Annotated in this window: 56 protein-coding genes, 1 tRNA gene and 1 other RNA gene (1 of these 58 cut by a window edge); 18 read left to right on the top strand and 40 right to left on the bottom strand. The window is 68.1% G+C overall.

Annotated elements, in window-relative coordinates:
* The 31 genes from nuoN to ACTJKJ_RS06945 all read right to left on the bottom strand — a co-directional run.
* A protein-coding gene (gene nuoN, locus ACTJKJ_RS07095; protein WP_147240855.1) for an NADH-quinone oxidoreductase subunit NuoN crosses the window boundary here: on the bottom strand, positions 1–683 show its start. It extends 799 nt beyond the left edge of the window; only the first 683 of its 1,482 coding nucleotides appear in the window; its start codon is at positions 681–683; its stop codon lies off the left edge, out of view.
* Between the two features lie 12 nt (positions 684–695).
* Positions 696–2,165 (bottom strand): NADH-quinone oxidoreductase subunit M, encoded by a 1,470-nt coding sequence (locus ACTJKJ_RS07090; protein ID WP_440819989.1) that lies wholly within the window; start codon positions 2,163–2,165, stop codon positions 696–698.
* 18 nt (positions 2,166–2,183) lie between these two features.
* Positions 2,184–4,232, bottom strand: coding sequence for an NADH-quinone oxidoreductase subunit L (gene nuoL, locus ACTJKJ_RS07085; protein ID WP_091724287.1), 2,049 nt, complete (start codon positions 4,230–4,232; stop codon positions 2,184–2,186).
* Between the two features lie 20 nt (positions 4,233–4,252).
* The gene (gene nuoK, locus ACTJKJ_RS07080; protein ID WP_067273420.1) at positions 4,253–4,564 is read right to left on the bottom strand and encodes an NADH-quinone oxidoreductase subunit NuoK; all 312 of its coding nucleotides are present in this window, start codon (positions 4,562–4,564) and stop codon (positions 4,253–4,255) included.
* Positions 4,564–5,205 (bottom strand): NADH-quinone oxidoreductase subunit J, encoded by a 642-nt coding sequence (locus ACTJKJ_RS07075; RefSeq protein ID WP_183479065.1) that lies wholly within the window; start codon positions 5,203–5,205, stop codon positions 4,564–4,566. The genes nuoK and ACTJKJ_RS07075 overlap by 1 nt, the downstream gene beginning before the upstream one ends.
* 78 nt (positions 5,206–5,283) lie before the next feature.
* Positions 5,284–5,766: an NADH-quinone oxidoreductase subunit NuoI gene (gene nuoI / locus ACTJKJ_RS07070; RefSeq protein WP_088407447.1), complete on the bottom strand. Its 483-nt coding sequence runs from the start codon at positions 5,764–5,766 to the stop codon at positions 5,284–5,286.
* 15 nt (positions 5,767–5,781) lie between these two features.
* Positions 5,782–6,876: an NADH-quinone oxidoreductase subunit NuoH gene (nuoH, locus tag ACTJKJ_RS07065; RefSeq protein WP_440819988.1), complete on the bottom strand. Its 1,095-nt coding sequence runs from the start codon at positions 6,874–6,876 to the stop codon at positions 5,782–5,784.
* A gap of 13 nt (positions 6,877–6,889) precedes the next feature.
* A complete protein-coding gene (gene nuoG, locus ACTJKJ_RS07060) occupies positions 6,890–9,232 on the bottom strand; it encodes an NADH-quinone oxidoreductase subunit NuoG (protein WP_440819987.1) in 2,343 nt (780 codons plus the stop codon).
* 21 nt (positions 9,233–9,253) lie between these two features.
* Positions 9,254–10,651, bottom strand: coding sequence for an NADH-quinone oxidoreductase subunit NuoF (gene nuoF / locus ACTJKJ_RS07055; protein WP_440819986.1), 1,398 nt, complete (start codon positions 10,649–10,651; stop codon positions 9,254–9,256).
* Between the two features lie 12 nt (positions 10,652–10,663).
* Positions 10,664–11,179 (bottom strand): NADH-quinone oxidoreductase subunit NuoE family protein, encoded by a 516-nt coding sequence (locus ACTJKJ_RS07050; protein ID WP_147241146.1) that lies wholly within the window; start codon positions 11,177–11,179, stop codon positions 10,664–10,666.
* A gap of 11 nt (positions 11,180–11,190) precedes the next feature.
* Entirely contained in the window at positions 11,191–12,447 is a 1,257-nt protein-coding gene (locus tag ACTJKJ_RS07045) for an NADH-quinone oxidoreductase subunit D (protein WP_147241145.1), read from the bottom strand.
* A 2-nt stretch (positions 12,448–12,449) separates the two neighbouring features.
* Positions 12,450–13,046, bottom strand: a complete 597-nt coding sequence (locus tag ACTJKJ_RS07040; RefSeq protein ID WP_091724280.1) for an NADH-quinone oxidoreductase subunit C — start codon at positions 13,044–13,046, stop codon at positions 12,450–12,452.
* A gap of 20 nt (positions 13,047–13,066) precedes the next feature.
* Positions 13,067–13,543, bottom strand: coding sequence for a NuoB/complex I 20 kDa subunit family protein (locus ACTJKJ_RS07035; RefSeq protein ID WP_067067101.1), 477 nt, complete (start codon positions 13,541–13,543; stop codon positions 13,067–13,069).
* Positions 13,544–13,716: 173 nt separating this feature from the next.
* Positions 13,717–14,076 (bottom strand): NADH-quinone oxidoreductase subunit A, encoded by a 360-nt coding sequence (locus ACTJKJ_RS07030; RefSeq protein WP_091724279.1) that lies wholly within the window; start codon positions 14,074–14,076, stop codon positions 13,717–13,719.
* Between the two features lie 290 nt (positions 14,077–14,366).
* A tRNA-Leu gene (locus ACTJKJ_RS07025) sits at positions 14,367–14,451 on the bottom strand.
* 134 nt (positions 14,452–14,585) lie between these two features.
* Positions 14,586–14,978 carry a preprotein translocase subunit SecG gene (gene secG / locus ACTJKJ_RS07020; protein WP_297388045.1) on the bottom strand — a complete coding sequence of 131 codons (393 nt, stop codon included), beginning with the start codon at positions 14,976–14,978 and terminating at the stop codon, positions 14,586–14,588.
* A gap of 34 nt (positions 14,979–15,012) precedes the next feature.
* Positions 15,013–15,753, bottom strand: coding sequence for a triose-phosphate isomerase (gene tpiA / locus ACTJKJ_RS07015; protein ID WP_147241144.1), 741 nt, complete (start codon positions 15,751–15,753; stop codon positions 15,013–15,015).
* A gap of 48 nt (positions 15,754–15,801) precedes the next feature.
* A complete protein-coding gene (locus ACTJKJ_RS07010; protein ID WP_440819985.1) occupies positions 15,802–16,788 on the bottom strand; it encodes an NAD(P)H-quinone oxidoreductase in 987 nt (328 codons plus the stop codon).
* A gap of 43 nt (positions 16,789–16,831) precedes the next feature.
* Complete coding sequence (pnp, locus tag ACTJKJ_RS07005; RefSeq protein WP_440819984.1) at positions 16,832–18,970, bottom strand: polyribonucleotide nucleotidyltransferase; 2,139 nt, start codon at positions 18,968–18,970, stop codon at positions 16,832–16,834.
* A gap of 313 nt (positions 18,971–19,283) precedes the next feature.
* Positions 19,284–19,553, bottom strand: coding sequence for a 30S ribosomal protein S15 (gene rpsO, locus ACTJKJ_RS07000; protein ID WP_091724274.1), 270 nt, complete (start codon positions 19,551–19,553; stop codon positions 19,284–19,286).
* A 243-nt stretch (positions 19,554–19,796) separates the two neighbouring features.
* Positions 19,797–21,116: a branched-chain amino acid ABC transporter substrate-binding protein gene (locus tag ACTJKJ_RS06995; protein ID WP_440820166.1), complete on the bottom strand. Its 1,320-nt coding sequence runs from the start codon at positions 21,114–21,116 to the stop codon at positions 19,797–19,799.
* Positions 21,117–21,175: 59 nt separating this feature from the next.
* Positions 21,176–22,234 (bottom strand): tRNA (adenosine(37)-N6)-threonylcarbamoyltransferase complex transferase subunit TsaD, encoded by a 1,059-nt coding sequence (tsaD, locus tag ACTJKJ_RS06990; RefSeq protein WP_440819983.1) that lies wholly within the window; start codon positions 22,232–22,234, stop codon positions 21,176–21,178.
* Positions 22,235–22,249: 15 nt separating this feature from the next.
* A complete protein-coding gene (gene fdx, locus ACTJKJ_RS06985) occupies positions 22,250–22,588 on the bottom strand; it encodes an ISC system 2Fe-2S type ferredoxin (RefSeq protein ID WP_091724272.1) in 339 nt (112 codons plus the stop codon).
* A 35-nt stretch (positions 22,589–22,623) separates the two neighbouring features.
* Positions 22,624–24,492, bottom strand: coding sequence for a Fe-S protein assembly chaperone HscA (hscA, locus tag ACTJKJ_RS06980; RefSeq protein ID WP_440819982.1), 1,869 nt, complete (start codon positions 24,490–24,492; stop codon positions 22,624–22,626).
* Positions 24,493–24,550: 58 nt separating this feature from the next.
* Positions 24,551–25,072, bottom strand: a complete 522-nt coding sequence (hscB, locus tag ACTJKJ_RS06975) for a Fe-S protein assembly co-chaperone HscB (RefSeq protein WP_440819981.1) — start codon at positions 25,070–25,072, stop codon at positions 24,551–24,553.
* A gap of 147 nt (positions 25,073–25,219) precedes the next feature.
* Positions 25,220–25,543, bottom strand: coding sequence for an iron-sulfur cluster assembly protein IscA (gene iscA, locus ACTJKJ_RS06970; RefSeq protein ID WP_099859725.1), 324 nt, complete (start codon positions 25,541–25,543; stop codon positions 25,220–25,222).
* 10 nt (positions 25,544–25,553) lie between these two features.
* Entirely contained in the window at positions 25,554–25,961 is a 408-nt protein-coding gene (gene iscU / locus ACTJKJ_RS06965) for a Fe-S cluster assembly scaffold IscU (protein WP_440819980.1), read from the bottom strand.
* Positions 25,962–26,004: 43 nt separating this feature from the next.
* On the bottom strand, positions 26,005–27,225 hold the full coding sequence (locus tag ACTJKJ_RS06960) for an IscS subfamily cysteine desulfurase (protein WP_297388019.1): 1,221 nt from the start codon (positions 27,223–27,225) through the stop codon (positions 26,005–26,007).
* A 67-nt stretch (positions 27,226–27,292) separates the two neighbouring features.
* A complete protein-coding gene (locus ACTJKJ_RS06955) occupies positions 27,293–27,826 on the bottom strand; it encodes a Fe-S cluster assembly transcription factor (protein WP_091724267.1) in 534 nt (177 codons plus the stop codon).
* Positions 27,827–28,146: 320 nt separating this feature from the next.
* Positions 28,147–29,256 (bottom strand): NADH:flavin oxidoreductase, encoded by a 1,110-nt coding sequence (locus tag ACTJKJ_RS06950; protein ID WP_440819979.1) that lies wholly within the window; start codon positions 29,254–29,256, stop codon positions 28,147–28,149.
* 1 nt (position 29,257) lies between these two features.
* Positions 29,258–29,653: a RidA family protein gene (locus tag ACTJKJ_RS06945; protein WP_183479051.1), complete on the bottom strand. Its 396-nt coding sequence runs from the start codon at positions 29,651–29,653 to the stop codon at positions 29,258–29,260.
* Between the two features lie 134 nt (positions 29,654–29,787).
* Here ACTJKJ_RS06945 and ACTJKJ_RS06940 point away from each other — a divergent pair, with 134 nt between their 5' ends.
* The 3 genes from ACTJKJ_RS06940 (at position 29,788) to ACTJKJ_RS06930 (ending at position 32,790) form a co-directional block, all read left to right on the top strand.
* A complete protein-coding gene (locus ACTJKJ_RS06940) occupies positions 29,788–30,681 on the top strand; it encodes a LysR substrate-binding domain-containing protein (protein ID WP_297388008.1) in 894 nt (297 codons plus the stop codon).
* Between the two features lie 65 nt (positions 30,682–30,746).
* On the top strand, positions 30,747–30,911 hold the full coding sequence (locus ACTJKJ_RS06935) for a hypothetical protein (protein WP_175538223.1): 165 nt from the start codon (positions 30,747–30,749) through the stop codon (positions 30,909–30,911).
* A 127-nt stretch (positions 30,912–31,038) separates the two neighbouring features.
* Positions 31,039–32,790, top strand: coding sequence for a rhodanese-like domain-containing protein (locus tag ACTJKJ_RS06930; RefSeq protein WP_297388005.1), 1,752 nt, complete (start codon positions 31,039–31,041; stop codon positions 32,788–32,790).
* A gap of 353 nt (positions 32,791–33,143) precedes the next feature.
* Here ACTJKJ_RS06930 and uvrB read toward each other — a convergent pair whose 3' ends face one another.
* Positions 33,144–35,309 carry an excinuclease ABC subunit UvrB gene (gene uvrB, locus ACTJKJ_RS06925; RefSeq protein WP_297388002.1) on the bottom strand — a complete coding sequence of 722 codons (2,166 nt, stop codon included), beginning with the start codon at positions 35,307–35,309 and terminating at the stop codon, positions 33,144–33,146.
* 166 nt (positions 35,310–35,475) lie between these two features.
* Between uvrB and ACTJKJ_RS06920 the strand changes: the two genes are divergently transcribed.
* From ACTJKJ_RS06920 to ACTJKJ_RS06885, 8 genes are all read left to right on the top strand, one after another.
* Positions 35,476–36,678 carry an amino acid aminotransferase gene (locus tag ACTJKJ_RS06920; RefSeq protein ID WP_297387999.1) on the top strand — a complete coding sequence of 401 codons (1,203 nt, stop codon included), beginning with the start codon at positions 35,476–35,478 and terminating at the stop codon, positions 36,676–36,678.
* Between the two features lie 241 nt (positions 36,679–36,919).
* Positions 36,920–38,236 carry a polyhydroxyalkanoate depolymerase gene (locus ACTJKJ_RS06915; protein WP_183479039.1) on the top strand — a complete coding sequence of 439 codons (1,317 nt, stop codon included), beginning with the start codon at positions 36,920–36,922 and terminating at the stop codon, positions 38,234–38,236.
* Between the two features lie 59 nt (positions 38,237–38,295).
* Positions 38,296–38,961: an electron transport complex subunit RsxB gene (gene rsxB, locus ACTJKJ_RS06910; RefSeq protein ID WP_147241757.1), complete on the top strand. Its 666-nt coding sequence runs from the start codon at positions 38,296–38,298 to the stop codon at positions 38,959–38,961.
* A 40-nt stretch (positions 38,962–39,001) separates the two neighbouring features.
* The gene (nth, locus tag ACTJKJ_RS06905; RefSeq protein ID WP_440819978.1) at positions 39,002–39,640 is read left to right on the top strand and encodes an endonuclease III; all 639 of its coding nucleotides are present in this window, start codon (positions 39,002–39,004) and stop codon (positions 39,638–39,640) included.
* A 47-nt stretch (positions 39,641–39,687) separates the two neighbouring features.
* Complete coding sequence (gene zapB, locus ACTJKJ_RS06900; RefSeq protein WP_091724257.1) at positions 39,688–39,942, top strand: cell division protein ZapB; 255 nt, start codon at positions 39,688–39,690, stop codon at positions 39,940–39,942.
* Complete coding sequence (locus tag ACTJKJ_RS06895) at positions 39,939–40,280, top strand: cell division protein ZapA (RefSeq protein WP_297387984.1); 342 nt, start codon at positions 39,939–39,941, stop codon at positions 40,278–40,280. The genes zapB and ACTJKJ_RS06895 overlap by 4 nt, the downstream gene beginning before the upstream one ends.
* A 27-nt stretch (positions 40,281–40,307) precedes the next feature.
* A non-coding RNA gene (gene ssrS / locus ACTJKJ_RS06890) (6S RNA) lies at positions 40,308–40,492 on the top strand.
* Between the two features lie 144 nt (positions 40,493–40,636).
* Positions 40,637–41,074 (top strand): EVE domain-containing protein, encoded by a 438-nt coding sequence (locus ACTJKJ_RS06885; protein ID WP_091725196.1) that lies wholly within the window; start codon positions 40,637–40,639, stop codon positions 41,072–41,074.
* Positions 41,075–41,103: 29 nt separating this feature from the next.
* Here the strand turns inward: ACTJKJ_RS06885 and ACTJKJ_RS06880 are convergent, their stop codons facing one another.
* Positions 41,104–42,120: a GGDEF domain-containing protein gene (locus ACTJKJ_RS06880; protein WP_091724255.1), complete on the bottom strand. Its 1,017-nt coding sequence runs from the start codon at positions 42,118–42,120 to the stop codon at positions 41,104–41,106.
* Between the two features lie 455 nt (positions 42,121–42,575).
* Between ACTJKJ_RS06880 and rpsU the strand changes: the two genes are divergently transcribed.
* The 5 genes from rpsU (at position 42,576) to ACTJKJ_RS06855 (ending at position 46,221) form a co-directional block, all read left to right on the top strand.
* Entirely contained in the window at positions 42,576–42,788 is a 213-nt protein-coding gene (gene rpsU, locus ACTJKJ_RS06875; RefSeq protein ID WP_012346814.1) for a 30S ribosomal protein S21, read from the top strand.
* A 186-nt stretch (positions 42,789–42,974) separates the two neighbouring features.
* On the top strand, positions 42,975–43,421 hold the full coding sequence (locus tag ACTJKJ_RS06870) for a GatB/YqeY domain-containing protein (RefSeq protein ID WP_099859742.1): 447 nt from the start codon (positions 42,975–42,977) through the stop codon (positions 43,419–43,421).
* 47 nt (positions 43,422–43,468) lie between these two features.
* Positions 43,469–43,816, top strand: coding sequence for a TIGR01244 family sulfur transferase (locus tag ACTJKJ_RS06865; RefSeq protein ID WP_091724253.1), 348 nt, complete (start codon positions 43,469–43,471; stop codon positions 43,814–43,816).
* Positions 43,817–44,023: 207 nt separating this feature from the next.
* On the top strand, positions 44,024–44,632 hold the full coding sequence (locus tag ACTJKJ_RS06860) for a TRAP transporter small permease subunit (RefSeq protein ID WP_091724252.1): 609 nt from the start codon (positions 44,024–44,026) through the stop codon (positions 44,630–44,632).
* Positions 44,632–46,221, top strand: coding sequence for a TRAP transporter large permease (locus tag ACTJKJ_RS06855; RefSeq protein ID WP_091725193.1), 1,590 nt, complete (start codon positions 44,632–44,634; stop codon positions 46,219–46,221). The genes ACTJKJ_RS06860 and ACTJKJ_RS06855 overlap by 1 nt, the downstream gene beginning before the upstream one ends.
* 11 nt (positions 46,222–46,232) lie before the next feature.
* Here the strand turns inward: ACTJKJ_RS06855 and ACTJKJ_RS06850 are convergent, their stop codons facing one another.
* Positions 46,233–46,553, bottom strand: coding sequence for a hypothetical protein (locus ACTJKJ_RS06850; RefSeq protein ID WP_147241751.1), 321 nt, complete (start codon positions 46,551–46,553; stop codon positions 46,233–46,235).
* A 93-nt stretch (positions 46,554–46,646) separates the two neighbouring features.
* Positions 46,647–46,967 (bottom strand): quaternary ammonium compound efflux SMR transporter SugE, encoded by a 321-nt coding sequence (gene sugE, locus ACTJKJ_RS06845; protein ID WP_091724250.1) that lies wholly within the window; start codon positions 46,965–46,967, stop codon positions 46,647–46,649.
* A gap of 169 nt (positions 46,968–47,136) precedes the next feature.
* Between sugE and ACTJKJ_RS06840 the strand changes: the two genes are divergently transcribed.
* A complete protein-coding gene (locus ACTJKJ_RS06840; protein WP_440819977.1) occupies positions 47,137–48,174 on the top strand; it encodes a LysR family transcriptional regulator in 1,038 nt (345 codons plus the stop codon).
* Here ACTJKJ_RS06840 and ACTJKJ_RS06835 read toward each other — a convergent pair.
* The 5 genes from ACTJKJ_RS06835 to ACTJKJ_RS06815 form a co-directional block, all read right to left on the bottom strand.
* Positions 48,089–49,021: an amino acid ABC transporter substrate-binding protein gene (locus tag ACTJKJ_RS06835; protein WP_297387973.1), complete on the bottom strand. Its 933-nt coding sequence runs from the start codon at positions 49,019–49,021 to the stop codon at positions 48,089–48,091. The genes ACTJKJ_RS06840 and ACTJKJ_RS06835 overlap by 86 nt on opposite strands.
* Before the next feature lie 107 nt (positions 49,022–49,128).
* Positions 49,129–50,460 carry a replication-associated recombination protein A gene (locus ACTJKJ_RS06830; RefSeq protein ID WP_297388060.1) on the bottom strand — a complete coding sequence of 444 codons (1,332 nt, stop codon included), beginning with the start codon at positions 50,458–50,460 and terminating at the stop codon, positions 49,129–49,131.
* Between the two features lie 81 nt (positions 50,461–50,541).
* Positions 50,542–51,153 carry an outer membrane lipoprotein chaperone LolA gene (gene lolA, locus ACTJKJ_RS06825; RefSeq protein WP_297387970.1) on the bottom strand — a complete coding sequence of 204 codons (612 nt, stop codon included), beginning with the start codon at positions 51,151–51,153 and terminating at the stop codon, positions 50,542–50,544.
* A 158-nt stretch (positions 51,154–51,311) separates the two neighbouring features.
* On the bottom strand, positions 51,312–53,693 hold the full coding sequence (locus ACTJKJ_RS06820) for a DNA translocase FtsK (RefSeq protein ID WP_440819976.1): 2,382 nt from the start codon (positions 53,691–53,693) through the stop codon (positions 51,312–51,314).
* Between the two features lie 73 nt (positions 53,694–53,766).
* A complete protein-coding gene (locus ACTJKJ_RS06815) occupies positions 53,767–54,435 on the bottom strand; it encodes a Crp/Fnr family transcriptional regulator (RefSeq protein ID WP_067067043.1) in 669 nt (222 codons plus the stop codon).
* Positions 54,436–54,614: 179 nt separating this feature from the next.
* Here ACTJKJ_RS06815 and ACTJKJ_RS06810 point away from each other — a divergent pair.
* Positions 54,615–55,270 (top strand): NAD(P)/FAD-dependent oxidoreductase (locus ACTJKJ_RS06810; RefSeq protein ID WP_440819975.1); only part of this gene is annotated, 656 nt, incomplete at its 3' end.

Below are 55,270 nucleotides of genomic sequence, written 5' to 3'. Positions count from 1 at the left end.
ACCCACATGTGGAACGGCGCGGCGCCCAGCTTGAAGCCCAGGCCGGCGACGACGAACACGACGCCCAGCACCAGCACGCCCTTGTTGACCGTGCCGCTGGAGATCACCTCGAACACGCGCGGGATCGACAGCGAGCCGGTGGCGCCGTACATCATCGACAGGCCGTACAGCAGGAAGCCCGAGGCCAGCGCGCCCAGCACGAAGTACTTCATCGCGGCTTCGGTCGAGATGGTGTGGTCGCGGCGCAGCGCGGTCAGCGCGTACAGCGACAGGCTCATCAGCTCCAGGCCGAGGTAGATCGACAGGAAGTTGTTGGACGCCACCATCACGTTCACGCCCAGCAGCGCCAGCAGGCTCAGGGTGAACAGCTCGCCCTTGAGCATCTCGCGCGACTCGGCGTAGGGACGCGCATAGACCAGCGTGATGATCAGCGCCAGCGCGCTGACGCCGCTGAGCAGGTGGCTCAGCGGATCGACGACCAGCAGGCCCTGCATCGCCTCGGCCGGCGCGTTGCCCATCGCGGCGAAGTGCATCGCGCCCACCACCGCCAGGCTCAGCTGCGTCAGCCAGTAGGTCGGCGTGCGGCGCGGGTCGGTGACGAACAGGTCCACCAGCGCGACCACGCAGGCCAGCACCAGCAGCAGGATTTCGGGATAGACCGCGACCCAGTTCATGTCATTCATTGTGTTGGGCCCTTATTGGAGCTTGGACACCGCGACGTGCTTGAGCAGCGCGTCGACGGATGGGTGCATCACGTCGGTGAACGGCTTCGGATACACGCCCATGTAGAGCGTCGCGATCGCCAGCACGCCCAGCATCAGGAACTCGCGGCCGTTGATGTCGGTCAGGTTGCGGACGTTGTCGTTGGTCACCGCGCCGAAGTAGACGCGCTTGATCATCCACAGCGTGTAGGCCGCGCCGAAGATCAGCGCCGTGGCCGCCAGCAGGCCGATCCAGAAGTTGTGCTGCACCGAGCCCAGGATCACCATCCACTCGCCCACGAAGCCCGCGGTCGCCGGCAGGCCGCAGTTGGCCATGCCGAAGAACACCGCCAGCGCCGCGAACTTGGGCATCGTGTTGACGACGCCGCCGTAGTCGGCGATCTCACGCGAATGCACGCGGTCGTAGAGCACGCCGATGCACAGGAACATCGCGCCCGACACGAAGCCGTGCGAGATCATCTGCACCAGGCCGCCGGAGATGCCCAGCTCATTGAAGATGAAGAAGCCCAGGGTCACGAAGCCCATGTGGGCGACCGACGAATAGGCCACCAGCTTCTTCATGTCGCGCTGGACCATGGCCACCAGGCCGATGTAGATCACCGCGATCAGCGACAGGCCGATGATGAACCAGTCGTAGTGACGGGCCGCGTCAGGCGCGATCGGCAGCGAGAAGCGCAGGAAGCCGTAGGCGCCCAGCTTCAGCATGATGGCCGCCAGCACCACCGAGCCGCCGGTCGGCGCCTCCACGTGGGCGTCCGGCAACCACGTGTGCACCGGCCACATCGGCACCTTGACCGCGAAGGCCGCGAAGAAGGCGAAGAACAGCAGCGACTGCGCCGACATCGGCAGCGGCAGCTTGTGCCAGTCCAGGATCTCGAAGCTGCCCGACTGGCTGTACAGGTAGAGCAGCGCGATCAGCATCAGCAGCGAGCCCGCCAGCGTGTACAGGAAGAACTTGAAGGCCGCGTACACGCGCCGAGGTCCGCCCCAGACGCCGATGATGATGTACATCGGAATCAGCGTGGCCTCGAAGAACACGTAGAACAGCATGCCGTCCAGCGCGCAGAACACGCCGATCATCAGGCCCGACAGGATCAGGAAGGCGCCCATGTACTGGTGCACCCGCGTCTCGATCACTTCCCAGGCCGCGATCACCACGATGATCGAGATGAAGGCCGTCAGCGGCACGAACCACATCGAGATGCCATCCACGCCCAGGTGGTAGTGGATGTTGAAGCGCTCGATCCAGGACGCGTTCTCGACGAACTGCATCGCGGCGGTCGAGGTGTCGAAGCCCGAGATCAGCGGCAGCGTCACCAGGAACGACGCGATCGAGGCGACCAACGCCATCCAGCGCACCGCGCCGGCGTTGTTGTCGCGTCCGAGCGCGAGCAGCAGGCCACCGCAGACGATGGGCAGCCAGATGGAGAGACTCAGCAACATTCTTATTCTCCGCCCGCGTCACAGACCCAGCAGGGCCTTGAATTGGGGCCACATGGAAGGCCACAGCTGCCAGGTCATCAGACCCACGACACCCAGGATCATGACCAGCGCGTACCAGTACAGGTGGCCGGTCTGGATCAGGCGCACCAGGCCGGCAATGCCGCCCACCGTGCGCGCGGAGCCGTTGATCAGGACGCCGTCGATGACGCCCTGGTCGCCGGCCTTCCACAGGCCGGTGCCGAGGGCGCGGGCCGCGCGGGCCAGCACGTTCTCGTTGAACCAGTCCATGTAGTACTTGTTCTCGAGGATCGTCACGATCGGGCGGAAGGTGCGCGCGATCGCGGCCGGGATCGCCGGGCTGATCATGTAGAACCAGTAGGAGACGGCCACGCCGGCCACGGCCAGCCACAGCGGCAGCGTCTGCAGGCTGTGCAGCGCCATCGCGAAGGCGCCGTGGAACTCCTCGCCCAGCTCGTGCATCGCGTGGTGGAGCTCGTGGTTCACGACGATCGCGTCCTTGAAGAACTCGCCGTGCACCATCGGGCCGATCGTCAGGTAGCCGATCACCACCGACGGGATCGCCAGCAGGATCAGCGGCACCGTCACCACCCAGGGCGACTCGTGCGGCGTGTGGTCATGCCCGTGGCCGTGGTCGTCGTGATGGTCGTGCTCGCCCGGGAAGGGCTTGTGGTGGAAGTGTTCCTTGCCGTGGAAGACCAGGAAGTACATCCGGAAGCTGTAGAAGGCCGTCACGAAGACACCGGCCACCACCGCGAAGTAGGCGAAGCCCGCGCCCGGCAGGTGCGAGGCATGGACCGCCTCGATGATCGAGTCCTTCGAGTAGAAGCCCGAGAAGAACGGCGTGCCGATCAGCGCCAGCGAGCCCAGCAGCGAGGTGATCCAGGTGATGGGCATGTACTTGCGCAGGCCGCCCATGTTGCGGATGTCTTGGTCATGGTGCATGCCGATGATCACCGAGCCCGCGCCCAGGAACAGCAGCGCCTTGAAGAACGCGTGCGTCATCAGGTGGAACACGGCGACCGAGTAGGCCGAGGCGCCCAGCGCCACCGTCATGTAGCCCAGCTGCGACAGCGTCGAGTACGCGACCACGCGCTTGATGTCGTTCTGGATGATGCCCAGGAAGCCCATGAACAGCGCGGTGATCGCGCCGATGATCATGACGAAGTTCAGCGCGGTGTCCGACAGCTCGAACAGCGGGCTGAAGCGCGACACCATGAAGATGCCGGCCGTCACCATGGTCGCCGCGTGGATCAGCGCCGAGATCGGGGTCGGGCCTTCCATCGAGTCCGGCAGCCAGACGTGCAGCGGGAACTGCGCCGACTTGCCCATCGCGCCGATGAACAGGCAGATGCAGGCCACGCTCAGCATCATCCAGGGCTCGCCGCCGAAGGGGTTGGCGAAGCCGATCTTGGCCAGCTCGGCCGACTTGGCGAAGGTCTCGGTGTAGTTCAGCGAGCCGCCGTAGGCCACCAGCAGGCCGATGCCCAGGATGAAGCCGAAGTCGCCGACCCGGTTCACCAGGAAGGCCTTCATGTTGGCGAAGATCGCCGTCGGCTTCGTGTACCAGAAGCCGATCAGCAGGTAGGACACCAGGCCCACCGCTTCCCAGCCGAAGAACAGCTGCAGCATGTTGTTGGACATCACCAGCATCAGCATGCTGAAGGTGAACAACGAGATGTAGCTGAAGAAGCGCTGGTAGCCGGGGTCTTCCTCCATGTAGCCGATGGTGTAGATGTGCACCATCAGCGAGACGAAGGTCACCACGCACATCATCATCGCGGACAGGCCGTCGATCATGAAGCCGACTTCCATCTTCAGGCCGCCCAGCACCATCCATTCATAGACGGTCTGGTTGAAGCGCGCGCCGTCGAGCACCGCGCTCAGCGTCATCGCCGAGAGGATGAAGGCGATCAGCACGCCCAGGATGGTGACGACGTGGGCGCCGCGGCGGCCCACCTGCTTGCCGAACAGGCCCGCCACGATGGCGCCCGCCAGCGGGGCCAGCGGCACCGCCAGCAGCAGGTTCTGGGAGAGTGTTGCAGACATTGTTTTTCTCGCTTCCCTCGTCAGCCCTTGAGGGCGTCCAGCTCTTCCACGTCGATGCTGCTGCGGTTGCGGAACAGCACGACCAGGATCGCCAGGCCGATCGCCGACTCGGCGGCCGCCACGGTCAGGATGAAGAACACGAACACCTGGCCGGCCATGTCGCCCAGGTAGTGCGAGAACGCGACGAAGTTCATGTTGACCGCCAGCAGCATCAGCTCGATGGCCATCAGCAGCACGATCAGGTTCTTGCGGTTCAGGAAGATGCCGATCACCGACAGCGCGAACAGGAACGCGCCCAGGATCAGGAAGTGGTTCAGGCTCAGCGCACCCATCACGCGGCTCCTTCGTTCTTGTCAGCCGCCGCCACGGACGGGGCTTCGACGGTGGGGGCGACCTTCACGATGCGCAGGCGGTCGGCCTTCTTGACCTTGACCTGCTGCGAGGCGTCCTGGTGGCGCGAATCCTTGCGGCCGCGCAGCGTCAGCGCGATCGCCGCGATGATCGCCACCAGCAGCAGCACGGCGGCGATCTGCAGCGGGAACAGGTAATTCGTGTAGATCTCGATGCCCAGCAGCTTGGTGTTGCCGAACTGCGCCATGCCGGCGATCTCGGGCGCGTTCTCGACGCCACGGAAGCCGCCCATCAGCACGGCCGCGATCTCCAGCGCGATCAGCGCGCCGACGAGGCTGGCCACCGGCAGGTGCTTCCAGATGCTCTCGCGCACGGCGGTGGACTCGAAGTCCAGCATCATCACGACGAACAGGAAGAGCACCATGACGGCGCCGATGTAGACCAGCACCAGCGTGATAGCCAGGAACTCGGCCTTCAGCAGCATCCACAGGCAGGAGGCACTGAAGAACGACAGGATCAGGAACAGGGCCGAGTGAACGGTGCTCTTGGCCGTGATGACACGGAACGCGGAGCCCAGCAGCACGGCCGAGAAGACGAAGAACAGCGCGGTAGTGATATCCATGCGATTTCCTGCAAGCAGGCCGCCGGCCGCGGCGCCCTCCCCTCGCTCGCGCGAGGGTCCGGGCAGCCGCTCGACCGGTCAGCGGTACTTGGCGTCGGCCTCCTTGCTGGCTGCGATCTGCGGCTCGTACCGGTCCCCCACCGCCAGGAGCATCTCCTTGGTGAAGTAGAGGTCGCCGCGCTTCTCGCCGTGGTATTCGAAGATGTCGGTCTCGACGATCGAGTCGACCGGGCAGCTCTCCTCGCAGAAGCCGCAGAAGATGCACTTGGTCAGGTCGATGTCGTAGCGCGTGGTGCGGCGCGAGCCGTCGGCACGGACGTCCGATTCGATCGTGATCGCCATGGCGGGGCACACGGCCTCGCACAGCTTGCAGGCGATGCAGCGCTCCTCGCCGTTCTCATACCGGCGCAGCGCGTGCAGGCCGCGGAAGCGAGGAGACAGCGGCGTCTTCTCTTCCGGGAACTGCACCGTGATGTTCTTCGAGAGGAAATGCCGGCCCGTCAGGGCCATGCCCTTCAGCAGCTCGGTGAGCATGAAGCTCTTGACTAGGTCCTTGATCACAGCAGATACCTCGGATTACTTCCAGATGTTGAACGGCGACTGGATCCACAGACCCACCACGACGAGCCACACCAGGGTGACCGGAATGAAGATCTTCCAGCCCAGACGCATGATCTGGTCATAGCGATAGCGCGGGAAGGTCGCGCGCACCCACAGGAAGCAGGTCACGACGAAGAAGGTCTTGGCGAACAGCCAGAACCAGTTCCAGAAGGCCATGGTCTGCTGGATGAAGGCCGGCGTGTCCATGCCCAGCAGCGACCAGGAGATCGGCGCCGACCAGCCGCCCAGGAACATCAGCACCGCCAGGGCCGACACCAGGATCATGTTGGCGTACTCGGCCAGGAAGAACATCGCGAAGGACATGCCCGAGTACTCGATCATGTGGCCGGCCACGATTTCCGATTCGCCTTCGACGACGTCGAACGGATGGCGGTTGGTCTCGGCCAGGCCGGAGATGAAGTACACGAGGAAGATCGGCAGCAGCGGCAGCCAGTTCCAGGACAGGATGTTCACGCCGTGCGACGCGAACCAGCCCTGCTCCTGGCTGGTGACGATGGCGCTGACGTTCATCGAACCGGTGACCATCAGCACCACGACCAGGCAGAAGCCCATCGCGATCTCATAGGACACCATCTGGGCCGAGGCGCGCAGCGCGCCCAGGAAGGCGTACTTCGAGTTCGACGCCCAGCCCGCGATGATCACGCCGTAGACCTCGAGCGAGGTGATGGCCATCAGGAACAGCAGGCCGGCGTTGACGTCGGCAATCGCCGCGCCGGGGCCGAAGGGCACGACGGCCCAGGCCGCCAGCGCCGGCATGATCGTCATGATCGGGCCGAGGAAGAACAGGCCCTTGTTGGCGGCGCTCGGGACGATGATCTCCTTAAAGATCAGCTTCACCGCGTCGGCGATCGGCGTCAGCAGGCCCATCGGACCGACCCGGTTCGGGCCCGGACGGATCTGCGACCAGCCGATGGCCTTGCGTTCCCACAGCGTCAGGTAGGCGACGCAGCCCAGCAGCGGCAGCAGCACGGCGATGATCTTGAGCAGGCTCCAGACCACCGGCCAGACCATGCCCAGCATCGAGGCGCCGGCGTTGTAGAAGTTTTCCATGGTCGTCTCGTCCTCAGGCCTTGGTCACGGCGATCGCGCCGGTGAACGCGCCCAGCGCGGCGGTCTCGGGGATGCCGGCGGGAATGCGCACCACGTTCGCGGGCAGCGACGCGTCCAGCTGCGCGGACAGCACGGCCTCGCCGCCGTCCTGCGACACGCGCACCTGCGCGCCCTTCTCATTCAGGCCGAGGCTGGTCCACAGCGCCTGCGGCAGCGAGGCAACGGCCGCGTCACGGCCGTCACGAGTCAGCTGCAGCGAGGTGGCGCGGCGCACCAGCGCGTCCGTCGCGTAGATCGGCACCGTCGTCAGGCGCTCCAGGCCCTGCACCGGGGCGGCCGCGGCGGACTGCGCCGACACGCCGTTGGACAGGCGGTTCGTCAGGTCCAGCTCGGAGCCCAGCGCCGCGGCGCGGACCTGCTCGGAGCTGTCGAACTCGAAGCCCTGCAGGCCCAGCAGGTTGCCCAGCACGCGCAGGATCTTCCAGCCCGGACGGGTCTCGCCGCGGGCCTTGGCCACGCCGACGAAGCTCTGCAGACGGCCTTCCGCGTTGACGAAGCTGCCCGAGGTCTCGGTGAACGGGGCCGTGGGCAGCAGCACGTCGGCGAACTCGACCACCGGTCCGGTCTTGAACGGGCTCAGCACGACGACCATTTCGGCCGCGTTGACGGCCTTGGCGGCGGCGGCCGCGTTCGAACCATCCAGCACCGGGTCGGTGTTCAGCAGCAGCAGCGCCTTGGCCGGCTGGTCGTTCAGCAGCTGGGCCGCCGAACGGCCGCCCTGCCCCGGCTGGGCCTTCACCAGCTGGGCGCCGACGGTGTTCGCCGCGGCCGACAGCACGCCGACGCTGGCGCCGGTCTGCTCGCCGATCCAGTTCGCCAGCGACAGCAGCGTCGCGGCCTGCGGATGCTGGATCGCGGCATTGCCCAGCAGCACGGCCTTGCGCTCGCCCGACAGCAGCGCGTCGGCGATCGCCTTGGCGGCGTCGGTGGCCTGACCTTGGCCCGCCTGGGCCGGGGCGCTCACGCCCTTGGCCGCAGCGATGGCGGCGGCGACGTTGGCCAGCTCGTTCGCCCAGGCCGACGGCGCGGCGACGAGCGTCGAAGCGACCGTCATCTTCCAGTCCTCGACCGAGCCGCCCAGCGCGACGATCTGCGCGCCGCGGCGGGCCGCCTGGCGCAGGCGCTGCGCGAACAGCGGGTGGTCCTTGCGCAGCGACGAGCCGACGACGAAGGCGCAATCCAGCGCCGACAGCGACGCGATCGAGGTGCCCAGCCAGAAGGCCTTGCCTTCACCCGCGCGCAGCGCGGGATCGACCACGTGCAGGCGCGTGTCGATGTTCTCGCTGCCCAGGCCGCGCACCAGCTGCGCCAGCAGGTGCAGCTCTTCCACGGTGCTGTGCTCCGAGCCCAGCGCCGCGATGGACGCGCCGCCCTTCTCGGTCTTGATCTGCTTCAGGCCGTTGGCGACGTACTCGAGCGCCGTGGTCCAGTCCACCGGCTTCCATTCGCCGCCCTGCTTGAGCATCGGCGTGGTCAGACGTTCGTCGCTGTTCAGCGCCTCATACGAGAAGCGGTCGCGGTCGGCGATCCAGCACTCGTTGACGGCCTCGTTCTCCAGCGGGACGACGCGCAGCACTTCGTTGTTCTTGACCTGGACGATCAGGTTGGCGCCGGTCGAATCGTGCGGGCTGACGCTCTTGCGGCGCGACAGCTCCCAGGTGCGGGCGCTGTAGCGGAAGGGCTTGCTGGTCAGCGCGCCGACCGGGCAGATGTCGATCATGTTGCCCGACAGCTCCGAGTCCACGGTGCGGCCGACGAAGGTCTGGATCTCGCTGTGCTCGCCGCGGTGCGCCATGCCCAGCTCCATCACGCCGGAGATCTCCTGGCCGAAGCGGACGCAGCGCGTGCAGTGGATGCAGCGGCTCATCTCCTCCATCGAGATCAGCGGGCCGACGTTCTTGTGGAACACCACGCGCTTCTCTTCGGTGTAGCGCGAGGAGCTCGCGCCGTAGCCGACGGCCAGGTCCTGCAGCTGACATTCGCCGCCCTGGTCGCAGATCGGGCAGTCCAGCGGGTGATTGATCAGCAGGAACTCCATCACGCCCTGCTGGGCCTTGATGGCTTTCTCGCTCTTGGTGCGCACGATCATGCCCTGCGTGACCGGGGTCGCGCAGGCGGGCAGCGGCTTGGGCGCCTTCTCCACGTCGACCAGGCACATGCGGCAGTTGGCCGCGATGCTCAGCTTCTTGTGGTAGCAGAAGTGCGGGATGTAGGTCCCGGCCTTCTCGGCGGCATGCATCACCATGCTGCCTTCGGGCACTTCGACCTTCTGGCCGTCGAGTTCGATTTCAACCATAGTTCTTCTCAGCGGCTCCGATCAGGCGTGCGCCGGCGACTTCGCCGTGGCGGACGGGGACGACGCGGCGGGCGCCTTGTTCTGCTGGGCCTGTTCGATCATCGCGATGAACTCGCCCTTGAAGTGCTTGAGCATCGCGCGCACCGGCATCGCGGCGGCATCGCCCAGCGCGCAGATGGTGCGGCCCTGGATGTTGTCGGCCACGGAGTTCAGCAGGTCGATGTCCTCGACGCGGCCCTTGCCGTGGGCGATGCGCTCGATCACGCGGTGCATCCAGCCCGTGCCCTCGCGGCAGGGGGTGCACTGGCCGCAGGACTCGTGCGCGTAGAAGTAGGACAGGCGCAGCAGGCTGGTGACCATGCAGCGGGTCTCGTCCATCACGATGACCGCGCCCGAGCCCAGCATCGAGCCGGCCTTGGCGATGGAGTCATAGTCCATCGTGCACTGCATCATGATGTCGGCCGGCAGCACCGGGGCCGACGAGCCGCCCGGGATCACCGCCTTGAGCTTGCGGCCGCCGCGCATGCCGCCGGCGAGCTCGAGCAGCTTCTCGAACGAGGTGCCCAGCGGGATCTCGTAGTTGCCCGGGCGCTCGACGTCGCCCGAGATCGAGAAGATCTTGGTGCCGCCGTTGTTGGGCTTGCCCACTTCGAGGTAGGCCTGGCCGCCGTTGCGGATGATCCAGGGCACCGCGGCGAAGGTCTCGGTGTTGTTGATCGTCGTGGGCTTGCCGTACAGGCCGAACGAGGCCGGGAACGGCGGCTTGAAGCGCGGCTGGCCCTTCTTGCCTTCCAGCGATTCCAGCAGCGCGGTTTCCTCGCCGCAGATGTAGGCGCCGAAGCCGTGGTGCGCGTGCAGCTGGAAGCTGAAGTTGCTGCCCAGGATGTTGTCGCCCAGCAGGCCGGCCGCGCGGGCCTCTTCCAGGGCCGCCTCGAAGCGCTCGTAGACCTCGAAGATCTCGCCGTGGATGTAGTTGTAGCCGACCTTGATGCCCATGGCATACGCCGCGATCGCCATCCCTTCGATGACGATGTGCGGGTTGTACATGAGGATGTCGCGGTCCTTGCAGGTGCCCGGCTCGCCTTCGTCGCTGTTGCAGACGAGGTACTTCGCGCCCGGGAATTGGCGCGGCATGAAGCTCCACTTCAGGCCGGTCGGGAAGCCGGCGCCGCCGCGGCCGCGCAGGCCCGAGGCCTTCACTTCGGCGATGACCTGGTCGGCGGTCATGCCCTGCCCTTCGCCCTGGGCCAGGATCTTGCGCAGCGCCTGGTAGCCGCCGCGCGCTTCATAGTCCTTCAGCGACCAGTTCTTGCCATCGAGGCCCGCATAGATCTGCGGGGTGATGTTGCGGTCGTGGAAGCAGGTTTCCTTGCCGGTGGCCTGCCACTTCGAGAGGTCGATGTTCGCGATGTTGGTCATCGTCCAGGTCCCTCAGTTCTTGTTGGCCGCGTGGTGGGCTCTGAGCGCGTCCACCAGCTCGTCCAGCCGTTCGGCGCTCATGAAGCTCAGCATCTGGCGGTCGTTGACCAGCATCACCGGCGAGTCGGCGCAGGCGCCCAGGCACTCGCTCTGCTGCACGGTGAAGACGCCGTCGGCAGTCGTGCCGCCGGCCTCGACGCCCAGCTTCGTGCACAGGTGGTCCAGCGCCTTCTGGCCGTCGCGCAGCTGGCACGGAAGATTCGTGCAGACGTTGAGCTTGAACGCCCCCAGCTTGCGCTGGTTGTACATGTTGTAGAAGGTCGTGACCTCGTAGACGGCGATCGCCGGCATGCCGAGGTAGTCGGCGATCGCGTCCTCGGCCTCGCGGGACACGTAGCCCTGCTCCTGCTGGACGATCGACAGGCAGGCCATCACGGCCGATTGCGCTTGTTCCGCCGGGTACTTGGCGACTTCGCGCGCGAAGCGCGACTTGGTCGCGTCGCTCAAGACAAATTCAGTGCTGCTCATCGCTTCACCACTCAACGGTCAATTTCACCGAACACGATGTCCATCGTGCCGATCACGGCCACGGCGTCGGCAATCATGTGGCCCCGGGCCATCTCGTCCAGCGCGGCCAGGTGCGAATAGCCCGGCGCGCGGATCTTCAGCCGGTACGGCTTGTTGGCGCCGTCGCTGACGATGTAGATGCCGAACTCGCCCTTCGGATGCTCGACCGAGGCGTAGGCCTCGCCCTCGGGGACGCGGAAGCCTTCGGTGAACAGCTTGAAGTGGTGGATCAGCTCTTCCATGCTGGTCTTCATCGCCACGCGGCTGGGCGGCGCCACCTTGTGGTTGTCGGTGATGACCGGACCCGGATTGGCCTTGAGCCACTTCACGCACTGCTGCACGATGCGGTTGGACTGGCGCATCTCCTCGACCCGCACGCAGTAGCGGTCGTAGGTGTCGCCGTTGGTGCCGACCGGGATGTCGAAGTCCATGCGGCCGTACACGTCGTAGGGCTGGGTCTTGCGGGTGTCCCAGGCGATGCCCGAGCCACGCAGCATCGGGCCGGTCAGGCCCAGGTTCAGCGCGCGCTCCGGCGACACGACGCCGATGCCCACCGTGCGCTGCTTCCAGATGCGGTTGTCGGTCAGCAGCGTCTCGTAGTCGTCGACGTTGGCCGGGAAGCGATTGCAGAAGTCCTCGATGAAATCGAGCAGCGAGCCCTGACGGTTCTCGTTGAGCTTGTCGATCGCCTTCTGGTTCTTGATCTTGCTGACCTTGTACTGCGGCATCGAATCCGGCAGGTCGCGGTACACGCCACCCGGACGGAAGTAGGCCGCGTGCATGCGCGCGCCCGACACTGCCTCGTACATGTCGAAGATGTCCTCACGCTCGCGGAAGCAGTAGATGAGGATGTTCATCGCGCCGCAGTCGATGCCGTGCGCGCCCAGCCAGAGCAGGTGGTTCAGGATGCGGGTGAGCTCCGCGAACATCACGCGGATGTACTGCGCGCGCTCCGGGACCTCCAGGCCCAGCATCTTCTCGATGGCCAGGCAGTAGGCATGCTCGTTGGCCATCATCGACACGTAGTCGAGGCGGTCCATGTAGGGCAGCGACTGGATGAAGGTCTTGGACTCGGCCAGCTTCTCGGTGGCGCGGTGCAGCAGGCCGATGTGCGGGTCGGCGCGCTGGATCACCTCACCGTCCAGCTCGAGCACCAGGCGCAGCACCCCGTGCGCGGCCGGGTGCTGGGGACCGAAGTTCAGGGTGTAGTTCTTGATTTCGGCTGGCATGCTCACAGGCCCCCGTAGTTGTCTTCGCGAATCACGCGCGGGGTGATCTCGCGCGGCTCGATCGTGACCGGCTGGTAGATCACGCGCTTCTGCTCGGGGTCGTAGCGCATCTCGACATGGCCCGTCACCGGGAAGTCCTTGCGCATCGGATGGCCGATGAAACCGTAGTCCGTGAGGATGCGGCGCAGGTCCTCGTGGCCCTCGAAGATGATCCCGTACAGGTCGAAGGCCTCGCGCTCGAACCAGTTGGCGGCGTTCCAGATCGGCGTCACCGCGGCCACCGACGGGAAGTCGTCGTCAGGCGCGAAGACCTTGACGCGCAGGCGCCAGTTCTTGTTGATCGACAGCAGGTGCGAGACCACCGCGAAGCGCGCGCCGTCGTAGGCGCCGTCCTTGTAGGCCGAGTAGTCCACGCCGCACAGGTCGATCAGTTGCTCGAAGCGCAGCTCCGAGTGATCGCGCAGCAGCTTGGCGACGTTGAAGTAGTCCTTGGCCGCGACGGTGATCGTGATTTCGCCCAGCTCGCGCTTGAGCGCGACGATCTGCTCGCCGAGCACGGATTGCAGCGCCGCCTGCAGGGTGTCGAGTTTCATGGTCATGGGAATCAGCCTGCTTCTGCTCAGCGAGCGATGGTGTTCTCGCGACGGATCTTGGCCTGCAGCTGCAGGATGCCGTAGAGCAGCGCCTCGGCGGTCGGCGGACAGCCCGGGACATAGACGTCGACCGGGACGATGCGGTCACAGCCCCGCACCACCGAATAGCTGTAGTGGTAGTAGCCGCCGCCGTTGGCGCAGCTGCCCATCGACAGCACCCAGCGCGGCTCGGCCATCTGGTCGTAGACCTTGCGCAGGGCGGGCGCCATCTTGTTGCACAGCGTGCCGGCCACGATCATCAGGTCGGACTGGCGCGGGCTCGGACGGAACAGCATGCCGAAGCGGTCGATGTCGTAGCGCGCGGCGCCCGCGTGCATCATCTCCACCGCGCAGCAGGCGAGACCGAAGGTCATCGGCCACAACGAGCCGGTCTTGGACCAGTTCACCAGCTTGTCCAGCTGGGTGGTCATGAAGCCTTCCTTCAATACGCCTTCGTTACCCATATCGAATTTCCAATCTTTCGAGATCAGCGGAGAAGGACCTTCGAGCGCGCGACCGTCGCCTTGACGCCGCGTTGACGCGTTGCCCTTCCCTAACGGACACGCGCCCGAAACGGGCGCTGTGTCCTGATGCGTTCACGGGCCCGGCGCGTCGCCGCGGGCCCGCGGTCGGGTCGTCACTCCCAGTCGAGCGCGCCCTTCTTCCATTCGTAGGCGAAGCCCACGACCAGGATGCCCAGGAAGATCATCATCGCCCAGAAGCCTTCCGGGCCGATCTCGCGCAGCGAGACCGCCCAGGGGAACAGGAAGGCGATTTCCAGGTCGAAGAGGATGAAGAGGATGGCGACGAGGTAGTAGCGCACGTCGAATTTCATGCGCGCGTCCTCGAAGGCCTCGAAGCCGCATTCGTAGGGGCTGTTCTTTGCCGCGTCAGGGCGACGCGGGCCCGCCAGGAAGCCCAGCACTTGCGGGGCGATACCCACTCCGCAACCGACCAGGATGAAAAGGATGACGGGCAGGTATTGTTCCAGGCTCACGGCTTGCTCTCGTTTTGATGCCGGGATCGAGATACTGCCGCAGTGGGCGGCAATTCCAATTCCCAACGTGTCACCGAAGATTGGCGGGCCAGGGCCGACCAACGATTCGGCAAAAGCAACGGGCGCGCCGCCAGCGATTATCCAATCGCTCACGGACCGCGCCCGCCTAGGACTCCGGAAATTCGCACACGCCTGTCGCGTGGAGATTCCCCCGAATCCTTCAACCTGCTTGATCTGCTTCGATCCGGCTTTCCGGCTAGATCACGAAGACCATGGCAGGCCGATTTATCTGGTGCCGACGGCGAGACTCGAACTCGCACAGCTTTCGCCACTACCCCCTCAAGATAGCGTGTCTACCAATTTCACCACGTCGGCTGGTTGTCACCCTTCAGTGACTTTGTCTTGACGGCTCGCGTTTCAGACAGCCTCGAATTCTATAGCGCTTTCTGAGCGACAAAAAGAATCCGAAGCAATTTTGTCGAGGAGCTTGCGCTTGCCGCCCATCTCTGTCAGTTCGAGGCGCCCGAGGCCGCCGCCGAAGGCGCGGCCTGAGGAGCGATCGACGCACCGGGCAGCGCCACGGCCGATGCCGGGGAGGCCGGCGTGGCGGCACGTTCCAGCAGCTGCTCGCCCGCCGTCGGGCCGGCACCGATGCCGCCCTCGCGGTGGCTGCCCATGTAGGCCAGGGCCAGCGTCGCCACGAAGAAGATCGTCGCCGCGACCGCGGTCGAGCGCGACAGGAAGTTGGCGCTGCCGGTCGCGCCGAACAGCGAGCCCGAGGCCCCGCTGCCGAACGAGGCCCCCATGTCGGCACCCTTGCCGTGCTGGACCAGCACCAGGCCGATCATCGCCAGTGCCGCGATCAGCTGCACCACCAGCACCAGGTTCATCATCACTTGCATTGCTTCTTTCTCCAGGAACCTTGAACGCCGGGCTTCAGCCGGCGGCGCGGCAGATCGCCGCGAAATCGGCCGCCTTCAGCGCGGCGCCTCCGATGAGGCCACCATCGATGTCGGGCTGCGCAAACAGTTGGACGGCGTTGTCGGGCTTGACGCTGCCGCCGTACAGGATCTGCATCTGATCGGCCTTCTGCGTGGCCGCGCGCAACTGCTGGCGCAGCAGCGCATGGACCTGCTGGGCCTGCTCCGGCGTGGCCGTCAGGCCGGTGCCGATCGCCCACACCGGCTCGTAGGCCACGACGATCTCGCCGATGCAGTGCGTCAGCGTGTGGATCACCGCCGCCAGCTGGCGCTTGACGACCTCTTCCGTCTTGCCGCCCTCGCGCTCGGCCAGCGTCTCGCCGACGCACACGATGGGCGTGACGCCATGCGCCAGCGCTGCCTTGGCCTTGTCGGCGACCAGCTGGTCGCTCTCCGCGTGGTAGGCGCGGCGCTCCGAGTGCCCCACGATCGCGAAACGGCAGCCGATGTCCGCCAGCATCGCCGACGACACCTCGCCGGTGTAGGCGCCCTGCTCATGCGTGGACACGTCCTGCGCGCCATAGGCCATCTGCGTGCCGGTCAGCGCCAGCGCCGTCTCCGTGATGTACGGGAAAGGCACGCACACGGCCACCTGGGCGTTCCACGGACCCGCTTCCTTGAGGCCCGCCAGCAGCACGGCGTTCGACGCACGGGTGCCATGCATCTTCCAGTTGCCGACCACCAGTTTCTTGCGCATCAGATCAACTCCCTTGAAACCGAAAAATCCCGCGAGCGCGCTGGATGCTCACCAGCTCAGCACGATCTTGCCGACGTGCTCGCCCGATTCCATCAGCGCGTGCGCCGCGGCCGCCTCGGACGCCGGCAGCTGCCTGAAGATCACCGGCGCGATGGCACGGGACTCGAGCAGCGGCCAGACCCGCTCGCGCAGCGCGCGGGCGATGCCGGCCTTGAATGCGATCGGGCGCGGACGCAGCGTCGAGCCGGTGATCGTCAGACGGCGACGCAGGACCTGGCCCGCGTCGAACTCCGCCTTCACGCCACCCTGCACCGCGATGATCACGGCACGGCCGTCATCCGCCAGGCACTGCACGTTGCGCGCGACATAGCTGCCGGCCACCATGTCCAGGATCACGTCGACGCCACGACCGCCCGTCGCCGCCTTCACCGCCTCGACGAAGTCCTGCTCGCGATAGTTGATCGCGACGTCGGCGCCCAGCGCCAGACAGGCCTCGGCCTTGTCCGCAGTGCCGACGGTGACCAGCACCGTCGAGCCCAGCGCCTTCGCGATCTGGATCGCGGTGACGCCGATGCCCGAACTGCCGCCATGCACCAGCAGGCTTTCGCCGGGCTGCAGGCGGGCGCGCTCGAAGACATTGCTCCAGACGGTGAAGAAGGTCTCCGGCAGGCTGGCGGCCTCGGCCATGCTCCAGCCCTTGGGGACCGGCAGGCACTGGACCACCGGCGCCACGCACCGCTCGGCATAGCCGCCGCCCGCGACCAGCGCACAGACCGCGTCGCCGACCTTCAGGCCAACTTCGGCCAGCGCCTGCGCATCCCCCGCTTCGACAACACCCGCGACCTCCAGGCCCGGCAGATCGCTGGCACCCGCCGGCGGCGGATACGCGCCCTTGCGCTGCAACACATCCGGACGGTTGATGCCATAGGCCTGCACGCGGATCAGGCACTCGCCGGCCCCGGCGACGGGGTCGGCGCGTTCGATCAGCTGCAGGACCTCCGGTCCGCCGGGCTGCGTGATGGCAATGGCCTTCATGGCAGGTCGGGTCGCGGTGTATCGAAGCCGGAAGCCGGGCCGATTACTCGGCCGAGCCTTCGCCGTGAGCCGGAGCGACCGGCGCCGCGTCGCGGTCCAGCAGCGCCTTCATCGACAGCTTGATGCGGCCCTTCTCGTCGGTCTCCAGGACCTTGACCTTGACGATCTGGCCTTCGCTCAGGAAGTCGGTGACCTTCTCCACGCGCTGGTGGGCGATCTGGCTGATGTGCAGCAGACCGTCCTTGCCCGGCAGGATGTTGATCAGCGCGCCGAAGTCCAGGATCTTGGTGACCGGGCCTTCGTAGACCTTGCCGATCTCCGCTTCGGCGGTGATCTGCTCGATGCGCTTCTTGGCCAGCTCGGCCTTGTCGCCGTCGGTCGAGGCGATGGTGATGGTGCCGTCCTCGGCGATGTCGATCTGCGTGCCGGTCTCTTCGGTCAGCGCGCGGATGGTGGCGCCGCCCTTGCCGATCACGTCACGGATCTTCTCCGGATTGATCTTCATCGTGTACAGACGGGGCGCGAACTGCGAGATCTCGGCGTTGGCCGAGCCCATCGCGTCGACCATCTTCTCCAGGATGTGCAGACGCGCTTCCTTGGCCTGCGCCAGGGCGACCTGCATGATCTCCTTGGTGATGCCCTGGATCTTGATGTCCATCTGCAGCGCGGTGATGCCCGAGGTCGTGCCGGCCACCTTGAAGTCCATGTCGCCCAGGTGGTCCTCATCGCCCAGGATGTCGGTCAGCACGGCGAAGCGGTTGCCGTCCTTGATCAGCCCCATGGCGATGCCGGCGACGTGCGCCTTCAGCGGCACGCCGGCGTCCAGCAGCGACAGGCAGCCGCCGCAGACCGACGCCATCGACGACGAACCGTTGGACTCGGTGATCTCCGAGACCACGCGGATCGAGTACGGGAAGTCTTCCTTGCTCGGCAGCACCGCGACCAGCGCGCGCTTGGCCAGGCGGCCGTGGCCGATCTCGCGGCGCTTGGGGCTGCCCACGCGGCCCGTTTCGCCGGTGGCGAACGGGGGCATGTTGTAGTGCAGCATGAAGCGCTCGGAGTACTCGCCGGCCAGCGCGTCGATGACTTGCGCATCGCGGTCGGTGCCCAGCGTCGCGGCGACCAGCGCCTGCGTCTCGCCGCGGGTGAACAGCGCCGAGCCGTGAGCGCGCGGCAGCACGCTGTTGCGGATCTCGATGGCGCGGACGGTGCGGGTGTCGCGGCCGTCGATGCGCGGCTCGCCAGCCAGGATCTGGCCACGCACGATGCGGGCTTCGATCTCGAACAGCAGGCCGTCGACTTCCACGCCGTCGAAGGCGACGCCTTCCGCGGTCAGGGCGTCCTTGACCTTGGCGTAGGCGCTGCGGCAGGCCTCGGTGCGGGCCTGCTTGGAGCGGATCTGGTAGGCGGCGCGCAGCTCTTCCTCGGCCAGCGCGGTGACCTTGGCGATGAAGCCCTCGTCCTTGGCCGGGGCGACCCAGTTCCAGGACGGCTTGCCGGCTTCGCGGACCAGCTCGTTGATCGCGGCGATGGCGATCTTGCCCTGGTCGTGGCCGTAGGTGACGGCGCCCAGCATGATGTCTTCGCTCAGTTGGTCGGCTTCCGATTCGACCATCAGCACGGCGGCTTCGGTGCCGGCGACCACCAGGTCCAGCTTCGAGTCGATCAGCTGGGTCTTGCCCGGGTTCAGCACGTACTCGCCGTTGACATAGCCCACGCGCGCGGCGCCGATCGGGCCGTTGAACGGGATGCCGGAGATCGCCAGCGCGGCGCTCGTGGCGATCATCGCGGCGATGTCGGCCTGGACTTCCGGGTTCAGCGAGACGGTGTGGATGACGACCTGGACTTCGTTGAAGAAGCCTTCAGGGAACAGCGGACGGATCGGGCGGTCGATCAGGCGCGAGGTCAGGGTCTCGAGCTCGCTCGGACGGCCTTCACGCTTGAAGAAGCTGCCGGGGATCTTGCCGGCGGCGTAGGTCTTCTCGATGTAGTCGACGGTCAGCGGGAAGAAGTCCTGGCCGGCCTTGGGGGCCGACTTGGCGACGACGGTCGCCAGGACCACGGTGTCCTCGATGTTCACCAGCACGGCGCCGGTGGATTGACGGGCGATCTCGCCCGTCTCCATCACGACCTGGTGCTGGCCCCATTGGAAGGTCTTGGTGACCTTGTTGAACATGCTCATTCGAGTTCTCCTCAGTTCATGGATGCGCCGCTCGCGGTGCGGCGCGGAACCGGGAGTGAAGCTGGGTTTGGCGGGATGCCATTCCAGAGCGCCTGCTTGCCCGGCCCCTGCCGGCAAGCGCATTGGAATGACACAGCAGCGCCACGTCAGCCCGACTCCATCGTCTTCTCAGGCGGCCTGCCCTGCGGGCGGGCGGCCTGACCGGCGACTGGACCGGCGGCGGGCCGTCCGGAACGCTCCGGCAGCGGCTCGCAGAAACGACAAAGAGCCTGTTGGAATCGGACCAATCAGGCTCTTTGCATGCACGCGCGACTTACTTGCGCAGACCCAGCTTCTGGATCAGGGCGGTGTAGCGGTCAGCGTCCTTGTTCTTCAGGTAGGCCAGCAGGCTCTTGCGCTGGTTGACCATCTTCAGCAGGCCGCGGCGGCCGTGGTGGTCCTTGGCGTGCAGCTTGAAGTGGGGGGTCAGCTCGTTGATGCGAGCGGTCAGCAGGGCGACCTGGACTTCGGGGGAGCCCGTGTCGTTGGCGCTGCGGGCGTTGGCCTTGACGATGTCGGCCTTGTTCAGATCGGCGATGGACATGATGCGTTCCTTGTTCCGGAATGGTTCGGAAGGTCCGCCGGGCATGGCCGATGAAGGCTGCGAGTGCGCTGACGGTTTCCGAGGATTGACTTGCGGTCACAGGTGAAACCGACCCGTGCCGTGCTGGCTGTTTCCCTGGACGGGCCAGGCAAAACAGCGCGCAGTATATACGAATCGGGCATCGAATCGGCGCTCGCCCAGAGCCGACGGCCCTGGCGCCCCGCCCGGCCGCGGCGGCGGCGATCAGTCCGGGCGGCGCATCCGGCAGGTCGAAGGCTGCGCCGCCTGCGCCGCATCCAGGTAGCGCAGGGTGCGGAAGCCGTAGCCCGATCCCTCGTTGTCGTGCGGCACGCCGGCCTCCCCGGCGCGGCGCATCACGCTGACGTACAGCGGCTGCTGGAGCTGGTGGTCGACGGCCCGCATCACGCCCTCGTGGGCGATGCCCAGCGGCCGGCCATCGAGCTTCAGCCCCTCAAGCGCCGTCGCCACCGCCTGGGGCGAGGTCGTGCCGGCCCGCTCCATCGCGGCGACCAGCATCTCCACCATCAGCTGCATGCGGGCATGCAGGTAGTCGTGCTCCGGCTTCGGGAAGCGCTGGCGGAACGCGGCATAGAAGCGCTCCGCATCGGCCGTGCCGACGTTGGGATGCCACTCGGCCACGGCCAGCACCCGGTCGACGCCCGCCTCGCCGAGCACGCCCGGCACGCCCAGCGCGTTGCCGTAGAAGGTGTGGAAACGCGCCGTCAGGCCGATGTCCTTGGCCGCCTTGATCAGCAGCGTCAGGTCGTTGCCCCAGTTGCCGGTCAGCACCGCCTGGGCGCCGCTGGCGCGGATCTTGGTCGCGTAGGGCAGGAAGTCCTTCACCCGGCCCAGCGGATGCAACTCGTCGCCGACGATGCGCAGGTCGGGCCGGCGCCTGGCGAGCATCGCCTTCGCCTGCTCGCGCAGGTGCTGGCCGAAGCTGTAGTCCTGGTTGATCAGGTAGATCGTCTTCAGCGCCGGGTCCTGGGCGATCACCTCGACCAGCGCGGCCAGCCGCATGTCGGTGTGGGCGTCGAAGCGGAAATGCCAGAAGCTGCACTGCGCGCCGGTCAACGCCGGATCGACGGCGGCGTAGTTCAGGAACAGCGCGCGGCGCGTCAGCTCGCGCGCGTTGTGCTTCTCCAGCGCCGCGATCAGCGCGCCGGCGACCGCCGAGCTGTTGCCTTGCAGCACGACCGGGATGCCCTGGTCGGTCGCGGCGCGCAGCATGGACAGCGACTCCTCCACCGAGCCCTTGCTGTCAAAGCGCACCAGCTCCAGTCGCCGAGCGCCGCCAGGCAGCCGCACGCCGCCGCGCGCGTTGACACGCTCGGTGGCCCAGACCAGGTTGCGGAACACCGCTTCGCCGCCGTTGCCCAGCGGCCCGGACAGGCCCTCGATCAGCGCGAGCCGGATGGGCGCCGTCGGCTCGCCCTCCGGGAGCGATGACGCGGAAGACCCAGAAGACGCCGAAGACCCGGAAAACGAAGAAGCGGAAACGGCATTCGACCCGGTCGCCACGCCGGTCGCCGCCGCGGGCATTGCGATGCCGAACGCCAGCGCGACGCCCAGCAGCAGCGCCGCCCGCCTCGCCAGGCGCCTCACAGCGCGGCCGGGCCGTTCAGTTGCGACAGGTCCCAGCGCGGGCGGACCTCGAAGCCGCCGCCGCGAGTCAGCGCCGCCATGTCGCGCTGCAGGCGCAGCGCGGCGGCGAGCGCGATCATCGCGCCGTTGTCGGTGCACAGGTGCAGCTCGGGATAGTGCACGCGCACGCGGCGCTTGTCGCAGGCCGCGTTCAGCTGCTCGCGCAGCCGCTTGTTGGCGCCGACGCCGCCGGCCACGACCAGCCGCTTCAGCCCGGTGTCCTTGAGCGCGAGCAGCGCCTTCTTCACCAGCACCTCGACGATCGCGGCCTGCGTCGACGCGGCCAGGTCGGCACGCTGAGCCTCGGTGATGCCGCCGGGCTGCGCCTCGAGCTTGCGCACCTGCGTCAGCACCGCCGTCTTGAGGCCCGCAAAGCTGAAATCGGGCTTGCCGCTGTGCAGCAGCGGCCGCGGCAGCGCGAAGGCCTCGGGATCACCCTGCTCCGCCAGCTTCGACAGATGCGGGCCACCGGGATACGGCAGGCCGAGCAGCTTGGCCGACTTGTCGAAGGCCTCGCCCGCGGCGTCGTCGATGGTCTCGCCGAGCAACTCGTAGCTGCCGACGTCGTCGACCCGCATCAGCTGCGTGTGGCCGCCCGAGACGAGCAGCGCGACGAAGGGAAACTCCGGCGGATCCTCGGACAGGAACGGCGACAGCAGGTGGCCCTCGAGGTGATGGACGCCCATCACCGGCCGATCGAGCGCGGCGCCCAGCGAGGCCGCCACGCCCGCACCCACCAGCAGCGCGCCGGCCAGGCCGGGCCCCTGGGTGTAGGCGACGACATCGATGTCCGCCAGCGACAGGCCGGCGCTGGCCAGCACCTCGCGGGTCAGCGGCAGCACGCGGCGGATGTGGTCGCGCGAGGCCAGCTCCGGCACCACGCCGCCATAGGCCTGGTGCATCGAGATCTGGCTGTGCAGCGCATGCGCCAGCAGCGCGGGCACGCCGTCGCCCGAGGCGTCCACCAGCGCCACGCCGGTTTCGTCGCAGGAGGATTCGATGCCGAGGACACGCATGGACTCAGCCGCCGCTCAATGGTTCTCTTTGGCGTGGTTGATCGAGTACTTGGGGATCTCGACCGTCACGTCGGTATTGGACAGGATGGCCTGGCAGGACAGGCGCGAGTTGGGCTCCAGGCCCCAGGCGCGGTCCAGCATGTCCTCCTCGTTCTCCTCCATCTCGGACAGCGAGGCGAAGCCTTCGCGCACGATCACGTGGCAGGTGGTGCAGGCACAGACCTGGTCGCAGGCGTGCTCGATCTCGACGTGGTTGTCGAGCAGCGCCTCGCAGATCGTCGTCCCGGACGGCGCCTCGATGGTCTTGCCCTCGGGCGCGTATTCGGGATGGGGAAGGATCTTGATGACGGGCATGGGATGTCCTTGAAGCTGGCGGTGTCGGCTCGCGCTCAGACCTGATCGATGCTGCGGCCGGTCAGGGCCTGCTGGATGCCGCGGTTCATGCGCGCGGCGGCGAAGGCCTCGGTGCCCTTGGCCAGCGCCTGGACGGCGGCATCGATGGCATCGGCATTCGCGGCCGCGTCGTCGACCTGCGCCTTGGCGAGCAGGTCCGACTGCAGCGCGGCGATCTCGGCGCGCTCGGCCTCGCTGAGCAGGTCGCCGTCGGCGCGCAGCGCGGACTGGGTGGCGAGGATCATGCGCTCGGCCTCGACGCGCGCCTCGCGCAGCTTGCGGGCGGCCATGTCGGATTCGGCGCTAGCGAAGCCCTCGCGCAGCATCGTGGCGACCTGCTCGTCGGCCAGGCCATAGCTCGGCTTGACCTGCACCGCCGCCTCGACGCCCGAGCCCAGCTCGCGCGCGGACACGCTCAGCAGGCCGTCGGCATCGACCTGGAAGCTCACGCGGATGCGGGCGGCGCCCGCGGCCATCGGCGGGATGCCGCGCAGCTCGAAGCGCGCCAGCGAGCGGCACTCGCTCACCAGTTCGCGCTCGCCCTGCAGCACATGGACGGCCAGCGCGGTCTGGCCATCCTTGAAGGTGGTGAAGTCCTGCGCCTTGGCCACGGGGATGGTGGCGTTGCGCTCGATGATGCGCTCGACCAGCCCGCCCATCGTCTCCAGGCCCAGCGACAGCGGGATCACGTCCAGCAGCAGGATCTCGCCGTCGGCGCTGTTGCCCGCGAGCTGGTTGGCCTGGACCGCCGCGCCGAGCGCGACGACCTCGTCGGGATTCAGATTGGTCAGCACCTCGCGGCCGAAGAGCTCGCCCACGACGCGGCGCACGATGGGCATGCGCGTCGAGCCGCCGACCATCACCGTGCCCTGCACCTCGTCGGCGCCGACCTTGGCGTCGCGCAGCACGCGGCGCACCGCCAGCAGCGTCTTGTTGACCAGCGGCAGGGCCAGTTCGTCGAACTGCAAGCGCGACACCTCGACGCTCAGCGCGCCGGCATCGAGCGCGGCGCTCAGCGTGACGCGTTCGGCATCGGTCAGCGCCTCCTTGGCCAGGCGCGCGGCGACCAGCACGCGGCGCTTGTCGGCGGCGCTGGTGACGCTCAGGCCAGCCTGCGCCAGCGCCCAGTCCGCCAGCAGGCGGTCGAAGTCGTCGCCACCGAGCTGCGCGTCGCCGCCGGTCGCCACCACCTCGAACACGCCTTTCGTCAGACGCAGCAGCGAGATGTCGAAGGTGCCGCCGCCCAGGTCGTAGACGGCGTAAAGCCCCTCGCTGCCGTTGTCCAGCCCGTAGGCGATCGCGGCGGCGGTGGGTTCGTTGATCAGGCGCAGCACGTTCAGGCCCGCGAGCTGCGCCGCGTCCTTCGTGGCCTGGCGCTGCGCGTCGTCGAAGTACGCGGGCACGGTGATGACGGCGCCGAACAGGTCGTCGTTGAAGGTGTCCTCGGCGCGCTGGCGCAGCGTGGCGAGGATCTCGGCGCTGATCTCGACCGGCGACTTCAGGCCCTCGCGCGTGGCCAGGCTCAGCATGCCCGGCGTGTCCTCGAAGCGATACGGCAGCTTGTCGCGGTTGGCGATGTCCTCGACGCGGCGGCCCATGAAGCGCTTGACCGAGACGATGGTGTTCTCCGGATCCTCGGCCTGCGCGGCCAGCGCGTCGTAGCCGAACTGGCGGCGGCCCTCGGGCATCACGCGCACCGCCGACGGCAGGATCACGCGGCCCTGGTCGTCGGGCAGGCACTCGGCGACGCCGTGGCGCATCGCCGCCACCAGCGAGTGCGTCGTGCCCAGATCGATGCCCACGGCGATGCGCCGCTGATGGGGATCGGGCGACGCGCCGGGTTCGGAGATTTGCAGCAGGGCCATGGTGTCGTGTCTTGTTCTTCGGAAGTCGAGGCGGCGGGCGGCGATGCGCGCGCGGGCCTCAGGAGTGCTCGAGCGCCTCCAGGCGCTGGTCGATGTCGGCGCGGAAGCGCGTCAGGAACATCAGCGCGCGCACCGATTCGGCGGCGGCCGCGGCGTCGCCCTCGTCATCGAGCTGGCGGCCGGCCTGGGCCAGCAGCGCGCGTTCGCGGCCGGCGACCTGCTGGTCGATGGCCAGGATCGCGTCGGGCGTCTTGGCCTCGTCCAGCGACTCGCGCCATTCCATCTGTTCCATCAGGAAGGCGGCCGGCATGCGGGTGTTCTCGTTGGCCTGGATCGGCGCGCCACGCAGCTCGCAGAGATAGGACGCGCGCTTGAGCGGATCGCGCAGGCGCTGGTGGGCCTCGTTGACGCGCAGCGACCACTGCATTGCCAGGCGCTGCGAGGCGGCGCCGTCGGCGGCGAAGCGGTCCGGATGCACCTTCGCCACCAGCGCCTTCCAGCGCTGCGCGATCTCGGCGCCGTCCTGCGCGAAGCGCTGCGGCAGGCCGAACAGGGTGAAGTCGTCGTCGTCGAGTCTCACGATGTCAATAAAAAAGCGCGGTCGAGATGCCGCGCCGATGAAGCGGTGACCGTCAGCGCGCGCAAGACATCGCCGGGCCGCCCCAAGAGGTCTTGCGGCCCCCTCGGGGGGCGGGTCCGGCGTACACGCCCGACCAGGGGCGGACAGTCAGATCCTGAAGGATTCGCCGCAGCCGCAGCGGTCCTTCTCACGCGGGTTGCGGAACTTGAAGCCCTCGTTCAGGCCCTCGCGGACGAAGTCCAGCTCGGTGCCGTCCAGGTAGGGCAGGCTCTTCGGGTCGATCAGCACCTTGACGCCATGGCCCTCGAAGACGACGTCCTCGGGGGCCACCTCATCGGCGTACTCCAGCTTGTAGGCCAGGCCGGAGCAGCCGGTGGTCTTGACGCCCAGGCGCACGCCGACGCCCCGCCCGCGCTTGGCGATGTAGCGCGTGACGTGCCGGGCGGCGGCTTCGGTCAGGGTGACGGACATCGCGCGGACCTCAGGCGGTGGCGGCGTCGGCGGTCTGGCCGTGCTTGGCGCGGTAGTCGTCCACGGCGGCCTTGATGGCGTCCTCGGCCAGGATCGAGCAGTGGATCTTCACCGGCGGCAGCGCCAGTTCTTCCGCGATCTGGTTGTTCTTGATGGACAGCGCCTCGTCCAGCGTCTTGCCCTTGACCCACTCGGTGACCAGCGAGCTCGACGCGATCGCGGAGCCGCAGCCGTAGGTCTTGAACTTGGCGTCCTCGATCAGGCCGGTGGCCGGGTTCACCTTGATCTGCAGCTTCATCACGTCGCCGCAGGCCGGCGCGCCGACCATGCCGGTGCCCACCGATTCGTCGCCCTTGTCGAAACCGCCCACGTTGCGGGGGTTCTCATAGTGGTCGATGACCTTGTCGCTGTATGCCATGACTGTTCTCCAACGTCGTTGTTCGGGTGTCCTGCGGATCAGATCAATGAGCGGCCCACTGGATGGTGCTCAGATCGATGCCTTCCTTGTACATGTCCCACAGCGGGGACAGCTCGCGCAGCTTGGCGACGCGGTCCTTCAGCAGCGAGACGGCGTAATCGATCTCTTCCTCGGTCGTGAAGCGGCCGATCGTCATGCGCAGCGAGGAATGCGCCAGCTCGTCGCTGCGGCCCAGCGCGCGCAGCACGTAGCTGGGCTCCAGGCTGGCGGACGTGCAGGCCGAGCCCGAGGACACGGCGATGCCCTTGATGCCCATGATCAGCGACTCGCCCTCGACGTAGTTGAACGAGGCGTTGACGTTGTGGGGCACGCGGCGCTCGAGGTCGCCGTTGATGAAGACCTGCTCGATGTCCTTCAGGCCATCCAGCAGGCGCTGCTGCAGCGCCTTGATGCGGGGCAGCTCGGTGGCCATCTCCTCGCGGGCGATGCGGAAGGCCTCGCCCATGCCGACGATCTGGTGCGTCGGGAGCGTGCCCGAGCGCAGGCCGCGCTCGTGGCCGCCGCCGTGCATCTGCGCTTCCAGGCGCACGCGCGGCTTGCGCCGCACGTACAGCGCGCCGATGCCCTTGGGACCGTAGCTCTTGTGCGAGGCCAGGCTCATCAGGTCGACGGGCAGCGTCGCCAGATCGATCTCGACCTTGCCGGTGGCCTGCGCGGCGTCGACGTGGAAGACGATGCCCTTCTCGCGGCACAGCGCGCCGATGGCGGGGATGTCCTGGATCACGCCGATCTCGTTGTTCACGAACATCACCGAGATCAGGATGGTGTCGGGGCGGATCGCCGCCTTGAGCACGTCGAAGTCGATCAGGCCGTCTTCCTTGACGTCGAGGTAGGTCACCTCGAAGCCCTGGCGCTCCAGTTCGCGCGTCGTGTCGAGCACGGCCTTGTGCTCGGTCTTGACGGTGATCAGGTGCTTGCCGCGGGACTGGTAGAAGTTGGCCGCGCCCTTGATGGCGAGGTTGTTGGACTCGGTCGCGCCGGAGGTCCAGACGATCTCGCGCGGATCGGCGTTGATCAGCTTGGCGACCTCGCCGCGGGCCTTCTCCACGGCCTCTTCCGCCTCCCATCCCCAGGCATGGCTGCGCGACGCCGGATTGCCGAAATGCTCGCGCAGCCACGGGATCATCGCGTCGACGACGCGCGGGTCCACCGGCGTGGTGGCGCCGTAGTCCATGTAGATGGGGAAGTGCGGGGTCATGTCCATGGGAACGTTCTTCTTGTCGACTACTGAATCGGGTTGACGCGGACCGGAGCGGAGCGGAGGGCCGGGATCACTTGCTCATCGCATTGCCGAGCGCGAAGACGGAGTTCGGCGCGGTGATGCGGATGGGCTTGACGACGGGGGTGCTGGAGATGGCGCGCTTGACGGGCGCTTCCTCGACGGTGACGCCCTTGGCGAGCTGGTCGTCGACGAGCTTGCGCAGCGTCACGGAGTCCAGGAACTCGATCATCTTGTTGTTGAGCGCGGTCCAGAGGTCGTGCGTGATGCAACGGCCGTTGTCGTCGCCCATGCAGTTTTCCTTGCCGCCGCAGCCGGTGGCGTCGATGGGCTCGTCGACGGCGACGATGATGTCGGCGACGGTGATTTCATCGGAACGGCGGCCGAGCGAATAGCCGCCGCCGGGGCCGCGGGTGGACTCGACGAGCTGATGGCGGCGGAGCTTGCCGAACAGCTGCTCCAGGTAGGACAGCGAGATCTGCTGGCGTTGGCTGATCGCCGCCAGCGCGACGGGGCCGCTGTTTTCGCGCAGGGCCAGATCGATCATCGCGGTGACGGCAAAACGACCTTTGGTGGTGAGACGCATCGAACTTCTCCTTGGCGCCCGTGTCGGGCTTCAGGACATGGAGGCGGCGGCTCGGCTGACGCCGGGTCGACTCACGAAGCAGGGTTTCCCCCTGCAATGTCCGAGCATTTTACTCAATTAAGAAGGAGCTTGCTCGGGTTACCCCCGACTGGCGTCGAGGGGGCCGTTCCAGGCCAGGCGCGGGACGGCGATTTGCGCTAGAGGCCAGATGTCCAGCGGCCGGGCAGCCGGCCCAAAGCGGACCTTGGGGATCCCGCGCCGCTGGATTCTGAATGACAACGCCAATAACCCTTCCCGCAGGCGGGGTCTTGCGAGCGATCTCAGGCTCGTGTGGTTCCGGAGCGCCTCCGGTCGGCGTTCGCGAGATCGGCGAGCGGCGAAAGCAACGTCCGGTCGAACTCCTCCAGCGGCAGCCCGTCCCGAACCCGCCGCGGCCAGTCGGCATGGCTCAGCGCGCCCCGCCCCAGGGCGATGAGGTCCGCCTCCCCGCGCGCCATCATCCCTGCGGCGCGGGCCGGATCATGCAGCGATCCATTCGCGATCACCGGCACCGACCCGTACCGCCGCGCCAGTGCCGCCAGGCTTGCGCCCTCTCCGAAGGCCGGCTGCCAGGCCTCGAACTCGGTCGTGTGCAGGTAGTCGATCGGCGCCGCCGACAAGGTCCGGAACACCTGCGCCGCGTCGGCCTCCGCGCCGCGCCACTTGTGGCCGAAGTCGTTGACCTTGCCCTGCGACACCCGATAGCCGACCGGGAACTCCGCGCCCACCGCCTCCCGCACGGCGGCGATCACCTCGACGCCCAACCGCAGCCGCTGGGCCAAGGCGCCGCCATAGCCGTCCTCGCGCCGATTGGTGTGCTCGGTGAGGAACTGGTCCAGCAGATACCCATTGGCGCCGTGCAGCTCCACTCCGTCGAAGCCGGCCTCCCTGGCCCGCACCGCCGCCGCGGCGAACCCGTCGATCGCCGCCGTGATCTCGGCGAGCGTCATGGCTTCGGGCATGCGATACGGCCCCTCCCCTCTATAGAAAGACATCTGGACGCCCGCCGGCTGCACGGCCGACGGGCCCTTCGCCACGGCCCGGTGCGCGTTGCCCTGGGAGATCGCGCCCGCGTGCATCAGCTGCGCCACGATGCGTCCGCCCGCGGCATGGACGCCCGCCACCACCGGTCGCCAGGCGTCGCGTTGTGCGTCGTCGGCCAGCCCCGGCTGGAAGAGATATCCCTGCGAGTACGCGCGGTCGGTATAGATCCCTTCCGTGATGACCAGCCCAAAGCCGCCCGCCGCGAAGTCGGCGTAATACCGCGCCATGCGCGGTGTCGCCCGGCCTTCGGCAGTCGCGCTGACGCGCGTCATCGGCGCCACGGCCCATCGATTCGCAAGCCGCAGCGGCCCCAGGTCAACGGGGTCGAACAGGTTGGACGCCTTCATGTCAGCGCCCCTGCGCACCGGGCACTTCGGCGATCGCCTCGATCTCGATCATCGCCTCCGGCGTGTAGAGCGCCTTGATCTCGGCGATGGTGTCCGCCGGGTACGGCATCGAGAAGAACTCGCGCCGCAGGGCCACCACATCGTCGAAATGACCCATGTCGGTCACGAAGATCGTGACCTTGATGACGTCCTTCAGCCCCGCGCCGCCGGCTTCCAGCGCCCGACGCAGGTTCGCGAAGGCTTGGCGCCCCTGGGCCAGAAAACCGCCCGCCACGATGCGGCCGTCTTCCCCGGCGCCGGCCTGACCGGAGATGAAGAGCAGCCCGCCCGCCTTGATGCCTTGCGACAGCAGGTAGGGCTCATAAGGATCGGGATGGGTGATGACGCGTTCCAGCATGATTGCATTCCTTTCATTCATCGAGGCCGACGAAGCGCCGGCCTCGGGGTGAACAATAGGGAAGCACCTAGCGGGCGACAAAGGTTCAATTGTCAGCCGTAAGATGAGCAGAGTTCATTCATCAGCACCCTCCGATGGATCGTCGATCACTTCCGCTGTCCGCGCTGCGCGCCTTCGAGGCGGCCGCGCGCCTGGGTAGCTTCAAGGCCGCCGCCGAGGAACTCGCCGTGACGCCGACGGCGATCAGCCATCAGATCCGAGGGCTGGAGGAGCAATCCGGCGTCGCGCTCTTCGAGCGCCAAGTGCGCCGCGTGACCCTGACCGAAGCCGGCGCCCAGCTCTATCCCGTGCTGCGCGACGGCTTCGACGCGTTCCAATCGGCGCTTGAGCGCCTGACCCAGCCGCGCCGCCGGCCGCAGGTGGTGATCTCGGCGACCAATGCCTTCACGGTGAAGTGGCTGGTCCCGCGCATGTCCGACTTCCGCCTGCGGCATCCCGGCATCGACCTGCAGCTGCAGGCGTCGGACGAGGTGGTCGACCTGCGCTCGACGGCGGTCGACATCGCGATCCGCTATGGCCGCGGCCCCTATCCCGGTCTCAGCACCGAGCCGCTGTTTGCGGACCACTTCGCGCCCGTGGCCAATCCGCGGCTCGGCGTGAGCTCGATCGAGGACTTGGCGCGCGTGCCGCTGATCTGCTTCGACTGGAAACGGCCGCAGCCGGAGAACCCGACCTGGGAGCGCTGGTTCGCTGCGGCCGGCGTCCCGGGCCGGTCACCGGCCGGGCAACTGCGTTTTTCGGACGAAGGCCATGCGATCCAGGCGGCGGTGGCCGGCCACGGGATCGCGCTGGTGAGCCAGGCGCTGGTCGCCGAGGAACTCGCCGCCGGTCATCTGGTGCAACCGTTCGGGCCGGTGATCGATGGCCACACCTATCACCTGGCCGTCAGCAGCGAGCGGGCGCCGTCGACCAGCACGCAGGCGGCCTTGGCGTGGCTGAGGCAGCAGGCAACGCCGGCCGGATCGTGAGCCGCCGGGCCAGCACCCGGGAGTGGCAATTGCCCTCTCCGCGACTCCACACCTGGGAGGCCCCCATGACCCTCACGCAAATCGAGACTGTCCGCGCTGCACGCCTGCAGCTGATCGACCTGGGCGACGAGAAGACCGCCGCCCTGCTGGCGTGGGCCCTGGAGGAGCCGTCGACGCCGCGCCCGTCGACCGAGCCCCCGCCCCAGCGGGACCTGCCGCCGACGGCTTGAGGGGGTCGGTAAGACTTGCCGGGAAGGCGCCGGCGTCTATCGATCCTCGCTTTGCTTCGTTCCGATCCCTGGCCGGGATCCCTAGGCTGCGGCGCTCAGATGCCTTGCGCTCCACGCGCCCGCCGCCATGACCGTCCTGCATCCCACCGACACGATCGCCCCGACCGCTTCCAACGCCACAACCGCTCCGGCCGCTTCGGCCGGCTCGTCGCCCGCATCCGCGGCCGCGCCGGTACTGCACCCGCCTCAGGCGCCCCGCCATCCGGCGCCGCTGCCGACCCGCACGGTCGCCGACGTCCGCGCCGCGCTGCTCGCGCGGGTGGAGATCTCGCTGCTCGACGTGCGCGAGGAAGCGGCCTATGCCGAGGCCCATCCGCTGTGGGCCGCCAACCTCGCCGCCTCGCGGCTGGAGCTCGACGCCTGGGGGCGCCTGCCGCGGCGCGGCGTGCCCATCGTCGTCTACGACGACGGGGAAGGCGTGGCGACGGCGTCGGCGCGCAAGCTGCAGGCGCTGGGCTACACCGACGTCGCGCTGCTCGCCGGTGGCCTGGGCGCCTGGCGCGAAGCCGGTCTCGAGCTGTTCCGCGACGTCAACGTGCCGAGCAAGGCTTTCGGCGAGCTGGTCGAGGCCCGGCGCCACACGCCGTCGATCCCGGCCGACGAACTCCAGCGTCGCCTCGCGCGTGGCGACCAACTCGTCCTGCTCGATGCCCGGCGCTTCGACGAGTACCGCAGCACGAGCCTGCCCGGCTCGATCAGCGTGCCCGGCGGCGAACTGGTGCGCCGCGCCCGTGACCTCGCGCCGGACCCGACGACCCTCATCGTCGTCCACTGCGCCGGCCGCACCCGCAGCCTGATCGGCGCGCAGTCGCTGATCGACGCCGGCGTGCCCAATCCGGTCGTCGCGCTGCGCAACGGCACGATCGGATGGACGCTCGCTGGCCTGGCGCTCGCGCAGGGCCAGGGGCGCTCGCACGAGGACGTGCCGCTCGGCGACCTGGACGCGGCGCGCGAGGGCGCCACGGCACTGGCCCGCCGCGCGCACGCGCAGCGCATCGATGCGCGCGTGCTCGCCGACTGGCTGGCCGATCCGCGCCGCTCCACCTACCGCTTCGACGTCCGCGGCGCCGACGAATACGCACGCGGCCACCGTCCGGGCTTCCGGCACGCGCCGGGCGGCCAGTTGATCCAGGAGACCGACCACCACGTGCCGGTGCGCGGCGCGCGCATCGTGTTGAGCGACGACGACGGCATCCGTGCCTCGATGGCGGCGGCCTGGCTGGCGCAGATGGGCTGGGAGGTGGCGGCGCTGCCGCCGGATCCCGCGGCGCACACCGAGACCGGCCCGGACCTGCCGCCGCAGCCGCTCTCCCCGACCGTGGCCACGGTGACGCCGGCCGAGCTGGCCCGTTGGCGCGACGAGGACGCTGACCGCGAGCAGCCGGACACCGTGGTCATCGACGTCGCGCCGAGCATCACCTACATCGTCCGGCACATCCCCGGCGCCTGGTGGAGCCCGCGCGCTCGGCTGGCCGAGGCGCTACGCACCGTCATTCCGGCGGCGCGCCGCGTCGTGCTGACGGGCAACCTGGGCGTGCTGCCGCGCTTCGTCGCGGCCGACCTTGCCGCGGAACTGGCGGCCGAGGGTCGCGAGCTGCTGGTGCTGGAGGGCGGCACGACGGCCTGGTACGACGCGGGCCTCCCGATCGAATCCGCCAATCCCCGCCTGGCCTTCCCGCGCGACGACCGCTACCGCCGCCCCTACGAGGGCACTCACCATCCGCGCGACGCGATGCAGGCCTACCTCGACTGGGAGTACGGTCTCCTCGCGCAACTGGACCGCGACGGCACGCATTTCTTCCGCGTCATCGAAGACTGACCGAACGACATCACGGCGCACGCCCCACCCACAACAAGCGCTCAACCCGGGGTCAGCGAGCGCCGGTGGGGCCGGAAGGCTGCTGGGGGTTCCCGGACGGGATGCCCCCTGCTGCCTGGAGAGCCCGCGCTCCCCGTCCCGCAGTCGAGGACCGCACCCGCCGCCCTCCCCCACAACAAGCGCTCATCCCGCAGACAGCGAGCGCCAATGGGGCCGGAAGGCTGCTGGGGGTTCCCGGACGGGATGCCCCCTGCTGCCTGGAGTGCCCGCGCTCACCGCCCCGCAGTCAACCGGAGCCCTTCAGCCCCAACAGACGCCAGCGCACTGCTCCCGCACCGCGCCGCTCCCCGGGGTCACTTGCCCTTGCCCGCCGAAATCGGCACGACGTTGTCGTGCACCGCCGCACCGAAGGCCTGTTCCTTGAGTTGCGAGAGTTGATCGCGCAGCCGCGCCGCCTTCTCGAACTCGAGGTTGCGCGCGTGTTCCAGCATCTGCTTCTCCAGCTGCTGGATGCGCTTGCTGAGGTCTTTCTCGCTCATCGCCTCGACCTCGGCGGCCTCGGCGATGACCTTGGCGTCGTCGCGGCCCGGCTTGTCGCTGTAGACGCCGTCGATCAGGTCACGGATGCGCTTGACCACGCCGCGCGGCGTGATGCCGTTTGCCTCGTTGAACGCGATCTGCTTGGCACGGCGGCGCTCGGTCTCGCCGATGGCCTTCTTCATCGATTCGGTGATGCGATCCGCATACAGGATCGCCTTCCCGTTCACGTTGCGCGCCGCCCGGCCGATGGTCTGGATCAGGCTGCGCTCGGCGCGCAGGAAGCCTTCCTTGTCCGCGTCCAGGATCGCCACCAGCGAGACCTCCGGGATGTCCAAGCCTTCGCGCAGCAGGTTGATGCCGACCAGCACGTCGAAGGTGCCCAGCCGCAGGTCGCGCAGGATCTCGACCCGCTCGACGGTGTCCACGTCCGAGTGCAGGTAGCGCACCTTCACGCCGTTGTCGCTGAGGTACTCCGTCAGTTGCTCGGCCATGCGCTTGGTCAGCGTGGTGATCAGCACGCGCTCGTTGATCTCGATGCGATCGCGGATCTCCTGCAGCACGTCGTCCACCTGGTGCGTCGCCGGTCTGACCTCGACCACCGGATCCACCAGCCCCGTCGGCCGCACCAGCTGCTCGACGACCGCGCCCGCCTGGCGCTTCTCGTAGTCCCCCGGCGTCGCGCTGACGAAGATGGCCTGGCGCATCTTGCGCTCGTACTCCTCGAACTTCAGCGGCCGGTTGTCCATCGCCGACGGCAATCTGAAGCCGTAATCCACCAGCGTGCTCTTGCGCGCCCGGTCGCCGTTGTACATGGCGCTGAATTGGCCGATCAGCACGTGGCTCTCGTCCAGGAACATCAGCGCGTCCGGCGGCAGGTAGTCGACCAGCGTCGGCGGCGGATCGCCGGGCGCGGCCTGCGAAAGGTGGCGCGTGTAGTTCTCGATGCCCTTGCAGTGGCCCACCTCCTGCAGCATCTCCAGGTCGAAGCGCGTGCGCTGCTCCAGCCGCTGCGCCTCGACCAGCTTGCCCTCCTTGATGAAGAAGGCCACGCGCTCGCGCAACTCCTCCTTGATCGTCTCGATCGCGGCCACGACGCGGTCGCGCGGCGTCACGTAATGGCTGGACGGATAGACCGTGAAGCGCGGGATCTTCTGCCGGATCTGGCCGGTCAGCGGATCGAAGAGCGTCAGCCCCTCGACCTCGTCGTCGAAGAGCTCGATGCGCAGCGCCAGCTCCGAGTGCTCCGCCGGGAAGACGTCGATGGTGTCGCCGCGCACGCGGAAGTGGCCGCGGGTGAATTCCATCTCGTTGCGCGTGTACTGCATGCGCGCCAGCTGCTGGATGATGTCGCGCTGGCCGAGTTTGTCGCCCACCCGCAGCGTCATCACCATCTGGTGGTAGTCGCTCGGGTTGCCGATGCCGTAGATCGCCGACACCGACGCCACGATCACCACGTCGCGCCGCTCCAGCAGGCTCTTGGTGCAGGACAGCCGCAGCTGCTCGATCTGCTCGTTGATCGCGCTGTCCTTCTCGATGAACAGGTCGCGCTGCGGGACGTAGGCCTCGGGCTGGTAGTAGTCGTAGTAGCTGACGAAGTACTCGACCGCGTTCTTCGGGAAGAACTCGCGGAACTCGCTGTACAGCTGCGCCGCCAGCGTCTTGTTGGGCGCGAAGACGATCGCCGGCCGGCCCAGCCGCGCGATCGTGTTGGCCATGGTGAAGGTCTTGCCCGAACCGGTCACCCCCAGCAGCGTCTGGAAGCTCTCGCCGTCATTGACGCCTTCCACCAGCTGCTGGATGGCGGTGGGTTGGTCGCCCGCCGGCGGGTACGGCTGGAACAGCTGGAACGGAGAGCCTTCGAAAGAGACGAATTCGCCCTTCGGCGGCGCGCCGACCTCGGGCGTCTGCGCCTCGGGCGAAGCGGACTTCTTCCCCTTGGCGGCGGGGGTTGAGGGCGTGGCGGCGGTGGATCGGCTCATCAGGGTTTCCCAGGGGCAACGCTTGTTCCCTGCCTACAATCGGCGGGCTTCGCTGGGCGCGCGGGAGGCGCCTCGGGCGTCAGGACGCGACAGCGTAGCGCAGCCGGACGGGTTTCTCCCGTCGTGCCCTTCCCGCTCTTGCCAACGCACTGTCAGGAAAGCCTCCATGTCCCTGTTCGCCGCCGTCGCCATGGCCCCCCGCGACCCCATCCTGGGTCTGAACGAGCAATTCAACGCCGATCCGAATCCCGCCAAGGTCAATCTGGGCGTGGGCGTCTATTACGACGACAACGGCAAGCTCCCGCTGTTGGCCTGCGTGGCCGCCGCCGAGGCGCAGATGCAGGCCGCCCCCAAGCCGCGCGGCTACCTGCCCATCGACGGCATCGCCGCCTATGACGCCGCCGTGCAGGGCCTGGTCTTCGGCGTCGACAGCGAAGTCCTCAAAGCCAAGCGTGTGGCGACCGTCCAGGCGCTGGGCGGCACCGGCGGTCTGAAGATCGGCGCCGACTTCCTCAAGCGCCTGAACCCCGGCGCCAAGGTGCTGATCTCCGATCCTTCCTGGGAAAACCACCGCGCGCTGTTCACCAACGCCGGCTTCCCGGTCGAGACCTATCCCTACTACGACGCCGCCAACCGCGGCATTGACTTCGCCGGCATGCTCGGCGCGCTGAACGCGGCCCCGGCCGGCACGGTCGTCGTGCTGCATGCCTGCTGCCACAACCCGACCGGCTACGACCTGACGCCCGCCCAGTGGGCGCAGGTGGTCGAGGCGGTCAAGGCGCGCCAGCTGGTCGCCTTCCTCGACATGGCCTACCAGGGCTTCGGCGAAGGCATCGCCGAGGACGGCGCCGTGATCCAGCAGTTCCTGGCCGCCGGCCTGGACTTCTTCGTCTCGACCAGCTTCTCCAAGAGCTTCTCGCTGTACGGCGAACGCGTCGGCGCGCTGAGCGTGGTCTGCGCCTCCGCCGAGGAAGCGACCAAGGTCCTGAGCCAGCTCAAGATCGTGATCCGCACCAACTACTCCAACCCGCCGACGCACGGCGCCCAGGTCGTGGCCACCGTGCTGTCCACGCCCGCGCTGCGCGCCCAGTGGGAAGAGGAACTGGCCGGCATGCGGGTGCGCATCAAGCAGATGCGCGAGGCGCTGGTCGCCGAGCTCCAGGCCGCCGGCATCACCGACGACCTGAGCTACGTCACCCGCCAGAAGGGCATGTTCAGCTACAGCGGCCTGTCCGCCGAGCAGATGCAGCGCCTGCGCTCGGAGTTCGGCGTCTACGGCGTCGATTCGGGCCGCATCTGCGTGGCGGCGCTCAACAGCAAGAACCTCAAGCCGGTCGCCGCCGCGATCGCCGCGGTCAAGAAGGTCTGACCCTTCCTCGACGCCACACTTCGATGCGCTGATCGCACGATCGGTGCTCGAACCCAGGGCCGGTACCGCCGCAAGCGGGCCGGCCCTGCGCATTTATGGCGAAATCCGCCGGTTCGAAGTCCCTGCCGCGGCCCCCGACGGCACGCCGGCGACACACACTTCCGATGGCCGGGACCTAGAATTGCTGCATTGCACAACGGGTGCCAGCTTTCGCCTCACTCCCCCTCGAGAGGTCCGCCAGATGCTCTACCAGCTTTATGAAACCCAGCGCGCGTTGCTGAGCCCGTTCTCCGAGTTCGCCAGCGCCACCGCCAAGCTCTACAGCCATCCGCTGTCGCCGTTCGCGCACACGCCGCTGTCGCACCGGATGTCCGCCGGGCTGGATCTCATGCACCGGCTGGCCAAGGAGTACGAGAAGCCGGAATTCGAGATCACCAGCGTCGAGGTCGACGGCATCGACGTCGCGGTGCAGGAACTGGTGGCGCTGGAGAAGCCCTTCTGCCGCCTGCTGCGCTTCAAGCGCTACACCGACGACCCGGCCGTGCTGGCCAAGATGAAGGCGCAGCCGACGGTGCTGGTCGTGGCGCCGCTGTCCGGCCACCACAGCACGCTGCTGCGCGACACGGTCAAGCAGCTGCTCAAGGACCACAAGGTCTACATCACCGACTGGACCGACGCCCGCATGGTGCCGCTCGAAGCCGGTCCCTTCCACCTCGACGACTACATCTACTACGTGCAGGACTTCATCCGCCATGTCGGAGAGGACTGCCACGTGATCTCGGTCTGCCAGCCGACGGTGCCGGTGCTGGCGGCGATCTCGCTGATGGCCTCCAAGGGCGAGACCACGCCGCGCTCGATGACGATGATGGGCGGCCCGATCGACGCCCGCAAGAGCCCGACGGCGGTCAACAACCTGGCGATGAACAAGAGCTACAGCTGGTTCGAGAACAACGTCATCTACCGCGTGCCGACCAACTTCCCGGGCGCCGGCCGCGAGGTCTACCCCGGCTTCCTGCAGCACACCGGCTTCGTGGCGATGAATCCGGACCGCCACCTGAGCTCGCACTACGACTACTTCCTCGACTTGGTCCGCGGCGACGACGACAGCGCCGAGTCCCATCGCCGCTTCTACGACGAGTACAACGCCGTGCTGGACATGCCGGCCGAGTATTACCTGGACACGATCAAGACGGTGTTCCAGGACTTCGCGCTGGTCAACGGCACCTGGGATGTCGGCGGCGACCTCGTGCGTCCGCAAGACATCACCCAGACCGCGCTGCTGACCGTGGAGGGCGAGCTGGACGACATCTCCGGCGCCGGCCAGACCAAGGCGGCGCATGAGCTGTGCAGCGGCATCGACGCGAAGAACCAGTTCCACTACGACGCGATCGGCGCCGGTCACTACGGCATCTTCTCGGGCCGTCGCTGGCGCGAGAAGGTCTACCCGGTGATCCGCGACTTCATTGCCAAGTACGATGCGGCCCCGTTGCACCAGCCCGCCGCGGCCAAGCGCGCGCCCCGACCGGCGACGCGCCGTCCGCGCAAGCCGACCGAGTGAACCCCGCCCCGTCCGATTCCGCCTCCGCTGACCCGTCCGCCCCCCCGTCTGCCGGCGTGGTGGACGCTGCCTTCGACGCGCTCGTCGAAGGCCTGAACCAGGCCTTGCCGCAGACGCAGTGCACGCGCTGCGGCTATCCCGATTGCCATTCCTACGCGCATGCGATCGCGCGCGGCGAGGCCGCCATCAACCAATGTCCGCCCGGCGGCGCCGAGGGCATCGCGCGGCTGGCCGCCCTCACCGCCCGCGAGGCCCTGCCGCTCAACCCCGAGCACGGGCTCGAGGGTCCGCGCCGGCTCGCGGTCATCGACGAGGACTGGTGCATCGGCTGCACGCTCTGCATCAAGGCCTGTCCGGTCGACGCGATCGTCGGCAGCAACAAGCTGATGCATCACGTCATCGACGCGGACTGCACCGGCTGCGAACTCTGCATCCCGGTCTGCCCGGTGGACTGCATCTCGCTGGCCGAGGTCACGCCGGGGCGCAGCGGCTGGTCCGCCTGGAGCCCGGCGCAGGCCGAGCGCGCCCGCGAGCGCTACCGCTGGCACGAGATCCGCGTCGAGCGCGAACGCCGCGAGCACGACGACCGCCTCGAGGCCAAGGCGCGCCACAAGCTGGATCACCTCGAGTCGGAAACCCGGCTCACCGACGCGGCCCAGATCGATCGCAAGCGCGCCGTCATCGAAGCCGCGCTGGCGCGCGCCCGGGCCAAGCGCGGCGCCTGAGCCGCCCGCGTTGCCCTTCCCTGTCCTCCGTCCGCTCGCCATGAACCAGACCCAGATCCGCGAGTTCTTCGAGATTCTCCGCGCCGCCAACCCGTCGCCGCAGACCGAGCTCGAATACGCCAGCGTCTTCGAGCTGCTGGCCGCGGTACTGCTCTCGGCCCAGGCGACCGACGTCGGCGTCAACAAGGCGACGCGCCGGTTGTTCGTCGTGGCCAACACGCCGCAAAAGATCCTCGAACTGGGCGAGGAGCGGCTCGCCGAATACATCAAGACGATCGGCCTCTACAAGACCAAGGCGAAGAACCTCCACGCGACCTGCCGCATCCTGGTCGAGCAGTATGGCGGCGCGGTGCCGCAGAGCCGCGAGGCGCTGGAGTCGCTGCCCGGCGTCGGCCGCAAGACGGCCAACGTGGTGCTGAACGTCGCCTTCGGCGAAGCGACGATGGCGGTGGACACGCATATCTTCCGTGTCGGCAACCGCACCGGCCTCGCGCCTGGCAAGAACGTGCTGGAGGTCGAACAGCAATTGCTGGCGCGCGTGCCGCCGGAATTCCTCGTCGATGCCCACCACTGGCTGATCCTGCATGGGCGCTACGTGTGCCAGGCGCGCCGGCCGCTGTGCGAGCGTTGCGCCGTCGTCGCGCAATGTGACAGTGCGCCGATGGCTGCGGCGCGTTGAGCGAACCCGGCCCCCTACAATCCGCGCGTCCATCCGTCAGGGAAGCCATGTCCAGCATCACCGACCTCGTCGACCGCGTGGAGCGCCTGCTGGTGCGCCACGAGGAATTGAAGCGCACGAACACGCTGCTCGAGCAGCAGGTGCAGGCGCTCACGCTGGAGCGCGACAGCCTGCGTTCGCGCCTGGCCGCGGCGCGCGGGCGCATCGACGCGCTGCTCGACCGCCTGCCGGTGGAGGCGGCCGATCTCCTCGAAGGCAGCGACGGATCCGAGGCCACCGACTCTCGAAAGACGGGCGCATGAAGCAAATGGAAGTCACGATCATGGGCCAGAGCTACCTGCTCGGCTGCCCCGAAGGCGGCGAGGCCGCGCTGCAGAAGGCCGTCGCCCGCGTCGACAAGGAAATGTGCGCGATCCGCGATGCGGGCCGCATCAAGGCGCGTGAGCGCATCGCGGTGCTGGCGGCGCTGAACCTGGCCTATTCGCTGACCGAAGTCGGCGCCTCGCCCGCGGCTGGCGATGCCGCCGAGGCAGGCGCTGGCGACAGCGGTACGAGTGCCGGACAGCTGTCTGCACCGGATCTTGAAACGCTGATGAAGCGGCTCGATGAAGCCCTGGTGCAAGACGGGCAACTGCTGTGATCGCCGCGGCTCGCCGCGTAGAATCCGCTCCGTCCACTGCGTTCGCGTGAGTTTTATATTTCCTTGAACCGATGCTCTCGCGAGCAAGGGCTTGGAACATTACCTGGCTGGTGTGAGCGTCTCGCGTCAGATGAACCCGAAGCCATGTTGACCTCGCCCACCTGTACCCCTAGGGTTCAGGAATGCGGCTCACGGCTCGCCGTGGACACCTCTTCCCGAAACCGCGCCTGACTGCTCAGAGCGCGGTTTTTTCATGGTCGACGGCCGGCGCCGCGGCGCCGCCGATCTCGCGGGGTTTCACCTTGAGCACTGCCCAGCCCTCCCAGCCCACCGGCGACGCGCCGCAGTACTGGCTGATGAAGTCCGAGCCGGACGAGGCCTCGATCGATCATCTGCAGGCAGCCGGCGAGCTGCCCTGGACCGGCGTGCGCAACTACCAGGCGCGCAACTTCATGCGCGATCAGATGCGCATCGGCGACGGGGTGCTGTTCTATCACTCGTCCTGCCCGGAGCCGGGCATCGCCGGCTTCGCCGAGGTCAGCAGCACCGCCTATCCGGACGCCACGCAATTCGATCCGGCCAGCCCCTACTTCGACCCGAAGTCCAAGCCGGAAGCGCCCCGCTGGTCGCATGTGGACGTGCGCTTCGTGCGCAAGACGCGGCTGCTGAGCCTGGCGGAGATGAAGCGCGATCCGGTGTTGTCGCAGATGCGCACGCTGCAGCCGGGCAACCGCTTGTCGATCACGCCGGTCACGGCGGCGGAGTGGCGGCACCTTCAGGCCCTGCTCGCCTGAGCGGCGCGCGACGGGCGGGCGGCGGCCCCTCAGCCCATGCCGAACGGGATCGACGCCAGCACGACCTGGTTGCCGCCGCGGCGCTGGGCTTCCTTGACCGCCATCTCGGCGGCGCCCAGCAGTTCCTCCTGGCGCGACGCGGTATGCGGGAAGCTCGCGACGCCCATCGACAGGGACAGTCCGATGTCCTGGCCATGCAGCACGACGATCTGCGCATGGCACTGGCGGCGCAGCTGCTCCATGCGCGCATGCGCCGTCGCCAGGCCCACGCCCGACAGCAGCACCGCGAACAGGTCGTCGCCAATGCGGCAGGCCGCGTCCATCGCGCGGGTGTTGGCGCGCAGCATGCGCCCCAGGCCCTCGAGCAGGCGCTGGCGCGCCTCCTCGCCCAGTCCGGCCTCGGCCGTGACCGGATCCAGCGCGATCAGCACCAGCGTGAATTCGCGGTGCTCGCGCGTCGAGAGATCGATCTCGCGCAGCAACTGGTCGTCGAACTGCGCGCGCATGTAGAGCCCCGACACCTCGTCGCGGCCGCTGCCCTGCTGCAGCTCGCGGCGCATCTGTTCGAGCGACTTCTGCTGCTGCTCGAGCTGCTGCAGCGCGCGCTGCAGATGCGTCTCCCGATGGCGTTCCTCGGTCTTGTCGCTCCACAAGGCCATCACGTGCTCCTGGCCCAGCGGGAAGCGCATGACCATGAACTCGCGGCGGCGGCCGCCGATCTCGAGGCGATGCTCGGAACTCACGACGCCGCGCTGGGCCAGCGTGGCCTGCTCGGAGCGGCGCATCGCCTGGACTTCGTCGCCGCGCATCAGGTCGGCGTCGGTCGCGCCGACGATGCCGGCCTCGATCCGGCCGAACAGTTCGCCCATGGCCGGGCTCGCGAAGACGTAGCGGCCGGTGGCCATCGACTTCACGGTCAGGCAGGCGCCGGTCGGTTCCAGCAGGCCGAGCAGGCCGGCCGCGACATGTGCCTGGGGCGTTCCCGACGACGCCAGCCAGGCATCGAAGCTGGCGGGCGCGGGCGTCGCGGCGGCGTTTAATTCCATGGGTCGGGCCGGGCCGGGGATTCCCCTGGCGGTCGAATGGTGGTGGATCGAATGTAGATGGGTGCCGGTCGCCCGGGCAAGTGCCGACCACGATCGCGGGGGCTCTCTCCCCCTAAGCTTGGGGTCAGGCATCCTAGCGTGCCGCGAGAGAGGGCCACGGCGATGCACTTCCCCCAGCGCGCCGACGCGAAGCGCGCGCGGCGGCAGCGCGTGAAAAAGTCACGCCCGGGATGAAACCGTCGGCGCGGGACGTGATGAGCGCGGGGCCCGCCGCATCGCGCTCGCAGGCGTCCGGGCGCGTCGACCCGCTTCAATTTGGCGGACCGTCAAAAATGAGGCTAGAATCCGCGTTTTGCTGGCAAACCCTGCGCGTCGATTCGGAAGTGGAATCCGGATACTCCGCTTCGAAGGCAAGCCCTTCCTCGCGAACACCGAGCGCTATTTGAAGGAATTTCATGACCACCATTCGCGTCAAAGAAAACGAGCCGTTCGACGTGGCCCTGCGCCGCTTCAAGCGCACCATCGAGAAGCTGGGCCTGCTCACCGAGCTGCGCGCCCGTGAGTTCTACGAGAAGCCGACCGCCGAGCGCAAGCGCAAGAAGGCGGCCGCCGTGAAGCGCCACTACAAGCGCGTGCGCAGCATGCAGCTGCCCAAGAAGCTGTACTGATCGAAGGATCGGACCGCTTCGGCACCGGGGACCCTCGCTGAGCGCTCCCCACTGCCCGAACAGCACAGAAAGCCCGCGCAGGACGCTGCCGCGGGCTTTTTTGTCTCCGCGCCGCACCGGTCCGCGACGGCCGATGATCCCCGCGAGACCGCGAAACGCATTTCGAGAGAGAAGCAAGGAGCCCTCATGAGCCTGAAGGAACAGATCACCGAAGACATGAAGACGGCGATGCGCGCCAAGGACAGCGAGCGCCTGGGCACGATCCGCCTGCTGCTGGCCGCCGTGAAGCAGAAGGAAGTGGACGAGCGCGTGACGGTGGACGACGTGATGCTGGTGGGCATCGTCGACAAGCTGATCAAGCAGCGCAAGGACTCGATCAGCCAGTTCACCGCCGCCGGCCGGCAGGACCTGGCCGACAAGGAAACCGCCGAGCTGAAGGTGCTGGAGGTCTACCTGCCGCAGCGCCTGAGCGAGGACGAGATCAAGGCCGAGGTCGCCGCGATCGTGGCCGAACTGGGCGCCAAGGGCCCGGCCGACATGGGCAAGGTGATGGGCGCCGTGAAGGGCAAGCTCGCGGGCAAGGCCGACATGGGCCTGGTCTCGGCCGCGGTGAAGGCCGCACTGGCGGGCTGAGCCCCCTCCCCTCCGCGCCCGCTTCCGATTCAACGACAGGAGCCTCCATGGAACTGACCGTCCAACAACTGACGCCCGATTTCTGCGTCGCGCCGCAGCTGACGCCGGATACGATGGCCGCTCTGGCCGCGGCCGGTTTCAAGTCGGTGATCAACAACCGCCCGGATTTCGAGGGCGGCCCGGACCAGCCCACCAGCGAGCAGGTCCGCGTCGCGGCCGAGGCGGCGGGCCTGGTCTACCACCACCTGCCGGTGCAGGGGGGCTACCAGTCGCCGGAGGAGATCGCCGCGATGCGCGCGCTGCTCGACGAGGCGCCCAAGCCGGTGCTGGCGTTCTGCCGCTCCGGCGCGCGCTCGACCCGGCTCTTCGCCTCCGCGATGCAGCTGGACGCCTGACTCGTCCCGACCACCGCACCCCGAGGGCGCCGCAGGCCCCGGTCCCCGACCGGGGCCTTCTTTTTTCTCCCTTCCGCTTTCCTCAGGGCTTTCCCGGAACAGCGTACGAAATCAGGTCGCCGTCAGCGCTCGCTGGCTACAGTCCGCGTCTACGACAAGAAACGAGCCCTCCCCGTCGCGGGCTCACATGGAGACCTGGATTCCTCGATGAACGCCCTGCTTGCTTTCGCCAAGGGCATCGACTGGCTGACGGACCGGTTCGGCACGCTTGCCGCCTGGGCCGTCCTGCTGTCGTGCTTGATCAGCGCCGCCAACGCGGTGATTCGCTACGGCCTGGACATCAGCTCCAACGCCTTCCTCGAGATCCAGTGGTACCTGTTCGCCGTCTGCGTGATGGGCGGCGCGGCGCAGGTGCTGCGCCTGAACGAGCATGTGCGGGTCGACATCCTCTACGCGCGCTGGCGCGGCCACGGCAAGGTCTACATCGACCTGTTCGGCCTGATCGTCTTCCTGATCCCGGTGATGGCCTACGCGGGCTGGCTGTCCTGGGACTTCTTCCTGGGCAAGCTCATGACCGGCATGCGGCCGGACGACACGATCGCGACGCTCGGCCTGGGTGGCTACCTGCACAAGCTGTTCACCAGCGGTGAGGTGTCGGGCAACGCGGGCGGATTGATCCGCTGGCCGGCCGCGCTGACCTTGCCGGTCGGCTTCGGGCTGGTGTTCCTGCAAGGACTTTCGGAGGTGATCAAGCGCCTGGGTTACCTGGCCCATCTCGTCGAGATGGACACCCACTACGAGAGGCCGCTGCAATGATCACGATGGAGCAGTTCCCCCCGCTGATGTTCGCGGGGCTGATCATCATCATGCTGATCGGCTTCCCCGTGGCCTTCTCGCTGGCCGCCCTGGGCCTGGCCTGCGGATTCTTCGCGGTGAGCCAGGGCTGGTTCCCGCCGGAGTTCATGACGGCGCTGCCGCAGAACGTCTTCGGCATCCTGTCCAACGACCTGCTGCTGGCGATCCCATTCTTCACCCTGATGGGTGCGCTGCTGGAGAAATGCGGGCTGGCCGAGGACATGCTCGATTCGATGGGCCAGCTCTTCGGTCCGGTGCGCGGCGGGCTGGGCTACTCGGTCATCATCGTCGGCTTCATCCTGGGCGCGATCACCGGCACGGTGGCCGGCCAGGTGATCGCGATGGCGATGATCTCGCTGCCGGTGATGATGCGCTACGGCTACAACATGCGCTACGCGACCGGGGTGCTGGCCGCGTCCGGGACGATCACGCAGCTGGTGCCGCCCTCGCTGGTGCTGGTGGTGCTGGCGGACCAGCTCGGCAAGCCGGTGGGCGACATGTACAAGGGCGCCTGGGGCCCGTCGATCCTTCAGGTGCTGATCTTCGCGCTCTACACCTTCGCGCTGTCGCGGCTCAAGCCGGAGCACGTGCCCGGCGTGCCCAAGGAAGCGCGCACGCTGGACGGCTGGGCGCTGTGGAAGAAATGCCTGCGCGGCATCATCCCGTCGGCGGTGCTGATCTTCGCGGTGCTGGGCTCGATGGGCGGCCTGCCCGGCATCAACACGGCGATCTGCACGCCGACCGAGGCCGGCGCGATGGGCGCGGTGGGCGCCTTCATCCTGGCGGCGTCGCACCGGCGCCTGAACTGGCCGGTGGTCCGCGAAGCCATGATCGGCACGATGCGCATCACCGCGATGGTGGTGTTCATCCTGATCGGCTCGCGCACCTTCTCGCTGGTGTTCCAGGGCGTGGAAGGCGGCAAGTGGATCGAGCACATGCTGACCAGCCTGCCAGGCGGTCAGATCGGGTTCCTGATCGTGGTGAACCTGTTCATCTTCTTCCTGGCGTTCTTCCTGGACTTCTTCGAGATCGCCTTCATCATCCTGCCGCTGCTGGGTCCGGTCGCCGACAAGATGGGCATCGACCTGGTGTGGTTCGGCGTGATGCTGTGCGTGAACATGCAGACCAGCTTCATGCATCCGCCCTTCGGCTTCGCGCTGTTCTACCTGCGGGGCATCTCGGATTCGCTTTTCAAGACCGGCGCGCTGCCGCGGCGGGTGCTCTCGAGCGACATCTACCTGGGCTCCATCCCCTGGGTGGTGATGCAGCTGATCCTGGTGGCGATCGTCATCTTCTTCCCGGTGACGGTGACCGCCTTCCTGGACAAGGCCGAGGCGGTCGACATGGACAAGGCCACCGAGATGCTGCAGGGCATCGATGCCGGGCAGGCGGAACGCGTCGATCCGAATGCGGACACGAATGCGCTGTTCGGATTGCCGCCGGAAGCGGCGTCGGCGGCCTCCGCGCCAGGCGACCCGGCCTCGGCGCCGGCCTCCGAGGCCGAGGACCCGATGGAGGCCGTGCGACGCTCGCTGGAAGAGAAGAAATAGCGGCGCGCGCCTCAGCGCGTCGACGGTGGCATGTTCGAGGCCTCCTTGATGCGCTGCCACGCATCCTTCACGGCGGGTTTGGCGCGCGCCCAGTCGAGCGACGACCCCTTGCGCTGCTCGCCCCAGTCGCGATGCAGTTCGGCCTCGAAATCGTCGAAGTCACGGTCCGGATAACGCGCGAACGCATCGACGCCGTAGGCATACGCCGGGCCGAAGTCGTCATGGGTGTCGCCTTGCTGGATGTACGGCCGCTTGGCGTAGTTGTCGCGCCAGTAGGCGGCCTCCTGCTCGCGGTCGTAGGCATGGTCTCGGCGTTCGTCGAAGTCGGGCATGAGGAACTCCTGCGGTCTGGATGACCGTGGACGGCAAGTCCCATGCCCTGCCCGCTTCCCGCTGCCGGGCCGACGCGGGCGCCGGCCGGGCCCTCACTGCGACGAGACCATCTTCAGCCCGACGATGCCCACGGCAATCAGCCCGATGCAGGCCAGCCGGGCCGGCGAGGCGGATTCGCCCAGCAGCACGATGCCCGCGATCGCGGTGCCAACCGCGCCGATGCCAGTCCAGATTGCATAGGCCGTGCCGACCGGCAGGTGCTTCAGCGCCCAGCCCAGCAGCACCACGCTGGTCACCATCGCCAGCACGGTGCCCACCGTCGGCCACGGCCGGGTGAAGCCCTCCGTGTACTTCAGGCCGACGGCCCATCCGATCTCGAACAGCCCCGCCAGGAACAGCACACCCCACACCATGTCGAACTCCTTGTTGAGGGCCTCGGTCGTTGGGCGCGGCCGCCCTGCGCCGAGGCCTTGATTCACGATGGGACGAACTGTATGTTCGCCATCCTGATAGTTGAAGTCAGCATCCATCAGCCTGACTGATAGATCAACCTCTCACTCTCCATCTCCCACAAGGACCGCCATGGCCTTCGACCTGGACAATCTCCGCGTCTTCCTCGCCGCGATCGACCACGGCTCGTTCTCCGCCGCCGCCCGTGCGCTGGGCCGGGTGCCGTCGGCGGTGAGCATGACGATCGCCCACCTGGAGGCCGAACTCGACCTGCCGCTCTTCGACCGCGCCGGCCGCGAACCCGTGCCCAGGCCGCAGGCGCTCGCGCTGGTCCCGCAGGCGCGCCGGCTGGCCGAGCAGTTCGGCCAGCTCAACCGGCACGCGCTGTCCCTGACGCAAGGCCTGGAGCCGTCGCTGGTGATCGCGGTCGCGCCTGAACTGGTCGCGGCGACGCCGTGGAGCGACGCGCTGACGACCTTGTCGGTCGAGTTCCCGTTGCTGGAGATCGAGGTGCTGACCGCGCCGCAGGCGGACGCGCTGGCGATGCTGAAATCCGGGCGCGCCCAGCTGGCGCTGGTGTTCGAGCGCCAGGGCCTGGACCCGTCCGAGCAGTTCCAGGAAGTGGCCCGCGAGACGCTGCTCGCCGTCGTCGCCGCCTCGCATCCGATGCTTGCGCGCGAGGCCTTGGCGCTGCGCGACGAACACCTGATCGCCGAGCGCCAGATCCTGGTCGCTGGCCGCGATGCCTGCGACGTCGACAAGCGGATCTCGGTCTCGCGGGTGCAGTGGCGCACCGACAGCCCGGTCGCGGCGCTGCGCATGGTGTCGGCCGGGTTGGGCTGGGCTTGGCTGCCGTCCGGTTTCGTGCGCGCGGCGCTGGCCTCGGGCGAGCTGGTCCAGATTCCCGCCGGCAACTTCACCACCGCGCTGCAGCTCTACGTCGACGTGGTGTGGACGCACACCCGACCACTGGGCTTGGCGGCGCGGCGCTTCGTCGAGTTGCTGAACGGCCGCTCAGGCTGCTCGGGCGCGATCGCGAGCGACCGCGCCGCGCCGGCGGCACCCGCCGCGGCCTTCAGCCCCTTCAGCGATAGCGCTCCGGATCGGGCGAGTCGGTCGGCTGCGCCACCACGCGCCGGAAAGCGGCGTTCATCGGCAGCTTCAGGTTGATGCCGGTGGGCGGCAGCGGGGACTCGAACCAGCGTCTGTAGATCGTGTGGATCTCGCCACTGCGGTACAGGCCGACCAGCACGTCGTCGACCATGGTCTTGAACATCGGATCGTCGCGGTTCAGCCCGATCGCATAGGGCTCGACCGTGAGCGCCCGGTCGGAGATCACGTAGTCGTCGGGCGAGACCGCCGACCCCTGCTGCGCCAGTAGGCTGCGGATGATGACGTCGTCCATCATGAAGGCGTCGGCACGGCCGCTGCGCAGCAACTGGAACGCGTCCGGATCGTCCAGGCCCGCGACGATGCGGATGCCCAGCCCCAGTTGCTCGTTGACCTTGGCCAGGTGCTGGATGCTGGTCGTGCCGATGGTGCTCACCACCGGCCGGCCGCGCAGGTCGGACAGGCTTTGCACCCTCTCGCCATGGCGCGTCATCAGCTTGGTCTCGGCCACGAAGATCGTCACCGAGAAGGCCTGGCTGCGCGCCCGCTCCGCGGTGTTGGTGGTGATGCCGCACTCCATGTCCAGCGTGCCGTTGCTGACCATCGGCATGCGCGTCGCCGAGCCCACCGCCACGCGCCGCACCTCCAGGTCGGGCAGCTTCAGCCGCGTGCGCAGCGAGGCGATCACGCGCTCGCACAGCTCGACGGAATAACCGGTGGGACGCAGCTGCGCGTCGAGGTAGGAGAACGGCGCCGATGCCGGCCGGTAGCCCAGGACGATGACGCCGGTCTCGCGGATGCGGGCCAGCGTCGGCCCCTCCGGCGGCTGCGCTGGACGCACCACCGGCGCCGGCTTGGCGGCCGCCGCCTGCGCGGCCGGCGCGACCACGCCCAGGCTAAGGCTCAAGGTCAAACCCAGGACCGCGCCGAAACGCCGCCCGCGCATCCGCGCGACAGCCTGCCCAGCGCGCACCAGGCGCGTCGTGAAAGAGGCTCGCCACGCCGCGCCCATGCTCAGTCCTCGCGGTCCTCGCCGCGGCGCGGCGAGGCCTCGCCCTCCTGGCCGAGCGCCTCCGCGTCCAGCCGTCGCAGCTCGTCCATCCGGGCGCCGATCTTGATCTCCAGGCCACGCGGCACCGGCTCGTAGAAGCGCTGGTCCTCGAGGCCGTCCGGCAGGTACTGCTCCCCGGCGACATAGGCGCCGGGGAAGTCATGCGCGTAGCGGTAGGCCTTGCCGTAGCCCAGTTCCTTCATGAGCCGCGTCGGCGCATTGCGCAGATGCACCGGCACCGGCCGCGAACTGTCCTGCTTGATCAGCGCGCGCACCTGGTTGTAGGCGTTGTAGACGGCGTTGGACTTGGGCGCGATCGCCAGGTACACGACCGCCTGCGCCAGCGTCAGTTCGCCCTCGGGCGAGCCCAGGCGCTCGTAGGTCTCGGCGGCATCCAGGCAGAGCCGCAGCGCGCGCGGGTCGGCGTTGCCGATGTCCTCGCTGGCCATGCGGATCAGGCGGCGCGTGATGTAGCGCGCGTCGACGCCGCCATCGAGCATGCGCACCAGCCAGTACAGCGCCGCGTCGGGGTTGGAGCCGCGCACCGACTTGTGCAGCGCCGAGATCACGTCGTAGAACTGGTCGCCGCCCTTGTCGTAGCGCCGCAGCTGCTCGCCCAGGGTGCGCTCCAGCAGCGCCTCGTCGATCTCCGCCGTGTCCGCCGGCGTCAGTTGCGCCACTGTCTCCAGCGTGTTGAGCAGCCGCCGCGCGTCGCCGTCGGCATAACCGATCAGGCGCTGGGTGGCGGCCTCGCTGACCGGCGGCGCGCCCAGGGCCTCGCGCCCGCGCGCCAGCAGCTCGCGCATGTCCTGCTCGTCGAGCGACTTCAGCACATGCACCGTCGCGCGCGAGAGCAGCGCCGAATTGACCTCGAAGGACGGGTTCTCGGTGGTCGCGCCGATGAAGCTGAACAGGCCGGACTCGACATGCGGCAGGAAGGCATCCTGCTGCGCCTTGTTGAAGCGGTGGACCTCGTCGACGAACACGATCGTGCGTCGCCCCTGCCCGGCCGCGGCCAGGGCGCGCTCGACCGCCTCGCGGATGTCCTTGACGCCGCCCAGCACCGCCGAGATCGCGATGAACTGCGCGTCGAAGAACTGCGCCATCAGCCGCGCCAGCGTCGTCTTGCCGACGCCCGGTGGACCCCACAGGATCATCGAGTGCGGCCGGCCGCTCTCCAGCGCGACGCGCAGCGGCATGCCGGGCCCGAGCAGGTGGCGCTGGCCGACGACCTCGTCGAGCTGGCGCGGCCGGAGTCGCTCCGGCAGCGGCGCGTGCTTGCCCGGCATCGCCATGGCCGGCGGCCCGCTGGGAACGGGATCGAACTCGTCCGGGAAGAGCGACGCGTTGCTCATCGGTGCAGGCTCGAAGCTCGGTCAGGGTTGGCGCGCGATGTCCGTACCCGGCGGCGGCGTGAAGCGGAAGCGCTCGGCCGACACCTTGGCATTGGGCTCCACCGCGCTGAACTGCATCACCGATTGCTGGCCGAAGCCGTCGACGATCTCCAGCGCCGACAGCTCGCGTCCCTTGAAACCCAGCTTCAGGCTCTGCAAGCCGCTGTCGTTACGCCGCGGCGTCGCCTGCACCCAGTCCAGCCCGTTGGCCGCCGGCAGCGCCTTGAGCGTGAAGTCCCGCGACAGGTCGCCCCCGGCGAGCAGCGCCACCGGCGTCGCGCCCAGCGCCTGGTCCATCTGCCGCACCGTGGCCTGCTGCAGGTCCGGGTCGTAGATCCAGACCTCCTTGCCGTCGGCCACGATCAGTTGCTCGGCCGGCTTCGCATAGGCGAAGCGGAACTGGTTCGGCCGCTGGAACTCGAAGGTGCCGGTGGTGGTCTTCTTGCGCTTGCCATCGGGCGCGGTGACCGTCTGCGTGAAGCTGGCGCGACCACTCTTCACCTCGGTCACGAACTGCTGCAGCGCGCTCACGCCGTCGGCATGGGCCAGCGCGGCGGCCCCCAGCAGCGCCGCGCCCGCGACCGCGCGGGTCACGCGAAGGCCGCGGAGCGACAGGGAACGGAGCGATTGAAGCGAATGGAGCGGGTGGAGCGAGTGGACCATGGGAGGCTCGTCGACGATGGCGTGGATGCTTGAACGGAGCGGGAGGTGCGGGAGGTACGGAAGGCGAGGAACACGGCGGCCGGCGCCGTTCATTCCTCCCGCTTGGGCACGATGATGTCGCGGTTGCCGTTGGTGGCCATCGACGACACCAGGCCCGATTTCTCCATCTGCTCCAGCAAGCGGGCGGCCCGGTTGTAGCCGATGCGCAGGTGACGTTGCACCAGCGAGATCGAGGCCCGCTTGTGCTGCAGCACCACGGCGACGGCCTGGTCGTACATCGGATCGGATTCGCCGTCGCCGCCGGCCGCCAGGCCGGGCAGGCCATCGCCGCCGCCGTCCCCGTCGAGCACGCCGCCCTCGAGGATGCCCTCGATGTAGTTCGGCTCGCCGCCCTGCTCCTTCAGGTAGTCGACGACGCGATGCACCTCGTCATCGCTGACGAACGCGCCGTGCACCCGCACCGGCAGCCCGGTGCCCGACGCCATGTAGAGCATGTCGCCCATGCCCAGCAGCGCTTCGGCGCCCATCTGGTCGAGGATGGTGCGCGAGTCGATCTTGCTCGAGACCTGGAAGGACAGGCGCGTCGGGATGTTGGCCTTGATCAGGCCGGTGATCACGTCCACCGACGGGCGCTGCGTCGCCAGGATCAGGTGGATGCCGGCGGCACGGGCCTTCTGGGCCAGGCGCGCGATCAGTTCCTCGATCTTCTTGCCGACCACCATCATGAGGTCGGCCAGTTCGTCGATCACGACGACGATGTGCGGCAACCGGTCCAGCGGTTCCGGCTCTTCGGGCGTCAGGCTGAACGGGTTGGGGATCTTCTCCTCGCGCTCGGCCGCGTCGGCGATCTTCTTGTTGTAGCCGGCCAGGTTGCGCACGCCCATCTTGGACATGAGCTTGTAGCGCCGCTCCATCTCGTTGACGCACCAGTTCAGCGCGTTGCCGGCCTGCTTCATGTCGGTCACGACCGGCGCCAGCAGGTGGGGGATGCCCTCGTAGACGCTCATTTCCAGCATCTTGGGGTCGATCAGGATCAGGCGGACGTCGCGGGCCTCGGCCTTGTAGAGCAGCGACAGGATCATCGCGTTGATGCCCACCGACTTGCCCGAACCGGTCGTGCCGGCAACCAGGCAGTGCGGCATCTTCGCCAGGTCGGCCACGACCGGCATGCCGACGATGTCCTTGCCCAGGCCCATCGTGAGCGGCGACGCCGCGTCGGCATAGACCTGCGAGCCGAGGATCTCCGACAGCCGGATCGTCTGGCGCCGCGCGTTGGGCAGTTCCAGCGCCATGTAGTTCTTGCCGGGGATGGTCTCGACCACGCGAATCGACACCAGGCTCAGCGAGCGCGCCAGGTCCTTGGCCAAGCCCAGGATCTGCGCGCCCTTCACGCCGGTGGCCGGCTCGATCTCGTAGCGCGTGATCACCGGCCCGGGCGAGGCGGCCACCACCCGCACCTCGACGCCGAAGTCCTTCAACTTCTTCTCGATCATGCGGCTGGTCATCTCCAGCGACTCGGGCGTGACGGTCTCGATGCGCGGCGGCGGCGCATCCAGCAGGTCGACCTGCGGCAGCTTGGCGTCGGCCGGATCGGTGAACAGCGTCTGCTGGCGCTCCTTGATCACGCGCGTGGACTTGGGCACCTCGACCACCGGTGGCTCGATGACGATCGGGATGTGGTGCTCCTCCTCGACCAGCCGCTCGACCTCGACGATGGCCTCGCGCTCGCGCTTGGCTTCCTTGCCGACGCGCTTGTCCTCGGCGATCTCGCGGCGGACCTCGCGCTTCTCGATCAGGCGTTCGATCGAGGCGCCGATCTGCTCCGACAGCTTCAGCCACGAGAATTTCAGCGCCAGCGACACGCCGGCCACCAGCACGGCGATCCACACGACGCCCGAGCCGGCGAAGCCCAGCAGCTTCATGCTGGCCGGTCCCAGGAGGTAGCCCAGGACGCCGCCGGCATGGCCCGGCAGGTGCGACTCCCAGCCGTACAGGCGCGTCCACTCGAGCGCGCAACTCGCCGCCAGCAGCAGCACCAGGCCGCCGATCGCCGGCAGGCGTTCCTTCAGCGTGGGGAGCGGGCTGCCGTCGGCGCGCAGCAGGCGGGCCAGGCCGCTCAGCCAGGCGCGCAGCGACACCAGCATCAGCCACCAGCAGGAGTAGCCGAAGCCGAAGAGCATCAGGTCGGAGATCCAGGCGCCCAGCGATCCGACGCGGTTGTGCGTCGGCCCGGCGGTGCCGGCGGTGCTGAAGGCGGCGTCGGCGCGGTCGTGGCTGACCATCGCGAGCAAGACCAGGCACCAGACCAGCGCACCGACCAGCAGCCACAGCGGCGTGCGCAGCGGGCTGGGCGGCGTGGACGCCACTGCGGCAGCGGCGGCGGCCTTCTTGGACTTGCGCGCCGGCGCGGGGCGCTCGGGCGACGTGGCGGCGTCGTCACCACCGCCCAGCAGGGAACCGGGAAAACTCATCCCGCGATTGTGACGCAAGCGCCCCGCGTCCCGGACGCGGGGTCACACGCCATGGTGAAGAAACGTTGACGCCTCAATCGTGCTGCAGGCGTTCCTTGATGACCACCGAGCCGTTCTCGAGCGTCTCGATCACGCCCTTGTCCTCGAGGTCCTTCATGACGCGGCTGACCATCTCGCGCGACGCGCCGACGACCTTGGCCATGTCCTGGCGCGACACCTTGCCGCGGATGATCTTCACGCCCTTCTCTTCCTCCGCCATGTCCAGCAGCGTGCGGGCGACGCGGCCGTAGACGTCGAGCAGCGCGAGCGACTCGATCTGCCGGTCCGCGTTGCGCAGGCGCGCGACCAGGCCGCGCAGGATGCCGTAGGCCAGGCTCGACGGCTCGGGCAGGCCACGCGCGAAATCGGCGCGGCCCAGCACCAGCATGTCGGTCTGCACTTCGGCTCTGACCGTGGCCGAGTGCGGCTCGTTGTCGATGAGGCTCATCTCGCCGACATAGTCGCCGGGCTGAAGCACCGCGAGGATCACCTCCCGGCCGCGGCTGTCGGCGGTCAGGACGCGGGCCCGACCGTTCAGCAGGATGAAGAGCGCGTTGGATTTGGTGCCCTGCTCGACGATCAACTCGCCGCGTTTGAAGCGCCGCTTGACGACGCTGTCCGCGATGGACTGGGCCTGGTCGGCGGTCAGCAGGGAGAACAAGGGAACCCTGCGGATCAGATCCAAGTTGGACAACATGGCCATGAAGGGATGCCTCCTGTCGGGGGTTAGGGTCAATCGTGGTTGTCAGGATGGCAGAGGGACCCGCCACCTAGAATGGATGCATTGTGCCAATTTGTTCACGGCTGTTCATAGGGTCAACGCTGTAACGGCCGTAGGCTGTCGACCCTTGCGTCCGCTGTGCGCATCCCCAATTGCCTGTCATGAGCCAAAACACCCGACACGCCCAACTGCTGATCCTCGGCTCCGGTCCCGCCGGCTACACCGCCGCCCTGTATGCGGCCCGCGCCAACCTCAAGCCGCTGCTGGTCACCGGCATGGCGCAAGGGGGTCAGTTGATGACCACCACCGAGGTCGACAACTGGCCCGCCGACGTGATGGGCGTGCAAGGCCCCGAGCTGATGCAGCGCTTCCAGCAGCATGCCGAGCGCTTCCAGACCGAGATCGTCTTCGACCACATCAACAGCGTCGACTTCTCCAAGCGCCCCTTCACGCTGACCGGCGACAGCGCCGTCTACACCGCCGACACGGTGATCCTGGCCACTGGCGCCTCGGCGCAGTACCTGGGCCTGCCGTCCGAGGAGTCCTTCATGGGCCGCGGCGTCAGCGCCTGTGCGACCTGCGACGGCTTCTTCTATCGCGAGCAGGAGGTCTGCGTGGTCGGCGGCGGCAACACCGCGGTCGAGGAAGCGCTGTACCTGTCCAACATCGCCAGCAAGGTCCACCTGATCCACCGCCGCGACAAGTTCCGCGCCGAGCCCATCCTGGTCGACAAGCTGATGGACAAGGTCCAGGCCGGCAAGATCGAGCTGCACCTGTTCCACACGCTGGACGAGGTGCTGGGCGACGCCAGCGGCGT

Source organism: Roseateles sp. 22389, from assembly GCF_052044995.1.
Taxonomy (GTDB): Bacteria; Pseudomonadota; Gammaproteobacteria; order Burkholderiales; family Burkholderiaceae_C; genus Roseateles.
This window is presented reverse-complemented; position numbering and strand designations above follow the sequence as displayed.

Excerpts from the sequence above, each read along its gene's own strand:
- ACTJKJ_RS07090 (WP_440819989.1), bottom strand. The coding sequence starts at position 2,165 with ATGTTGCTGAGTCTCTCCATCTGGCTGCCCATCGTCTGCGGTGGCCTG.
- nuoL (WP_091724287.1), bottom strand. The coding sequence starts at position 4,232 with ATGTCTGCAACACTCTCCCAGAACCTGCTGCTGGCGGTGCCGCTGGCC.
- nuoK (WP_067273420.1), bottom strand. The coding sequence starts at position 4,564 with ATGGGTGCGCTGAGCCTGAACCACTTCCTGATCCTGGGCGCGTTCCTG.
- ACTJKJ_RS07075 (WP_183479065.1), bottom strand. The coding sequence starts at position 5,205 with ATGGATATCACTACCGCGCTGTTCTTCGTCTTCTCGGCCGTGCTGCTG.
- nuoH (WP_440819988.1), bottom strand. The coding sequence starts at position 6,876 with ATGGAAAACTTCTACAACGCCGGCGCCTCGATGCTGGGCATGGTCTGG.
- nuoG (WP_440819987.1), bottom strand. The coding sequence starts at position 9,232 with ATGGTTGAAATCGAACTCGACGGCCAGAAGGTCGAAGTGCCCGAAGGC.
- nuoF (WP_440819986.1), bottom strand. The coding sequence starts at position 10,651 with ATGACCAACATCGCGAACATCGACCTCTCGAAGTGGCAGGCCACCGGC.
- ACTJKJ_RS07050 (WP_147241146.1), bottom strand. The coding sequence starts at position 11,179 with ATGAGCAGCACTGAATTTGTCTTGAGCGACGCGACCAAGTCGCGCTTC.
- ACTJKJ_RS07045 (WP_147241145.1), bottom strand. The coding sequence starts at position 12,447 with ATGCCAGCCGAAATCAAGAACTACACCCTGAACTTCGGTCCCCAGCAC.
- ACTJKJ_RS07040 (WP_091724280.1), bottom strand. The coding sequence starts at position 13,046 with ATGACCATGAAACTCGACACCCTGCAGGCGGCGCTGCAATCCGTGCTC.
- ACTJKJ_RS07035 (WP_067067101.1), bottom strand. The coding sequence starts at position 13,543 with ATGGGTAACGAAGGCGTATTGAAGGAAGGCTTCATGACCACCCAGCTG.
- secG (WP_297388045.1), bottom strand. The coding sequence starts at position 14,978 with ATGCAAGTGATGATGAACCTGGTGCTGGTGGTGCAGCTGATCGCGGCA.
- tpiA (WP_147241144.1), bottom strand. The coding sequence starts at position 15,753 with ATGCGCAAGAAACTGGTGGTCGGCAACTGGAAGATGCATGGCACCCGT.
- ACTJKJ_RS07010 (WP_440819985.1), bottom strand. The coding sequence starts at position 16,788 with ATGAAGGCCATTGCCATCACGCAGCCCGGCGGACCGGAGGTCCTGCAG.
- pnp (WP_440819984.1), bottom strand. The coding sequence starts at position 18,970 with ATGAGCATGTTCAACAAGGTCACCAAGACCTTCCAATGGGGCCAGCAC.
- rpsO (WP_091724274.1), bottom strand. The coding sequence starts at position 19,553 with ATGTCCATCGCCGATCTGAACAAGGCCGACATCGTCAAGGCCAACGCC.
- ACTJKJ_RS06995 (WP_440820166.1), bottom strand. The coding sequence starts at position 21,116 with ATGCCCGCGGCGGCGACCGGCGTGGCGACCGGGTCGAATGCCGTTTCC.
- tsaD (WP_440819983.1), bottom strand. The coding sequence starts at position 22,234 with ATGCGTGTCCTCGGCATCGAATCCTCCTGCGACGAAACCGGCGTGGCG.
- fdx (WP_091724272.1), bottom strand. The coding sequence starts at position 22,588 with ATGCCCGTCATCAAGATCCTTCCCCATCCCGAATACGCGCCCGAGGGC.
- hscA (WP_440819982.1), bottom strand. The coding sequence starts at position 24,492 with ATGGCCCTGCTGCAAATCTCCGAACCCGGCGCGTCGCCCGATCCCCAT.
- iscA (WP_099859725.1), bottom strand. The coding sequence starts at position 25,543 with ATGTCCGTCACCCTGACCGAAGCCGCCGCCCGGCACGTCACGCGCTAC.
- iscU (WP_440819980.1), bottom strand. The coding sequence starts at position 25,961 with ATGGCATACAGCGACAAGGTCATCGACCACTATGAGAACCCCCGCAAC.
- ACTJKJ_RS06960 (WP_297388019.1), bottom strand. The coding sequence starts at position 27,225 with ATGGACATGACCCCGCACTTCCCCATCTACATGGACTACGGCGCCACC.
- ACTJKJ_RS06955 (WP_091724267.1), bottom strand. The coding sequence starts at position 27,826 with ATGCGTCTCACCACCAAAGGTCGTTTTGCCGTCACCGCGATGATCGAT.
- ACTJKJ_RS06950 (WP_440819979.1), bottom strand. The coding sequence starts at position 29,256 with ATGAAGGCGTCCAACCTGTTCGACCCCGTTGACCTGGGGCCGCTGCGG.
- ACTJKJ_RS06945 (WP_183479051.1), bottom strand. The coding sequence starts at position 29,653 with ATGCTGGAACGCGTCATCACCCATCCCGATCCTTATGAGCCCTACCTG.
- ACTJKJ_RS06940 (WP_297388008.1), top strand. The coding sequence starts at position 29,788 with ATGGATCGTCGATCACTTCCGCTGTCCGCGCTGCGCGCCTTCGAGGCG.
- ACTJKJ_RS06935 (WP_175538223.1), top strand. The coding sequence starts at position 30,747 with ATGACCCTCACGCAAATCGAGACTGTCCGCGCTGCACGCCTGCAGCTG.
- ACTJKJ_RS06930 (WP_297388005.1), top strand. The coding sequence starts at position 31,039 with ATGACCGTCCTGCATCCCACCGACACGATCGCCCCGACCGCTTCCAAC.
- uvrB (WP_297388002.1), bottom strand. The coding sequence starts at position 35,309 with ATGAGCCGATCCACCGCCGCCACGCCCTCAACCCCCGCCGCCAAGGGG.
- ACTJKJ_RS06920 (WP_297387999.1), top strand. The coding sequence starts at position 35,476 with ATGTCCCTGTTCGCCGCCGTCGCCATGGCCCCCCGCGACCCCATCCTG.
- ACTJKJ_RS06915 (WP_183479039.1), top strand. The coding sequence starts at position 36,920 with ATGCTCTACCAGCTTTATGAAACCCAGCGCGCGTTGCTGAGCCCGTTC.
- nth (WP_440819978.1), top strand. The coding sequence starts at position 39,002 with ATGAACCAGACCCAGATCCGCGAGTTCTTCGAGATTCTCCGCGCCGCC.
- zapB (WP_091724257.1), top strand. The coding sequence starts at position 39,688 with ATGTCCAGCATCACCGACCTCGTCGACCGCGTGGAGCGCCTGCTGGTG.
- ACTJKJ_RS06895 (WP_297387984.1), top strand. The coding sequence starts at position 39,939 with ATGAAGCAAATGGAAGTCACGATCATGGGCCAGAGCTACCTGCTCGGC.
- ACTJKJ_RS06885 (WP_091725196.1), top strand. The coding sequence starts at position 40,637 with ATGAAGTCCGAGCCGGACGAGGCCTCGATCGATCATCTGCAGGCAGCC.
- ACTJKJ_RS06880 (WP_091724255.1), bottom strand. The coding sequence starts at position 42,120 with ATGGAATTAAACGCCGCCGCGACGCCCGCGCCCGCCAGCTTCGATGCC.
- rpsU (WP_012346814.1), top strand. The coding sequence starts at position 42,576 with ATGACCACCATTCGCGTCAAAGAAAACGAGCCGTTCGACGTGGCCCTG.
- ACTJKJ_RS06870 (WP_099859742.1), top strand. The coding sequence starts at position 42,975 with ATGAGCCTGAAGGAACAGATCACCGAAGACATGAAGACGGCGATGCGC.
- ACTJKJ_RS06865 (WP_091724253.1), top strand. The coding sequence starts at position 43,469 with ATGGAACTGACCGTCCAACAACTGACGCCCGATTTCTGCGTCGCGCCG.
- ACTJKJ_RS06860 (WP_091724252.1), top strand. The coding sequence starts at position 44,024 with ATGAACGCCCTGCTTGCTTTCGCCAAGGGCATCGACTGGCTGACGGAC.
- ACTJKJ_RS06850 (WP_147241751.1), bottom strand. The coding sequence starts at position 46,553 with ATGCCCGACTTCGACGAACGCCGAGACCATGCCTACGACCGCGAGCAG.
- sugE (WP_091724250.1), bottom strand. The coding sequence starts at position 46,967 with ATGGTGTGGGGTGTGCTGTTCCTGGCGGGGCTGTTCGAGATCGGATGG.
- ACTJKJ_RS06840 (WP_440819977.1), top strand. The coding sequence starts at position 47,137 with ATGGCCTTCGACCTGGACAATCTCCGCGTCTTCCTCGCCGCGATCGAC.
- ACTJKJ_RS06830 (WP_297388060.1), bottom strand. The coding sequence starts at position 50,460 with ATGGCGATGCCGGGCAAGCACGCGCCGCTGCCGGAGCGACTCCGGCCG.
- ACTJKJ_RS06820 (WP_440819976.1), bottom strand. The coding sequence starts at position 53,693 with ATGAGTTTTCCCGGTTCCCTGCTGGGCGGTGGTGACGACGCCGCCACG.
- ACTJKJ_RS06815 (WP_067067043.1), bottom strand. The coding sequence starts at position 54,435 with ATGGCCATGTTGTCCAACTTGGATCTGATCCGCAGGGTTCCCTTGTTC.